Origin of the sequence: Breznakia sp. PFB1-19, assembly GCF_029893935.1 — a bacterium.
GTDB classification, from domain to species: domain Bacteria; phylum Bacillota_I; class Bacilli_A; order Erysipelotrichales; family Erysipelotrichaceae; genus Breznakia; species Breznakia blatticola.
Window position 1 is genome coordinate 57,672 of sequence record NZ_JARXXJ010000005.1, and the last position, 57,671, is coordinate 115,342.

The 57,671-nt window shown below is 34.2% G+C and carries 44 protein-coding genes, 4 tRNA genes and 2 other annotated features (2 of these 50 cut by a window edge); of the genes, 37 read left to right on the forward strand and 11 right to left on the reverse strand.

The window, feature by feature from the left end; all coding sequences use genetic code 11:
* From metG to M2098_RS03960, 8 genes are all read left to right on the forward strand, one after another.
* Window positions 1-646, forward strand: partial view of a methionine--tRNA ligase gene (gene metG, locus M2098_RS03925; RefSeq protein ID WP_280682717.1) — the 3' portion only. It extends 1,274 nt beyond the left edge of the window; 646 of the gene's 1,920 nt are visible here — the last part of the coding sequence; the start codon falls outside the window, past its left edge; the stop codon is at window positions 644-646.
* Complete coding sequence (locus M2098_RS03930; protein WP_280682719.1) at window positions 646-1,566, forward strand: GNAT family N-acetyltransferase; 921 nt, start codon at window positions 646-648, stop codon at window positions 1,564-1,566. Before metG ends, M2098_RS03930 begins: the two co-directional genes overlap by 1 nt.
* Window positions 1,559-2,074, forward strand: a complete 516-nt coding sequence (locus tag M2098_RS03935) for a nitroreductase family protein (protein WP_280682721.1) — start codon at window positions 1,559-1,561, stop codon at window positions 2,072-2,074. The genes M2098_RS03930 and M2098_RS03935 overlap by 8 nt, the downstream gene beginning before the upstream one ends.
* A 122-nt stretch (window positions 2,075-2,196) precedes the next feature.
* Entirely contained in the window at window positions 2,197-3,177 is a 981-nt protein-coding gene (locus tag M2098_RS03940) for a MerR family transcriptional regulator (protein ID WP_280682723.1), read from the forward strand.
* A gap of 86 nt (window positions 3,178-3,263) precedes the next feature.
* On the forward strand, window positions 3,264-3,602 hold the full coding sequence (locus tag M2098_RS03945) for an AraC family transcriptional regulator (protein WP_134169424.1): 339 nt from the start codon (window positions 3,264-3,266) through the stop codon (window positions 3,600-3,602).
* Between the two features lies 1 nt (window position 3,603).
* Window positions 3,604-4,419, forward strand: coding sequence for a type I methionyl aminopeptidase (map, locus tag M2098_RS03950; RefSeq protein ID WP_280682725.1), 816 nt, complete (start codon window positions 3,604-3,606; stop codon window positions 4,417-4,419).
* 725 nt (window positions 4,420-5,144) lie between these two features.
* Window positions 5,145-6,446 (forward strand): MucBP domain-containing protein, encoded by a 1,302-nt coding sequence (locus tag M2098_RS03955; RefSeq protein ID WP_280682727.1) that lies wholly within the window; start codon window positions 5,145-5,147, stop codon window positions 6,444-6,446.
* Between the two features lie 3 nt (window positions 6,447-6,449).
* Window positions 6,450-6,911, forward strand: coding sequence for a hypothetical protein (locus M2098_RS03960; RefSeq protein WP_280682729.1), 462 nt, complete (start codon window positions 6,450-6,452; stop codon window positions 6,909-6,911).
* Window positions 6,912-7,275: 364 nt separating this feature from the next.
* Here M2098_RS03960 and M2098_RS03965 read toward each other — a convergent pair whose 3' ends face one another.
* Window positions 7,276-7,911: a helix-turn-helix domain-containing protein gene (locus M2098_RS03965; protein WP_280682731.1), complete on the reverse strand. Its 636-nt coding sequence runs from the start codon at window positions 7,909-7,911 to the stop codon at window positions 7,276-7,278.
* A 330-nt stretch (window positions 7,912-8,241) separates the two neighbouring features.
* On the opposite strand from M2098_RS03965, the gene M2098_RS03970 reads away from it, so the two are divergent.
* Both M2098_RS03970 and M2098_RS03975 read left to right on the forward strand, forming a co-directional pair.
* On the forward strand, window positions 8,242-9,060 hold the full coding sequence (locus M2098_RS03970) for a hypothetical protein (RefSeq protein ID WP_280682733.1): 819 nt from the start codon (window positions 8,242-8,244) through the stop codon (window positions 9,058-9,060).
* Window positions 9,060-10,181, forward strand: a complete 1,122-nt coding sequence (locus tag M2098_RS03975; RefSeq protein ID WP_280682735.1) for a site-specific integrase — start codon at window positions 9,060-9,062, stop codon at window positions 10,179-10,181. Before M2098_RS03970 ends, M2098_RS03975 begins: the two co-directional genes overlap by 1 nt.
* Before the next feature lie 83 nt (window positions 10,182-10,264).
* Here the strand turns inward: M2098_RS03975 and M2098_RS03980 are convergent.
* A tRNA-Asn gene (locus M2098_RS03980) sits at window positions 10,265-10,340 on the reverse strand.
* 70 nt (window positions 10,341-10,410) lie between these two features.
* Window positions 10,411-11,181, reverse strand: coding sequence for an inositol monophosphatase family protein (locus M2098_RS03985; protein WP_166667561.1), 771 nt, complete (start codon window positions 11,179-11,181; stop codon window positions 10,411-10,413).
* A 180-nt stretch (window positions 11,182-11,361) separates the two neighbouring features.
* Here M2098_RS03985 and M2098_RS03990 point away from each other — a divergent pair.
* The 3 genes from M2098_RS03990 to M2098_RS04000 all read left to right on the forward strand — a co-directional run bounded on the left by M2098_RS03990 (window position 11,362) and on the right by M2098_RS04000 (window position 11,650).
* Window positions 11,362-11,444, forward strand: a tRNA-Leu gene (locus tag M2098_RS03990).
* Window positions 11,445-11,455: 11 nt separating this feature from the next.
* A tRNA-Cys gene (locus tag M2098_RS03995) sits at window positions 11,456-11,529 on the forward strand.
* 34 nt (window positions 11,530-11,563) lie between these two features.
* Window positions 11,564-11,650, forward strand: a tRNA-Leu gene (locus M2098_RS04000).
* A gap of 159 nt (window positions 11,651-11,809) precedes the next feature.
* Here the strand turns inward: M2098_RS04000 and M2098_RS04005 are convergent.
* On the reverse strand, window positions 11,810-12,499 hold the full coding sequence (locus M2098_RS04005; protein WP_280682257.1) for an MgtC/SapB family protein: 690 nt from the start codon (window positions 12,497-12,499) through the stop codon (window positions 11,810-11,812).
* Between the two features lie 487 nt (window positions 12,500-12,986).
* Window positions 12,987-13,195: a binding site (T-box leader), on the forward strand.
* 43 nt (window positions 13,196-13,238) lie between these two features.
* On the opposite strand from M2098_RS04005, the gene M2098_RS04010 reads away from it, so the two are divergent.
* The 7 genes from M2098_RS04010 to M2098_RS04040 all read left to right on the forward strand — a co-directional run bounded on the left by M2098_RS04010 (window position 13,239) and on the right by M2098_RS04040 (window position 19,020).
* The gene (locus M2098_RS04010; RefSeq protein WP_280682258.1) at window positions 13,239-14,219 is read left to right on the forward strand and encodes an ABC transporter substrate-binding protein; all 981 of its coding nucleotides are present in this window, start codon (window positions 13,239-13,241) and stop codon (window positions 14,217-14,219) included.
* A gap of 38 nt (window positions 14,220-14,257) precedes the next feature.
* Window positions 14,258-14,479, forward strand: a binding site (T-box leader).
* A gap of 45 nt (window positions 14,480-14,524) precedes the next feature.
* On the forward strand, window positions 14,525-15,499 hold the full coding sequence (locus M2098_RS04015; protein WP_134169378.1) for an ABC transporter substrate-binding protein: 975 nt from the start codon (window positions 14,525-14,527) through the stop codon (window positions 15,497-15,499).
* Between the two features lie 9 nt (window positions 15,500-15,508).
* Window positions 15,509-16,438, forward strand: a complete 930-nt coding sequence (locus tag M2098_RS04020; RefSeq protein ID WP_280682259.1) for an ABC transporter permease — start codon at window positions 15,509-15,511, stop codon at window positions 16,436-16,438.
* Window positions 16,431-17,231 (forward strand): ABC transporter ATP-binding protein, encoded by an 801-nt coding sequence (locus M2098_RS04025; protein WP_280682260.1) that lies wholly within the window; start codon window positions 16,431-16,433, stop codon window positions 17,229-17,231. The genes M2098_RS04020 and M2098_RS04025 overlap by 8 nt, the downstream gene beginning before the upstream one ends.
* Window positions 17,232-17,341: 110 nt before the next feature.
* Entirely contained in the window at window positions 17,342-17,689 is a 348-nt protein-coding gene (locus M2098_RS04030; RefSeq protein WP_280682261.1) for a VOC family protein, read from the forward strand.
* A gap of 64 nt (window positions 17,690-17,753) precedes the next feature.
* The gene (locus tag M2098_RS04035; RefSeq protein WP_280682262.1) at window positions 17,754-18,104 is read left to right on the forward strand and encodes a hypothetical protein; all 351 of its coding nucleotides are present in this window, start codon (window positions 17,754-17,756) and stop codon (window positions 18,102-18,104) included.
* Between the two features lie 70 nt (window positions 18,105-18,174).
* Window positions 18,175-19,020, forward strand: coding sequence for a Cof-type HAD-IIB family hydrolase (locus M2098_RS04040; RefSeq protein ID WP_280682263.1), 846 nt, complete (start codon window positions 18,175-18,177; stop codon window positions 19,018-19,020).
* Window positions 19,021-19,384: 364 nt separating this feature from the next.
* Here M2098_RS04040 and M2098_RS04045 read toward each other — a convergent pair whose 3' ends face one another.
* Entirely contained in the window at window positions 19,385-20,128 is a 744-nt protein-coding gene (locus tag M2098_RS04045) for an ABC transporter permease (protein WP_280682264.1), read from the reverse strand.
* A complete protein-coding gene (locus M2098_RS04050; RefSeq protein WP_280682265.1) occupies window positions 20,115-21,104 on the reverse strand; it encodes an ATP-binding cassette domain-containing protein in 990 nt (329 codons plus the stop codon). Before M2098_RS04050 ends, M2098_RS04045 begins: the two co-directional genes overlap by 14 nt.
* Before the next feature lie 100 nt (window positions 21,105-21,204).
* On the opposite strand from M2098_RS04050, the gene M2098_RS04055 reads away from it, so the two are divergent.
* Complete coding sequence (locus M2098_RS04055) at window positions 21,205-22,020, forward strand: MerR family transcriptional regulator (RefSeq protein ID WP_280682266.1); 816 nt, start codon at window positions 21,205-21,207, stop codon at window positions 22,018-22,020.
* Between the two features lie 88 nt (window positions 22,021-22,108).
* On the forward strand, window positions 22,109-24,397 hold the full coding sequence (locus tag M2098_RS04060; protein WP_280682267.1) for an HAD-IC family P-type ATPase: 2,289 nt from the start codon (window positions 22,109-22,111) through the stop codon (window positions 24,395-24,397).
* Between the two features lie 13 nt (window positions 24,398-24,410).
* Here M2098_RS04060 and M2098_RS04065 read toward each other — a convergent pair whose 3' ends face one another.
* Window positions 24,411-24,872, reverse strand: a complete 462-nt coding sequence (locus M2098_RS04065) for a winged helix DNA-binding protein (RefSeq protein WP_280682268.1) — start codon at window positions 24,870-24,872, stop codon at window positions 24,411-24,413.
* Window positions 24,873-25,021: 149 nt separating this feature from the next.
* Window positions 25,022-25,927 carry a LysR family transcriptional regulator gene (locus tag M2098_RS04070; protein WP_280682269.1) on the reverse strand — a complete coding sequence of 302 codons (906 nt, stop codon included), beginning with the start codon at window positions 25,925-25,927 and terminating at the stop codon, window positions 25,022-25,024.
* A 142-nt stretch (window positions 25,928-26,069) separates the two neighbouring features.
* Between M2098_RS04070 and asrA the strand changes: the two genes are divergently transcribed.
* Genes asrA through asrC form a run of 3 tightly spaced genes read left to right on the forward strand, consistent with a single transcriptional unit; the run spans window position 26,070 to window position 28,983 of the window.
* Window positions 26,070-27,101 carry an anaerobic sulfite reductase subunit AsrA gene (gene asrA / locus M2098_RS04075; protein WP_280682271.1) on the forward strand — a complete coding sequence of 344 codons (1,032 nt, stop codon included), beginning with the start codon at window positions 26,070-26,072 and terminating at the stop codon, window positions 27,099-27,101.
* Window position 27,102: 1 nt separating this feature from the next.
* Entirely contained in the window at window positions 27,103-27,897 is a 795-nt protein-coding gene (gene asrB, locus M2098_RS04080; RefSeq protein ID WP_280682273.1) for an anaerobic sulfite reductase subunit AsrB, read from the forward strand.
* A gap of 12 nt (window positions 27,898-27,909) precedes the next feature.
* The gene (gene asrC / locus M2098_RS04085; protein ID WP_280682275.1) at window positions 27,910-28,983 is read left to right on the forward strand and encodes a sulfite reductase subunit C; all 1,074 of its coding nucleotides are present in this window, start codon (window positions 27,910-27,912) and stop codon (window positions 28,981-28,983) included.
* A gap of 57 nt (window positions 28,984-29,040) precedes the next feature.
* Here asrC and M2098_RS04090 read toward each other — a convergent pair whose 3' ends face one another.
* Window positions 29,041-29,892, reverse strand: coding sequence for an AraC family transcriptional regulator (locus M2098_RS04090; protein ID WP_280682277.1), 852 nt, complete (start codon window positions 29,890-29,892; stop codon window positions 29,041-29,043).
* A gap of 331 nt (window positions 29,893-30,223) precedes the next feature.
* On the opposite strand from M2098_RS04090, the gene M2098_RS04095 reads away from it, so the two are divergent.
* Entirely contained in the window at window positions 30,224-36,925 is a 6,702-nt protein-coding gene (locus M2098_RS04095; RefSeq protein WP_280682279.1) for an endo-alpha-N-acetylgalactosaminidase family protein, read from the forward strand.
* A gap of 328 nt (window positions 36,926-37,253) precedes the next feature.
* Entirely contained in the window at window positions 37,254-42,296 is a 5,043-nt protein-coding gene (locus tag M2098_RS04100; protein WP_280682281.1) for a discoidin domain-containing protein, read from the forward strand.
* Between the two features lie 93 nt (window positions 42,297-42,389).
* Here M2098_RS04100 and M2098_RS04105 read toward each other — a convergent pair whose 3' ends face one another.
* The gene (locus M2098_RS04105; protein WP_280682283.1) at window positions 42,390-43,262 is read right to left on the reverse strand and encodes an AraC family transcriptional regulator; all 873 of its coding nucleotides are present in this window, start codon (window positions 43,260-43,262) and stop codon (window positions 42,390-42,392) included.
* A 157-nt stretch (window positions 43,263-43,419) separates the two neighbouring features.
* Here M2098_RS04105 and M2098_RS04110 point away from each other — a divergent pair, with 157 nt between their 5' ends.
* Window positions 43,420-44,916 (forward strand): DUF4874 domain-containing protein, encoded by a 1,497-nt coding sequence (locus M2098_RS04110; protein WP_280682285.1) that lies wholly within the window; start codon window positions 43,420-43,422, stop codon window positions 44,914-44,916.
* An 11-nt stretch (window positions 44,917-44,927) separates the two neighbouring features.
* The gene (locus M2098_RS04115) at window positions 44,928-47,585 is read left to right on the forward strand and encodes a hypothetical protein (protein ID WP_280682287.1); all 2,658 of its coding nucleotides are present in this window, start codon (window positions 44,928-44,930) and stop codon (window positions 47,583-47,585) included.
* 228 nt (window positions 47,586-47,813) lie between these two features.
* Here the strand turns inward: M2098_RS04115 and M2098_RS04120 are convergent, their stop codons facing one another.
* Window positions 47,814-48,668 carry an AraC family transcriptional regulator gene (locus M2098_RS04120; protein WP_280682289.1) on the reverse strand — a complete coding sequence of 285 codons (855 nt, stop codon included), beginning with the start codon at window positions 48,666-48,668 and terminating at the stop codon, window positions 47,814-47,816.
* 258 nt (window positions 48,669-48,926) lie between these two features.
* On the opposite strand from M2098_RS04120, the gene gnpA reads away from it, so the two are divergent.
* From gnpA to nudC, 8 genes are all read left to right on the forward strand, one after another.
* Entirely contained in the window at window positions 48,927-51,089 is a 2,163-nt protein-coding gene (gnpA, locus tag M2098_RS04125) for a 1,3-beta-galactosyl-N-acetylhexosamine phosphorylase (protein WP_280682291.1), read from the forward strand.
* Between the two features lie 138 nt (window positions 51,090-51,227).
* Window positions 51,228-52,571 carry a carbohydrate ABC transporter substrate-binding protein gene (locus M2098_RS04130; RefSeq protein ID WP_280682293.1) on the forward strand — a complete coding sequence of 448 codons (1,344 nt, stop codon included), beginning with the start codon at window positions 51,228-51,230 and terminating at the stop codon, window positions 52,569-52,571.
* Window positions 52,572-52,617: 46 nt separating this feature from the next.
* A complete protein-coding gene (locus tag M2098_RS04135) occupies window positions 52,618-53,511 on the forward strand; it encodes a sugar ABC transporter permease (RefSeq protein WP_280682295.1) in 894 nt (297 codons plus the stop codon).
* A gap of 11 nt (window positions 53,512-53,522) precedes the next feature.
* Window positions 53,523-54,392, forward strand: a complete 870-nt coding sequence (locus M2098_RS04140) for a carbohydrate ABC transporter permease (RefSeq protein ID WP_280682297.1) — start codon at window positions 53,523-53,525, stop codon at window positions 54,390-54,392.
* Window positions 54,393-54,401: 9 nt separating this feature from the next.
* A complete protein-coding gene (locus M2098_RS04145; protein ID WP_280682299.1) occupies window positions 54,402-54,572 on the forward strand; it encodes a hypothetical protein in 171 nt (56 codons plus the stop codon).
* A gap of 8 nt (window positions 54,573-54,580) precedes the next feature.
* The gene (gene ugpC, locus M2098_RS04150; protein WP_280682301.1) at window positions 54,581-55,675 is read left to right on the forward strand and encodes a sn-glycerol-3-phosphate ABC transporter ATP-binding protein UgpC; all 1,095 of its coding nucleotides are present in this window, start codon (window positions 54,581-54,583) and stop codon (window positions 55,673-55,675) included.
* A 16-nt stretch (window positions 55,676-55,691) separates the two neighbouring features.
* Window positions 55,692-56,597, forward strand: coding sequence for a BadF/BadG/BcrA/BcrD ATPase family protein (locus M2098_RS04155; RefSeq protein ID WP_280682303.1), 906 nt, complete (start codon window positions 55,692-55,694; stop codon window positions 56,595-56,597).
* A 332-nt stretch (window positions 56,598-56,929) separates the two neighbouring features.
* Window positions 56,930-57,671, forward strand: partial view of an NAD(+) diphosphatase gene (gene nudC, locus M2098_RS04160; protein ID WP_280682305.1) — the 5' portion only. It continues 86 nt past the right edge of the window; 742 of the gene's 828 nt are visible here — the first part of the coding sequence; it begins with the start codon at window positions 56,930-56,932; its stop codon lies off the right edge, out of view.

Consider the following 57,671-nt stretch of genomic DNA (forward strand, 5'->3'; position numbering starts at 1 on the left):
TGAAACAACACCTTGGGTGTTAGGAAAAGATGAAAGTAAACAAGATCGTCTACAAACTGTCTTATTTAACTTGCTTGAAGCAATTCGTGTTTGTACAATCCAACTTGAAGCATTCATTCCAAAAAGTGCACAAGCGATTTTTGATCAACTACAAACAGATGCACGTACATTTGATACTGTTTCCTTTGGTAGTGTGGATAGCTACACGGTCGTAGAAAAACCTTCCATTCTATTTGCGCGTATTGATGAAAAAGAATTAGAAGAAAAATGGGCAAAAGAAGCTGCTGCAGTTGAAGAAACTACAGAAGAAGTACAAGAAACAAAACCAGAAATTACATTTGATGATTTCATGAAAACGGAAATGAAAGTTGGTTTAATCGAAGCGTGTGAAAAGCATCCAAAAGCAGATAAACTACTTGTTTCACAAATCAACATTGGAACAGAAACACGTCAAGTGGTAAGTGGAATTGCGCCAGACTATACACCTGAAGATATGATTGGTAAAAAAGTTATCGTCGTGACAAACTTAAAACCAGCAAAAATTCGTGGTGTGGAAAGCCAAGGTATGATTCTTGTTGGTGAAGATGCAAATGGTATTGAGGTTGTAAATCTTAAGAGTATGGAACCAGGAGCAACTGTTCGCTAATGAAGCAACATAAACGATATCAAACCAGTATAATTTTATTACTGGTTTGTTTCGCATTTATATACAAAGGAATTCGTGATGCGCAAACGCCAATGATTGTCATCGGTGTGTTTTTAGCAATATATGCGACGATACGAATCGTCTTATTACTCACCTTATCAAATGTAGCGCAACAAGAAATTGTGGAAGATAGTGATATGACAAGCACTTACTTGCGTACAAATTATGAGCGTTATATCGAAATGTATATTCTTTATAAAAAAGGTGAATGCGAAGTTCTATATGAAGAAAATGATGGCTTGTTGCTGCTAAGTCATGCAGATGATATGTATTATGCAAGTGCTAAAAATAAGCAAGCAGCGATGGATATATTACAACTCATTCCACAGGATTATCATGGCTTGTGTGTTTGCGATGATATTTTTATGGAATGCATAGATTTGTATATTACGTACGAGACAAAGTTCAACTCATACAATATGGTATATGAAAAACAAGAGAAAGCAGTGCTGACAAATACAACAATTCGTATTCAATCATTAACTGAAAAAGATATTGAGATTGTAAAGCAAACGTACAGTAATCCAATTTATGATCAGCCTGGGTATATTGCATCATGTATTAAAAATGGAATGCTCGGTGCATATGTGAATGATAAACTTGCTGGATATATAGGTTTACATAACAGTGGAGCAATTGGACTTTTAGAAGTGTTTGAAGACTATCGTCAACAAGGAATTGCCAAAACACTTGTAGCTAGTATGATTAATCATTGCCTTGAGGCAAAACAAATTGCATATACGCAAGTTCAACAAAGAAATGAAGCTTCGTTGCAATTACAAGAAAAATTAGGATTTACAAAAGCAGATAAACCGTGTGTGTGGATATTTAGAAAAGAGATGGAGACATTACATGAATAAAGATGCATTAGACTTACTTTATAAACGACGTAGTATTCGTTCATTTAAAGACACACAAATTAAAAAAGAAGAATTAGATGCCGTATTAAAAGCGGGGATTCTTGCACCATGTGCAATAAATCGACAAACGACTTTGATGGTTGTCGTACAAAGTCAAATTTATCGCGATGCATTAGTCGAATTAAAAAATGCTGGAACTGATAAAGATCCATTTTATGGAGCACCTACAATTATTGTGCTTTTTGCACCTGCAAATCACTACACAGCAATTGAAAATGCATCGGCAGTACAAATGAATTTGATGCATGCAGCAAATGCGGTAGGACTGGCTTCATGTTGGGTACATATGCCAAAAGAAATCTTCCAACAAGTAGAAGGAAAACAATTGATGTATGCATGGGGATTGCCTGATGATGTGATAAGTGTTGCAGCATTAGCGATAGGTTATCAAGATGGAGCAACACCTGAAGTCCCAGATAAAGAACAACATATTGTAATAAGTGTATAAACGTGGAGGAATCTGCGTTTTTATTTTGAAACGAAGAGAGAAAAACATGGATTACACTTTTTTTGAAAAATGCTTGCGTGTATAGTTGGTATATAGTGTACAAAAAAGGTAGGAGGTACATTATGAAAATAAGTGATGTTGAAAAGAAGGTCAAAGTAAGTAAACAAACGATTATATACTATGAAAAGGAAGGTTTACTTCAACCAAAACGAGATGAAAATGACTTTCGTATATTTGATGATGAAGACATACGCCAACTGGAAACAATCATTCAATTGCGAAGTTTTGATATTTCAATCGATGATATTCGTTTAATCTTACAAGGGAAAGTTTCGCTTCAAGAGATTCTAGATATTACATCTATCCAATTGGAAGAAGAAATGGAAATTATGAAAAGACGTGTAGACCTAATTCAAGTAATCAAAGAAAAAGAATTACCTGTACTTAAAAATTATAAGCATCTTTCAAAACAAACAGATGGTTTAAAACTTGGTTATTTCAAAACCAATAAAACACCATCACTAGGAAGAAGGATGACAAGAAAACTAGCGTGGCGACGTTTACTTAATGTGTTGCTTTTTTATCTCTTATTTGGTGTGTTTCTTAGTGCAATTGTAAGTATGATTGATGTTACACTTCCACCGATTGTGGGAATGTTGATAATTGGTGCACAAATACTTTGCAATATGATCTTAATTGGGTATACGAGATTTAGTAGTGATATTTATAATCGAAATAATTATATAGAGTTCTTAGAGGATGGTGTAAGGTATTATAAAAGCAATTCATTTTTTAAGGATGTACGATACTGGATATCTGCACTTTTTAAAACTAATGCATCACTATTAACATTTTGCACGTATACAGATATACAAGAAGTAGAAATACAAATGCAACGAAAGATATTGTACTTTGGCTTTGGACCCGCCGGTTTTCCGTATGAGCAATATAACTTTACCTTTACATTAGCTGGAAATAAACTACAATTACGAAATCCATTTACTGCTGCAGATGATCGAATGCTTATTGCTAATATACTAAAACGATATGTATCAAATGTTACTGATGCAGGACAATTTATCGAGAAGTATACTACGTGCTAAAAATGTAGAATCGCAAGTCATATCAAGTAAAGCTTGTATAAACTTGGTATAATACATATATTGTAAGTTACAGAAAGGATATGCATATGCCAGTACAAGTAAAACAATTTATGGTAGATTGGGTGAAACAACATGTAGCATCAACACCAACCTTGGATGAGATGGCTCATGCAGTAGGGTACTCAACCTATTACTGTTCACGACACTTTAAAGAACTTACGGGTATGACATATAAAGTCTATGTATCGAAGTGTAAACTAGAAGCAATTGCAAGCGAACTTATTATGACAAATGAAACAATTACCGTGATTGCACAACGGTATGGGTATGCATCAAGTGATGTGCTAAGTCGTGCATTTTACAAGCAATACCAAAAATCACCAAGTGCGTATCGTAAGCAGTATATGGATATAAAAGGAGCGTAAAATGAATAGAGATGAAATACAAGCAAAAATTGAAGCTTATAAAAAACAAGGATGTAAAGTTCCAACCATGGATCTAATTAAAACGGAAGAACAAATTCAAGGAATTAAAAAAAGTAGTGAAATCAATATTGCACTACTAGATTATATTGGAGCTTTTATAAAGCCAGGTGTTTCTACTGCATATGTAGATGAATTGATTCACGAAAAGACATTATCTTATGGAGCAATTCCAGCACCATTAAATTATGAAGGGTTTCCAAAAAGTAGTTGTATTTCAATTGATGATCAAGTATGTCATGGAATTCCGTCCACAAAAGAAATATTGATGGAAGGCGATATTGTGAATATTGATGTCTCTACAATCTATGATGGATATTTTTCAGATTCATCAAGAATGTTTTGCGTTGGTAAAGTAAGTAAAGATAAACAGAAACTGGTTGATGTTGCTAGAGAATCAATGCTTGAAGGTATCAAACAAATCAAACCATGGGAACCACTGGGAAATGTTGGTGCTGCAGTAAATGCATATGCGAAAAAACACGGATATTCAGTTGTTCGTGAAATTGGTGGACATGGCGTTGGCTTGGAGTTTCATGAAGAGCCATGGGTTGGTTTTACAACGAAGAAAAACACGGGAATGCTAATGGTTCCAGGTATGGTATTTACTGTTGAACCGATGATTAATGAAGGAACTGCAGAGATCTTCCAAGATGCGGATAATGGATGGACAATTTATACAATGGACCAAAAACCATCCGCGCAATGGGAAAATACGATTCTTGTTACAGAAGACGGATATGAAATTATTACCTACTAGAAATAGTAGGTATTTTTTAGGTCAAATGATTTAAAAGTTTATTTGATAGGAAGGAAAGTGATTCAACAAATGTATCGATACTTATGCTAATGCTTGTACTTGGTATTGGTAGTTTAGGTATCTTATTGGCTAGAAGAAAAGTGAAATAAAGATAAGAGCGTAATACGCTTTTTAAACAAATAAAAAAGCACTGACATAATCAGTGCTTATCACGCTTCATGGCGCCTGAAACAGGACTAAAGAGTACTTTGCAAATGTAGTATTTATGGGGTAATTAACACTATTAATTGCTCCTTTTTTATACTCTTTTTTTTCATAATGTTTTCACAACACATAATTTAAGGGAGCATTTATAGAACATTTAATATAGAACGAAAGAAAATATCTTAAAAATTTTTGTCATTTCTTTTAGATGTGAGTAACAAACAATGATAAATATATTAAAAGAATACAACATAGTATATAAAAAAGATGGTCAAGACAATTGTTATATTTATTAAAACAGATATTATATATTATGGATATCACTGAGTAGTTGATGACAAGGGTTGAAAATAGTAATTGTGTGTGAATCTTGGGATGAATGTTTTGTTGAATAGGATAGTCAATAAAGGAGGTTCATCTGATGATGATAAATAATATACTTATAACTAAGTACAAAGAAGTATTGAGTGTGATCACGACAAAATGTCAGTCTGTACATTTTACACCAAGGAAAGAATTATATGAAACGATTTAGATTATCTATTATTCTCTCCTTTTTCTTCGCCTTTGCTCTGTTTGGTTTTACCGACCAACGATATCCAGTAGATAATACAGAGAATAGTAAGATAATAAATGAGATAATGCCTGATGAAAATTTGCAATATCAAACTCTTGAAAATCTCGGTCTTGCAACTACTAATCCAACTACAGTAATAACAAAGGAATTACTGGAAAATTACGATAATAGTACATTTTTAATAGAATGCTCAGATTTTGAACATGCTGTGTATGACCTAAAAGGACTAGAATATTTACCTGATGATGTAAAAATTGAATATAGGTCAGATTATTATTGGGGAGGAACTCATAAATATAACTTTTTACCAGTAGTGAGTAATCCTGTATTTCTAAATATCTCTGATTGGTCAAATTCTGGTGATTACAGTGATTTGTTACCATTAATTGAAAGTGGAAAAACCGTAAACCTTGATGTTTCTAGTGCAATATCGACAGCAGACGGAGGAGAACCTATTATTCCAAGTGAACCTTTTTATGTTGAGGATATGAAAAGTTTTAGTATACCTATTAGTCATCTTTTAAATTTTGGAAGTGAACAAGTTCTAAATAGTTTTATTTGGTATGGTTCTGAAAATTACTCTATCGAAGTGGAAGGGTACTTAATGAATTATGAAGTAAACTATGATAGTGTAGGAAAGAATTTTGATTTTAAATTATCTGATGAGATACCTGAGGATGAATACAACAGTTTTATAACCGAATATATGTTTGAGAAAACCGCTAATTCTTTTGATTATAGTACTTCCTATTTATCTCTTACTGCCGAGACGGAATATCTTCCAAACTCAGAAGAAACCGGAGTTGTAACATTCCCTGATATTCGAATAGCAGAGAAGAAAGGCATGGTAACCGTGCAATATAAAGACACGGAAAATAACATTATTGCAGATGATATTTCATTTGAAGGAAAGGTTGGAGATTTATTTGATATAGAATCTTCGACCTATTTGATTGATATTGATGGCTATGAGTTAGCTGAAGAGATGCTACCTCAGGAAATGTCAGGTGCCATTACTGAAGAGGAACAAGTGTTTTCAATTTACTATAAAAAGAATGAAGTAGTTCATCCTACAGAACCAACAAAACCTAACAAACCGGCTGAACCAGTAATACCGACAAACCCTAAAATTTCTGAAGTAGTAAACACTGGTGATAATAGTAATGTGTTGTTATGGGGAGGTTTGATGACATTGTCAATAACCTGTGGATTGATTTTGATTGTAAAGAAGAAAGGTATTAATTAAAGAATGAAAAAGAAAGTTATGCTTATGATGGCAATGATTCTATTGCTTGGAGCCTGTGGAACGAGTAGTTCAAAAAAAGAAAAACAAAAAGATATTGTCTGTACATATACTACTGATGGAATCACAGGTGAATTTAAAATAGTACCTGATGGCGATAAGATAAAAACAATGATTATATCTGTTCCATTAAGTTTGGAGGAAGCTGGTTTAGTTGATGCCTCTGAAGAAGATATCAAGAATTTTAAAGATGTTATGAAATCTGCGATTGATAGAGAAGGAATTGTGAGTAGCGTAGATATTAATGAAACAGAAGCTATTATGAAATATGAAATTGACGTAGCTACAGTAGAGGAATTCCCATCACTGATGGGTGTTGGCGAAGATGGTGTAGATGAAATCAAAAAAGCAAGCGCCAAGGACTTTGCCCAATCCTTAGCAGATGGATTGGGAGCTACTTGTAAATAGTCATATTACGAAAATATGTTATAAACGCAAACAAAGAATAGAGATTATCAAACTTGATAATCTCTATTTTATTGATTAATTATTTGATAGAAATTTTAGAGGAACCACGTGTAAGTAATCCCCAAACATTAGTCAACGATCCTGAATCAAATAAAAAAAACATTATCAAAATCGATAATGTTTTTTTTAGAAATATTCTATTATTGTTAAAATTCAAATGCAAATTGTAAGAATATCGATTTCCTATTTATTACAGTTTAAATAAAGTACCAAAATAAAAAAGCCCCTTTTCAAAAAAAGGAGCGGAGCACCACACAAGTTTCCTTGCTGTTTAATTATAGCATAGAATAATTATTTTATTACTTTATTTATGATTTTTTAAAGATAAATCTTTTAAGTTCGAAATACCGTGCTTCTTTAGTATATCTGAAAATAATTTAAAAATATTTTCCTTATCGGTCATGCTAATTTCATCATACAATTTATCATACTTTTGAGTAAGTAAATATATCTCATCATAATTTTTTCTTTCATAGTCATCAAGTAAACTGTTTGCATTCTTCATCACAGATTCATATTGACTATGAGGAACCTCGTCTCGAACCTGATTTATCAGAAAAAATAGATTATCTATTTCACTATGTCTAATCTCTAATTCTTCAATCGCCCTTTTTTGTTGTTCTTCTGAATCCAAATATTGATAATATAATTCTTGCTGTTCAATTCTATCTTCTTCTTCAGCTTCCTTTTGTCTAATCGATTCAATAAAACTATCATAATCTTCTATGTCTGCATAATGGTGTTGTTTTGTAAGCAAAACATTATACGGAACTTCAAGCGCATTAGCTAATGATAACAGAGTTGCTTTTTTTGGAACCCATCTATCATTTTCATACTTTGTTATGGCAGTTTGGGAAACTCCACTTTTCGCTTCTAATTCCTTTTGAGTCATTTTTGCTTCTTTTCTAAAATACTTCAAATTATCACTTAAAATTGTCATTTTTATTACCTCCAATAACAGTATAACACACATTAAGAAGAACTTCGTTAAAAAGTTTGACTTTTTCTATTTTTAGGTATATTATGAATTTGTGCTTATGAAATAAGAAGAATTTCGTTAATTGAATTTTGAATTTGCTGATAGATATTCTAGTATATTATGAAGAAATTTAATTTACAAACTTTCATAGAATGCACATAGGGATTACTAAATGCAATTGCAGTAATTATAGTGCGCATGCAAATGTTTACATTTTAGCATGCGTGGCGCACGAGGAGTGCGCCCCTTAGCTTGTTATATATACACATAAGTGTAAAATCGGAGGTGAAAATGATTTTTAACAATAAAATTATCAGGAGTGGAAATAGTACAGAAATATATAGATATGCTAAATATCAAGACATTCAAGAAAATGGAGTTATTACGCATGACAACAAGCATGCAAAATCCGAAAATTTGAAAAGCTCTAAAGTTAACGTCACGAATTGCAATGAAAAGACAGGTGCGGAAAATAGATTTTCTATAAGAAATCCACTAAGTATACAGCGTTCAAAAAGAACGGTGAGACGACTGATTGAGTGCAACATTAACCAACATAACGAAACCGATAAATTTGTTACTCTAACATTTGATTCTAGAAAATGTAAAAATAAAACCGGAATAAATAGAAAGTATGTTGTTTACGCACAAAAAGAATTCATGAGAAAGATGTCTAAGTTGTACGGTGATTTCAAGTACATCAGTGTAATCGAGATTGGTGAAAACGGAACAAAAAGATTACATATACATCTATTATTTTTTGGATTGAAGTATATACATCATACTAAATTAAAGAGAATATGGAATAAAGGTAGTGTGGATATTCGTAAACTGAATGATGTTGGTTATAATGCATCTGCAATTTCTGCCTATATGACAAAGTACTTTACAAAAACCCTTTCTGACTACTCTTTCTTTGAAAGAGGAAAAAAGTGCTATTCATGTTCAAGAGGTTTGAAAAAGCCTGAAGTCATATACACATGTGATAAAGAAGTTATGTATTCATATTTAGAAAATGCCGGAGATAAACAGTTTCAGGTTGAATGCGATAATGAGTATGTTGGTAAATTTAAGTATATGAAATTTTCTAAACCATTGGAGGATAAATAATGTCAGTATATTTGGATAGACAACGAAAGTCATGGTACTTTATCACGCGCAACTCTAATGGCAAACAAACAACAAGAAGAGGATTCAGAACACGAAAAGATGCTCAACTTGCAGAACGTGATTTTATTTCTGCTTTAGAAACACAGGATCGTTGGGATTATGCAACATTTGATACAGTTGCCAATTTATACATAGATGATTTAGATTTCAATAGTGGGTCTAGTTCTTACACTGCAGAGAGTTTATATCGCTTACACGTAAAGGACATTATTGGCGACAAAGATATAGATGCTGTTTCAATGAATGATATTAAAAAAGTTCAAGTTGAGATGCTAACAAAAAGGAAAGCAGATGGAAAACATTATACCTATAAGACAATTAATCATGTTACAAGTTTAGTTAAGTCGATTCTAAATTATGCTCTTAAATATGAATATGTTGAAAAAAATCGTTGTATGGGGTTTGAAAACCTTAAAATTACCAAAGACTCATTTTCCATAAAATTTTGGACTGATGAACAATTTCTAAAAGCGATACAGTATGAATTAGATTTCCAATGGTATTGTATGCTTTCGATTTTATATCTAACAGGTATGAGAAAAGGTGAGGTTAGGGGTTTACAGTGGAGAGACATAAACTTTAATGATGGCACAATTATTATCAACAGACATGTTAACGATAAGATAAAAAAAGAAAGCAGAAAAAGTGATGAAGAACAACGTGTCATTACCGGTAGAAAAAATGGTGGCATGCATGTTGTCGCTATGGATATGAATACTAAGTCATTATTACAAAAACAATATGAGCATGAATCCAAGAAGTCTCATTACAGAGATTCTTACTATGTTTTTGGTGGTGAAAAACCAATTGGACAGAATACTCTAAAAAGACATTTAGACAAGATTGCAGACCTCGCTAACGAACCTAGAATAACTGTACACGGCTTACGACACTCACACGTAAGTTATTTGATTTCTAAGGGGTTAAATGCCTATGAGATAGCCAATCGCATTGGAGATACCGTTGAAATGGTCTTAAATGTATATGGACATCAATTCCCTGTTCCACAACAAAATATTGTTGCTGTGATGAACGAAAACTTGAAGTTTATAGAATTTTGAAAAATAAAATGTTGTCATAAATGTTGTCACGAAGTCATAAAAATAAAAAAAGTACCGATAAAATCAGTACTTATTACGCTTCATGGCGCCTGAAACAGGACTTGAACCTGTGACCGTTCGGTTAACAGCCGAGTGCTCTACCAACTGAGCTATTCAGGCATTGCTTTGTTATTATAGCAAAGAAAAAGTACTCTGACAAGTACCTTTCTTTAAAAAATTATAAATTTTATTAACGTTTTGTTGCTTCCTTTAAGAAGGTGAAATTACTTGCATTACCGGCAATCATTCCAATTGGTTTTTCATAACTCCAAGTCTCCGGTGCAATTGGCTCAATTAGTCCGCCAGCTTCTTCGATAATGATTCGTCCAGCCGAGAAATCCCATGCGCTAAGTGAAGCTTCAAAGAAACCATCAAAGCGTCCACACGCAACATAACATAAGTCCAATACTGCACTACCACAACGTCGTATGTCACGACCAGTTAGCAATAACTTGCGAAATGTATCAAAAGTATAATCGATAAGTCGCTCTTTTGAATATGGGGCAGTCCCCACCGCAAATAAACTATGTGCTTCATCAGCAGTACTTACATGAATTGGTTCTCCATTTAGAAAACTACCCTCGCCTTCAGTTGCATAAAACAATTCATTAAGGTAAGGATTGTACACAACACCTAGAATGCTTTTTTGTTTGTAAAGTAAAGCAATAGACACACAACTCATTTTTATATCGTAGAAAAAGTTGGTTGTTCCATCGATGGGGTCAATTACCCAAACATATCCATCATCATAATCCTTAACATCATTTTCCTCAGCTATAATTTTCGCATCAGGCATAATCGCGCGTAAACGTTCAATTACAAATTCCTGTGTTTTTACATCGGTACTTGTAACAATATTGCTTGCACCATCTTTTTCATTTGTTTGAAAATCTCTATGTTCTTTAAAAAAACGACCTGCCTCCACTGCGATTGTTTTTACTTGATTCAATACTTCTAACATAACACCCTCCATGATTATCCTATCGTATCATAATTTGTGATAATAATCTTATTGAATCACAAATAATTCATGACAAAATGTGTCGAAAAAGATGCGAAAATACTAGCGTGAAATATTTTGATTTTTTTACATTTTTGATATTGCAATTTGTTTTGACTATGCTATAATATAAAAGCACTTGCGCGTGTGGCGAAATTGGCAGACGCACCAGACTTAGGATCTGGCGGGCAACCGTGGGGGTTCGAGTCCCTTCACGCGCACCATTTGTATTTGGGGTTCCTTAGCCAAGTGGTAAGGCAATAGACTGCAACTCTGTGATCACCAGTTCAAATCTGGTAGGAACCTCCATTTTTGAAAAGTGACGAAGTGTGCAAATAAATATCGGGCCGTGGCGGAATAGGCAGACGCAACGGACTTAAAATCCGTTGAGGGCAACCTCGTGGGGGTTCAAGTCCCCCCGGCCCGACCATTTTTAAAAAATGTCAAATTAGTAAAAACCTAGATACCATCAATAACATGATGAAATCTAGGTTTTTTGTATATCTTGTAGAAAAACATAAACAAGTAAAAATGACAGTAAGACAATAAAAGCTAGAAACAAAGAATAAATCTAAGTTTCTAGCTTGTTTTAGTTTATGGTATACACGCAATTAATTCCTTGAATGCTTTGAAACAAGGAAATAAGTTCGGATTCATCCATAGTGTTTGATATTTGTAAGGAGATGATTGTTGAGTGACTATTTTCCTTTACATTTAAGTTTTTGAGTAGATGATTGTCTTCATTTACTAACTCAATTTTATGGTTTTTCATGAGTAAAATCATGCTACTTAAATCGAATGATGAAGTATATTCTATATATAAATCAATAGTTACTTGGTTTGCTTGTGTAGAAAAATGTTTACTAAGTAGCTTTAAGACAAAAAGTTCAAGTATAGTTGCTACAAATGCTCCAAAGTAGAAGCCAATCCCTACAGCTAATCCGATACATGCACTAAACCAAATGCTTGCTGCAGAAGTAAGTCCTTTGATTCGATCATTACCAGTAACCAATATCATACCTGCTCCAAGAAAACCAATTCCACTAATAACCTGTGCAGGTAATCGTGTAATATCTCCTAGACCGTAATTTACAAAGCAATATTCGCTTGTAAGCATAACAAGGGTTGAACCAATACAAACAAGAGAATGCGTTTTTAAACCCGCTGGACTACCTTTTTTTGAACGATCAAATCCAATTGATGCTCCAAATATCATAGACATAGTTAGACGAATGAAGATGGAAAGAATATCAAATTGTTGTAGAAATTGTTCAAACATATTTCACCAACTCGTTTGAATGCATTATACAATTTAGTTGTATGACAGTATCATCGATAAATGTAAGTACATCTATATCGCTAAAATTAACTAGTGTTTTCATTGTTTAATATCCTCCTTCATAAACATATAGTATAGTTGAATCACTCTAAATAGACAACGAGAAAATATGAATTGTTTTTTATGTCAAGAATATATTTATGTAGTATTATTAACTTAAAGGTAACGATAAGAAAGGAGCGAAATCTATGATTATTATTTTAGCAATTATTGCGTTTTGTTATTTTGGTGGTATATATAATGAATTACTCAAAATACGAAGATTATTAGAAAAGCAGGAACAAAGAATACATAATGAGTCACAAACATGAAGCTGAAGTAAGAATTACATTCAAGAACTGGCAATCAGAATTGAAAATTCTTTCATTTAATGTAAAAAGTTTCTTTTTTGATTGACATATATTTACATAATCGGTAAAATGGTAATAATTAAACAAAGAAGTGAAGTAGTAAATCCTTTTTGGAAATTAGAGATGCTATGGCTGGTGAAAATAGCACTGAGAAAAGTTTTGAATTCATCACGGAGTTGCTTGTCACAAAAGGCAAGCTGGTTAACAACCATTATCTTGTGTACCAAAGAGGTCATCAGTTTTGATGGCAAACGAGGTGGTAACGCGGTGATTCATCGTCCTCATAATGAGGACTTTTTTTGTTTATTGAGTCATAGGGGGAAATAGTTATGAAAAAACTTGGAGTCGTATCATTACTAGTTTGTATGTGTCTAACGCTTGTAGCGTGTAATGAAGAAGAAAAAGCAGAAGGACATGCAACTATCGGAGTCATTCAATATGCAGAACATCCAGCATTGGATAAAACATATGAAGGATTTATTGATGCCTTAAAAGAAGAAGGATTTGAAGAGGGAAAGAACTTAACAATTAATCGCAATAATGCGCAAAGTGATAGTTCTACAAATGAGACAATTGCAGACAAACTTGTAAATGACAATCCAGATTTAATCTATGCGATTGCAACACCAAGTGCACAAGCAGTTGCACAAAAAACACAAGATATTCCTATCGTGGTAAATGCAGTAACTGATCCTAAAACATCAGGAATTGTTGCTAGTAATGAAGAGCCAGGGGGAAATGTTACTGGGGTTAGTGATTTAACGCCAGTGAAGGAACAAATTTCTTTGATTAAGGAATTTATGCCAGATGTAAAGAAAGTCGCAATTATGTATACGAATTCTGAAGATAATTCAAAATTCCAAGCAGATATTGCAGCAGAAGCACTTAAAAAAGAAGGAATCGAATATCAAGAAACAACAGTTTCTGATATTAGTCAAATTCAACAAGTTGCAGAGAGTTTAGTTGGTCAAGTTGATGCAGTGTATATTCCAACAGATAACTTACTAGCTGAAGGAATTGCAACAGTAACACAAGTAACCAACGAAAAAGGAATTCCTTGTATTGTTGGTGAAAAAGGAATGACAGAAGGTGGTGGTCTTGCATCATATGCAATTGACTATTACAAGTTAGGGCAACTTGCAGGAAAACAAGCAGCAAAAATCCTACGTGGTGAAGCTGTTGCTGCAGATATGCCAATTGAATACTTAACTGGTGATGAATTAGAGCTTGTAATCAATAAAAAGGTTGCAGATTTAGTGAATATCACAATTCCTGAAAGTTTACTTGATAAAGCGACAGTTTTAGAATAAGTTGACTTTAACGAATGAACAAACTACAATTGAATGCATAACAGACGTAGAAGTGAACAAGTAATGATCCTTTGGAAACAAGAGATGCTATGGTGGTGAAAATAGCACATAAGAAGGTGAATGAATACATCATGGAGTCGAGTACCGAACGTTTATATATCAGTAGGCTACCTCTGGTTAACACCCATTACCGTGTTTTGAGTTGTTATACATATTGTATAAAACAGAGGTGGTACCGCGGTTTCTAAATCGTCCTCATTCGAGGGCGTTTTTTTTATACACAAATAGTCGAAGGGAGTATTAAAATGAAAAAGTTAATGATGATTTGCATGAGTTTATTAATGGTTATAGGTTTAGTTGCTTGTGATGATGATACAGAAGGGATGAAAAAAGTTGGAATTATCCAATATGCACAACACCCTGCTTTAGATCAAGCACACGATGGTTTTATCGATGCATTAAAAGATGAAGGATTTGAAGAAGGAAAAAACATTACATTTGATGATCAAAATGCGCAAGGTGAAGGAAGCAATGCAGAAACAATTGCAGATAAACTAGTTAATGATGGGAATGATTTAATTTATGCAATTGCAACACCAAGTGCGATTGCCGCTGCACAAAAAACAACAGAGATTCCAATTGTTATTTCAGCAGTTACGAATCCAGAAGATTCAAAACTTGTAAAATCAAATGAGAAACCAGGTGGAAATGTAACAGGAGTTAGTGATTTAACACCTGTTGAAGACCAAATTGATTTACTTGTGAAACTTGCTCCTGAAGTAAAAAGTGTAGCTGTCATGTATACAAATGCGGAACGTAATAGTGAATTACAATACGAAATTGCTAAAAAAGCACTTGAAGCAAAAGGAATTAAAGTAGAAGCAGCAACCGTATCTGAATCAAATCAAGTACAACAAGTTGCAGAAAGCTTAGTTGGAAAAGTAGATGCAATCTATGTCCCAACAGATAACATGGTAAGTGAAAGTATTGCAAATGTTGTCAGTGTAACAAATGAACATAATATGCCAACAATTGTTGGAGAAATTGCAATGGTTGAAAAAGGAGCGCTTGCTACATACGGAATTAACTACTACGACATTGGATACTTAGCAGGAAAACAAGCGGCTAAAATCTTACGTGGTGAAGCTGAACCAAAAGATATGCCAATTGAATACTCTTCTGAAGATAAATTAGAAATGGGATTCAATGAGAGTACAGCAAAAAAACTAGGAATTACGATTCCTGAAGAGTTATTAAAAGAAGCAAAAATTGTGAAATAGGAGAAAGATATGACGGGATTATTATTATCGTTACAAGGTGCGGTTGCACAAGGAATTATTTGGGGGATTATGGCCCTTGGAGTTTACATTACCTTCCGTATTCTTGATATTGCAGATATGACAGTAGACGGTTCATTTGCTACTGGAGGTGCAGTTTGTGCAGTATGTATTGTAGGTGGAATGAATCCAATATTAGCTGTACTTCTTGCCATGGTTGCAGGTTGTATTTGTGGATTTATTACTGGATTATTAATTACGAAATTTGAAATCCCAGCAATTCTTGCAGGGATCCTTACCCAAATTGGGTTATACTCAATTAACCTTAGAATTATGGGGCGAAGTAATTTACCATTAATGCAAAGTGATACAGTATTTAAAAGTGTTAGTGAATTGACTGGGCTTAGTGCTGCACAAGCAAGTTTGATTGTTGGTGCATTAATTGTGGTACTTGTGATCGTAGTGCTCTACTGGTTTTTTGGAACGGAAATTGGTTCAGCAATTCGTGCAACTGGAAATAATGAAAGAATGGCAAGTGCACTAAGTGTAAATACCAAAACAACAAAGATTATTGCTATTATGATTGCTAATGGACTTGTGGCATTTTCTGGTGCACTTGTTACCCAATCGCAAGGATACGCAGATGTGAAAATGGGTGTAGGAGCAATTGTTATTGGTCTAGCTTCAATCGTTATTGGAGAAGTACTATTTGGAAATAAGCGTGGATTTAAACTTCGTTTATCTTCAATCGTCATTGGTTCAATTGTATATCGTGTGATTATTGCAATTGTTCTACGCATGGGAATGCAAACAGATGATTTGAAATTGTTATCAGCTATTTTGGTTGGGGTGTCTTTAGCTTTACCAGTCATGATGGCAAAACGTAAACAAGTCAATTTATATAAAAAACTAACAGGGAGGGAGGCTGACAAAAATGCTTAAAATTTCAAAAGTGTCAAAGACCTTCAATTTAGGTACCGTAAACGAGAAAAAAGCCATTGATCAAATTGATCTTACTTTAGAAGAAGGAGATTTCGTAACAGTAATTGGTGGGAATGGAGCAGGTAAATCAACTGTGTTAAACCTGATTGCTGGTGTGTATCCAATTGATTGTGGTACGATTGAACTAGCTGGAGAGAACATTTCTTTATATCCTGAATACAAGCGTAGTCGTTTAATTGGACGCGTATTCCAAGATCCAATGATGGGAACAGCTGCAGATATGGGGATTGCGGAAAACTTAGCAATGGCAAATCGTCGTGGAAAAAAACGTGGACTTCGTTGGGGAATTACACCAAACGAAAAAGAAATATTAAGAAAACGTTTGGAACGTTTTGATTTAGGTTTAGAAAATCGTTTGGATGCAAAAGTCGGTTTACTTTCTGGAGGGCAACGTCAAGCATTAACTCTATTAATGGCAACCTTACAAAAACCTAAAATCTTATTGTTGGATGAACATACAGCAGCTCTTGATCCAAAGACTGCGAAAAAAGTTCTTACATTGACGGATGAAATTATCAAGGAAGAAAATTTAACAGCATTTATGGTTACGCATAATATGAAAGATGCAATCACATATGGAAATCGCTTAATTATGATGAATGATGGAAAAATTATCTTTGATATCAAAGGGGAAGAAAAGAAAAATCTTACAGTAAAAGATCTATTAGAAAAATTCGAAATCGCAACTGGTGAAGAATTGAATGATGATGCAGTTCTTCTTGTAAAAGACTAATATGATGGCACTCCAAAAGGGGTGCCATTTTTAAATGCTGTAGGGTATTCAAGTCGCAAAAATATTTTGATATGTTACAATAAGTCAAAGATATGAAGGAGGATACGTATATGAAGATTGCTTGGAATACAATTTTAGTAAATGAAATGGAAACATCTTTTCAATTTTATGTTGATCATATTGGACTTGAAGTTGCACAAGAAGTGAAAAATGAAGGAATGCATTTAGTATTTCTAAAAGATGAAACAGGTATATGTTTAGAATTAATCAAAACAGATAAGTTACTAGAAAAAGGAAATACTGTTGGCTTTGTCTTACAAGTAAAAGATATGGAAGCAACAAAGAAAGACTTAGAACATAAAGGTTTAGTAACAAGTGATGTAATTTCACCAACTCCAAATGTTCATTTCTTCCATATGTTAGATCCAAACGGAGTAACAATACAAATTCAGGAATAAATAGATGAGGTTGCATGTAACCTCATTTTTTGTTATACTTCCAAAGAACATTTTGGGAGAAATTATGAATCAAACATTTATTCAGTTTTTGCGAATATTTCTCGTTGGATTTCTAGTTTCTATGGGTTTAAATGTAGGCTTACTTCTGTTTACAGATGTAAGCAATGCATATGCACACATTTGTGTGTTTGGCCTGCTTTGGTTGGTTGTAGTATTTGGTGTAAAAGTCTACTGCAACTTAAGCAAGGTTGATTATCTTCACGTTATAGCTTTCGCCGGAGCTGTATGTATCTTTTTTGTTCGTGGAGATATTCAAGTAGTTACAGATTTACCAGTAGGGAATTTAGTCGCCTTATTATGTGTTTTGGTTGTGGCGCTATGCTACAAACGAAATTTTGAGATCTTCACTAACTAAAGGTGAAGATTTTTTTATTGACTCTACATCAACAATAGAGTTTATAATAGATACAATGGAGGGAAAAAGTATGAGCCAAATTAAAATGATTATCATGGATGTTGATGGAACAATGGTCAACTCAGATAAGGTGATAACACCAAAAACAAAAGAGGCACTGTTAAAAGCACAAGCAAGTGGGGTACGCTTAGTGATCGCATCAGGTCGTCCAACAAGTGGGATTCGTAAATTTGCCGATGAGTTAGATTTAGCAAAAAATCATGGATTGTTAGTTTCTTATAACGGAAGTAAAGTTTATGATTGTACAAGTAAAGAAGTCATCTACAACCAAGCAATTGCGGTTGATCAAGCAAAACGAGTACTTGAACATATGAAGAAATTCAACGTATATCCAATGGTAGACCGTTATGGATATATGAATGTACTTGATGCATATGCACCACAAATACATATGAATGTAAATGATGATAGAATGATTGATATTATGAAGTATGAAATTCGCGGTGGGAATTTCTTAATTTGTGAGCACCGTGATTTAGCAGAGTATGTGGATTTTGAACCAAATAAAATTTTAACTGCAGGTGAACCAGAATACTTAGAGAAAGTATTCGAAGAAATGCAAGCTCCATTTAAGGATGAACTGAATTGTATGTTTACCGCACCATTCTTCTTTGAATTTACACCAAAAGGTGTAGATAAAGCGAAAGCATTACGCAGTATTTGTGAACTGACAAATATCGATGAAAGTGAAGTAATTGCATTTGGTGATGCAAATAATGATTTAACAATGATTGAAGCAGCAGGTATTGGTGTTGCGATGTCCAATGCATCTCCACTTGTTTTAGAAGCTGCAGATTATATTACACTAAGTAATGATGAAGATGGAATTGCACACGCATTAGCGAAATTTATGTAGGGGAACGCAAGTTCCTTTTTTTAATATTTTAAGAACTTTGTTTCGTCAGTGTGAAATATAAAAAAGCCGAATTCAAAATACGAACTCGGTTTTTTGTATTCAGGATTATGTAGCTCGTGAAAAAGCTAAGTTTACTTGTTTTGCCTTACGAGCTTCTTTTGTGTAGTTTTTTTATTTCCAAGTAATTCATGAAGGTGATCCAATTTCATGCGTAATGCATAACGCATGCAGTAATTAATACAACCTTTTATATTATCACTTTGGTCATTATTGATATCTTCATTTTTAGTATCGAATTCCATCTTCTTAGCATAAACGTAGAATTCATCCTTGAAACTTTCAAATGTTGTTTTTTGCAATGATTTTAACTATTATTGCATAGCCTCAATTTTTTTATAGTTGTATAAATACATAATGTAGCTAAAATCAACATTACTATAATAGATAATTTATACAGTTGCCAGTCAATTGTCTGCTCTGTAATTAAATTTCGTAACGAATTAATAACATAAGTAAAGGGATTAATGGATACTAGAATTTGAAATAAGCTAGACAGACTTTCTTTTTTCACAAGTGCAGTGCTAAGAAAAAACAAAGGAAGTGTGAATGTGTTAATGATAGCAATAAATCCATTTTCATCTGGAATTACAAGGCTAAGCAGATAAGAAATCGTGGATACAAATGCTACCATTACGAGTAGTAAGATAACAATACATAATGTTCCGAGCAAGCCTGATTGAATTCTCACACCAAACAAAAATGAAATCAATAGCAATACCAATATCTGAATTCCAGATAAAACAATTGCATCTACAATATGCGCGATAACAATAGACTTTCTACTTGTGGGAGAAATCATCACACGATAATAACTACCATTTTCTTTCAACGAGTAATTTGCAATACCACTCATTCCTGAACTAAATAATATTGCCATAACTAATATTCCAGCTAAGATGAAACTCATAAAATTGGAGTCATTTGCATTAAAGAGATTAGCAAATAATAATAACCACATTAATGGTTGTATCATCGTCATTACAATTGTAACAGGGTTCTTAAAGCGCCATTTAATACTTCTCTGTGCAAGATTACTAATTTCCTTCATAAATTTCCTCCTCGCTAGCGATTGCTAGAAATATATCGTCAAGAGTTGGCTTTACAATTTCAGCACGATAAAATGAAATATGCTTCTCAACAATAAATTCCAAAATTGAGAAATAGTTCTTTTGAGCATCAAAAACATCAATAGTTAAGGAGTCTTCTGCTATCCGAATATCTTTTACAAAATCCAGTTGATACAAACTGTTAATGATTTCCTCCTTAGCTTCCGAATCCAGTTCATCAAAAAATAGTCTTATTAAGTTCTGTTGTAAATATTTCTTTAATTCGGTTACTGTTCCAACGATTTGTTCTTTTCCATCTTTCATAATGCAAATCCGATTGCTTAACTCATCTGCTTCCTCTAGATAGTGTGTTGTTAAAAATATCGTTGTTCCATATTTTTTATTAATTGTTCGGATTAAATCCCACATGGATATCCGTGATTCTATATCCATGCCAGTTGTTGGTTCATCTAAGAAAAGTATCTTAGGAATTGAAATCATACTCATAGCGATGTCAAGACGCCTTTGTACTCCACCTGAACAATCAGATACTTTTTTGTTTCTGTATTCTTCTAAATGTAAGGAACTAATTAAATCGTCAATTCGATTCGTTAATTCTTTTGAATTAACATGATACAGTCTTCCTTGGAATTGCATGTTTTCGTACAATGTCATATACCTATCAATAGAATTCTTCTGAGCAACACATGCTAACTGATTGCGAATATAATTAGCATTTTGAGTTAACTCTTTTCCAAGTATTGTTACATCACCATCTGTTGGTTTTGAGAACGTTGTTAAGATGTTAATTAAAGTACTCTTTCCTGCACCATTTTTTCCTAATAAGCTGTAGATTTCCCCCTTCTTTACAGAAATGTTTAGTTTATCTAATGCCATAAAACCATCTCTATAAATCTTTGTCATATCTTTTACTTCAATTGCATTTTGCAAATTCATCACCTCTTTCGTTGTTATCATAGACCCTCGTATAATCCGAGAGTCAAGAAAAAGATTTGCGATTGATTTCTCATAAATTACTGTATAATAATGTATGAAAATAGTTAGGGAGGTTGAATCTATGTTGAAAATTGGTGATTTTTCAAAATTCACAAAGATAAGTATTCATATGCTTCGGCATTATGATGAGATAGATTTGCTAAAACCGATTAAAATTGATGAAGATTCTGGATATCGTTATTATTCAGAAGAACAGATTCCATTTGCGAATAGAATTCAACTACTGAAACTGATGGGGTTTAGTTTACCAAATATTAAACAAATGCTCCAAAACTACAGCAATGAAGATGAACTTCAAAAATATTTTGATATGCAATTATCTGATAAACAAGACGAGATGAAAAAGCTTAAATCTCAGGTGCGGCTACTTGAAAAGGCGATAGTTAGTCTTAATGAACGTAAAAATCCTTTAAATTATAGTATTCTGGTCAAAGAATTACCTAAAAGACTTGTCATCAGCTACAGAGGCATTATTTCGGATTATAACCAAGAAGGTATTCTTTGGAATGCTTTAAATGAGCAAACTGCAGGGAGAAATATTAAATATAAAAATCCATCATTTGATGTGGCAATTATTCATTCTACTGATACTTCTGAACTTATAGATGTTGAAGTTCAAAAAGTTATAGAAACAAATGTAAAATCAATTGACAATGTAATATGTAAGGAAATTCCTGCAACTAAAGTGGCTGTTGTTGCTTATCAAGGAGACTATGAGCAGTTAGAAACGATATATGAAGAAATGGCTAAATGGTTAAGCGAAAATGAGTATGAGCTAAATGGCGAAATAATGAATGTATATCATATTTCCCCTAAAATAACTAACAATCAAAATGAGTTTCTTACGGAAGTTTGCTTTCCAATAAAAGCTGTGTAAATTTTCACTTGAAGATTTTTCGATTTTCTTGGTTGCTGATGAAAAGTATGTATGGTTATGTTAGAATAATAAAGTTAAAGGTGGCCATATGAAACTAGAAAAAGAAATCGATTTTAAACAAGGTTTATCATATAAAGAAGTCAGTGATAAAAAGGCAAAAGGGTTATCTAATAATCCACCAAAGAAAGTCACAAAAACCAATGGACAAATTGTCTATGACAATGTTTGTACATTATTTAACTTTCTAAACTTTGCGATTGGAGTGGCTTTATTAAGTGTTGGTGCAATTTCCAACATGTTTTATTTATTAATTATTTTAATGAATATTGGAATTGGAATCTATCAAGAAATTCATGCAAAAAACTTAGTCGAAAAACTGACACTTATTTCTGCTGACAAAGCAGGTGTAGTACGTGAAGGGAAAGTCGATAAAGTTGCATTGGAAGATATTGTTATGGATGATATTCTCTATTTGGAAATGGGAGATCAAATTCCTGCAGATGCAATTGTCGTCAATGAGAGTGTAGAAGTCAATGAATCTTTACTGACTGGAGAAAGTGATACAATCGTTAAAAAAGTTGGCGATGAATTATTCTCTGGAAGTTTTATTGTCGGTGGACGTTGCCAAGCACAAGTCATTCGTGTTGGTGATGAAGCGTTTGCCAATAAAATTGTAAGTGAAGTAAAAGAATATAAGAAAAACCATTCGGAATTGATTCAAGCAATTCGTACGGTTTCAAAATTCACAAGTTTTATTATTATTCCGCTTGGTCTGATTCTTTTCTATCAAGCTTTTGTGGTGCGTGAAAATACGATGTTTGTCTCGATTGTGGCAAGTGCTGCTGCATTACTTGGAATGTTACCAAAGGGACTTGTCTTACTTATTGGTATTGGTAGTGCCACCGGAGTTATTAACTTAAGTAAGCGTAATGTGTTAGTTCAAGACATGCACTGTATGGAAATCTTTGCCCATGTAGATATGTTATGTTTAGATAAAACAGGAACGATTACAGAAGGAAATATGCGTGTTGTTAAAGCCTTTGGGTTTCAAGGAAAAAACATTGATAATATAATGGCAAACTATATTGAACAAACCCAAGATAACAATGCTACATTTCAAGCAATGCACGAATACTTCTTTAGTAAAAAAGAGCACGACTATCAAGCAGGTCAAAAAATACCTTTCTCAAGTGAAAGAAAATGGGGAAGTATTGATTTTCTTGATTTAGGTGTGGTAAAAGTTGGAGCACCAGAAAAAATGTGTGATCCAAAGGATATTCCAAACGAAGTACATGATGCACAAGCAGATGGATTTCGTGTACTGATGGTTTCTTTAAATGATGAACCTTTAGGGGCAATTTGTTTAGATGATCCAATTCGTGAAAATGCTAAGGCTACATTTGATTTTTTCAAACGCGAAGGTGTAGAAGTAAAAGTGATTAGTGGAGATCATCCATTAACAGTTGCCAACGTCGCAAGAAAAGCTGGACTTGAAGGATGGGAAGCATATGTAGATCTAAGTCAAGTCACAGACGAAGCTAAGGTAAGAAAACTTGCACATACACATAAAGTATTTGGGCGTGTTTCACCAGAACAAAAACGTTGTCTAGTTAATGAGTTAAGAAATATGGATCATATTGTCGCTATGAGTGGTGATGGTGTAAATGATGTGCTTGCCTTAAAGGAAGCTAACTGTTCCATTGCAATGGCAAACGGAAATGCTGCGGCAAAACAAGTAAGTCAACTTGTCTTACTTGATAGCGATTTTTCAAACCTAACAAAAGTATTATCTGAAGGTCGCCGTATCATCAATAACGTTACCAAAGTATCCGGAATCTTCTTTATCAAAACGATATATTCATTATTACTGAGTTTATTATGCATTGTGATGAATATTCCTTTCCCATTCATTCCAATTCAAATTACACTAATCGATTTAGCAATTGAAGGATTCCCATCATTCTTCATCTCATTTGAAGAAAACAATAAACAAGTAACAGGAACCTACTTAAAGACATCACTACTAAATGCATTGCCAAATGCACTGTTGATCATAATGAATATTATCATTGTTTTATCAATTAAAGATTCTTATGGATTTAATGATGAACAAGCAACTGCAATTATGTATATGGTAGTTGGAGCGATTAGTATTTTAGCAGTACTTAAAGCGTGTTTACCATTTAATAAACTGCGTTTATTCTTATTCTGGTTTGTGGCAATCGGTTTTTATGTAGCAGTAGTATTGTTCCATTCATTACTAAAAATTCCACTATTCACAACAAGTATGATTACATGCACGCTGCTATTAGTTGTATTAAGTATCGTGCTGTATGCACTATATCAATGGATATTGTATAAAAAAACTCACAAATAAATGTGAGCTTTTTTTATAAATCGAAGCTATCAGCAGTTACCATTTTACGGTTGGCTTCAAGCAATTTGTTTAAGTACGTTCCTGCTGCATTGATTAAATCTCTAATTTCTTTTCCATCAGACATTACGCTTTCATAACGCTTGATGATAAATAAACGTGATTTTTGTAGAATGTCTCTACCTTTATCTGTGATTTGAATGTATGTCACACGACGATCATACGTTGATGTGACTTTTTTTAGGTATCCATCTTTCACTAGGTTTGAAACGATGACTGACATGTTTGCCGCAGCTTTATTTACATTTTGCGCAAGTACATTTAATGTCAAGTTTTCATTTAATTCTGCTTCGGTAATCACAGAAATCTTTAAGAAATTCATTCCATATTTTTCATAAAACGGTTGCATCAAGGATGCACCAGCAGTTTGAATGTCTGCTTTAATCTTTTCACTTTCTCTAATTAGTTCCCATTCCATCTTTGTTCCCTCCTACTACGAATGTTAATTACATGTGTATAATTAGTTATTTATAATATATACATATCGATTATAAGGAAAAGGGGTGGAATTGTCAAATACTTTAAGAAAATAAATATTATCTTTAATAAATTTTGTATACTTATTTATTAAAATTCATCAGTTGATTGTTTTAATAACCCAGGTTGAACTTCGTGTAAGAATGCAAGATATTCATCCTTATATAATGAGTCTTTGCGCCAAACAAAACTGAATTCATGTTCAATATGAAAACCAGGAATCTCTATTTCTTTTAAGATTCCATTTTTAATATAATCTTCTACAACAATTTCATAAACAAAGGCAATACCGAGATCTGCTTGTAGTAGTTTTCGTATGGTTTGTACAGAGTTGAACGTTGAGAAAGTTAAGAAATTATCAATTCGATATCCATTGTCTTTGAGGAATTCCTCGACGATATTGCGTCCACCAGACCCAGCTTCGCGTAAAATGATCGGGTGATAAAATAATTCGCTAATATTGTCAATTGGTGGAATGTCCCGATTACTATTGCATACAGCAATAAAACGCTGTGTAGAAATGGGAATATAACTGAATTCTTTTTTCTCAAAGGTGCCTTCAACAAATGCAAAATCGATCATCCCTTGTTTTAGTTGATTAAATATTTCAGTTGTATTGTCAACATTGTAATTCATGATCGTGCCCTTATGTTTATCCAAGTAAGGAATAATTATATCAGGCAAATAAATTTCACCTATCGAATGTGTAGAACCAAAGTTCAATTCACTTGTATGATTTTCTGTCTGTAGTAGTTTTTCTTGCAGTTTTTCCACATCAAAAAGCATTGTGGTCATTGCTGTGCGCAAAACTTCACCTTGTGTAGTAAGCGTCAAATTACGATTATGATAACTAAAGAGCTTGACATCATAATACTCTTCTAATGCTTTGATTTGTTGGGTAATTGCAGGTTGCGTTAAGTTTAAAGCTTTTGCTGCATTTGTATAGTTTAAATACTCACATACGGTTAAAAATGTTTTGATTTTATAGTCTAACATGTACTCACTTCCTTTCTCTCATTCTACCATTAATATTATTTATAACAAACTAAGAAACTCTAATTTTTCATTATGTATCTCTAGTGCTAAAATAAGTAAAACTGAGATTGTCACCAGTTATGATATACATGGAGGAGTACAGATGAGCTATATCTTAAATAAAGAAGCAAGTGAAGCTTTTTTCAATGAGCTTAAAAAGACGTATACAATTTATGCACCAAAACGAATTGAGAAAGCAGGAAGATATTCTGATACTGATTTGATTCAATATGGAGAAATACAGTCATTTTCAGATATTGTGTTTGATAAAAAATCAACCTTTCCTATGAAGGAAGTAATCAATCCAATCCAACAAACACTGTTTTATTACACAGAAGAAGAATTCCGTGAAAGTAGTGGGCCAAAGAAGAAAATCCTATGTTTCGGTCGTCCTTGTGATATCAATGCCCAAAAAATCCAAGCACGAATTTATGATGGAAAAGGTGGATTTGTGGATCCTTACTATAAACGTTTAGAAGATGTGATTTCATATGTCTTGATGGAGTGTCCGCAAGATAGTGATTCATGTTTTTGTGTAAGTATGAATACCAACAAAACGGATAACTATGTATTTGCAATCAAGCAAACACAAGATGGTTTAAAAATTGAAGTAAAAGATGATCATTTTGAACCATATTTACAAGGTGCACCGATTACAGATTATACGGTATCATTTCCTGAATCGAATGATCTTAGTTTGGTTGTTCCTGAAATTCCAAGCAAGGAAATTCAAAATGAACTAAAAAAACACGATGTTTGGAAACAATTTAACTCACGTTGTATTTCATGTGGTGCTTGTACGATTGGATGTTCTACATGTACATGTTTTACAACAAGAGATGTAGTTTACACAGAAAACGATAAAGCTGGAGAACGTCGTCGTGTGAGTGCTTCATGTCAAGTCCCTGGATTTGACCAAATGGCGATGCAAAAAGAATTCCGTTCAACTGCCGGAGACCGAATTCGCTATCGTGTGATGCATAAGTTCCATGACTATGATGCACGTTTCCATGAAGGTCACATGTGTGTAGGATGTGGTCGTTGTTCTGATAGATGTCCTGCATTTATTGAGATTACTTCAACGGTAAGTAAAATGGCAGCAGCAATCGAAGACATTAAGGCGAAGGGAGAATAATATGGCTTATAATATATTGACACCAAAAGCTTGTGAAATCTTAAGCATAGAAAAAGAGAGTACGCATGAATGGACATTCCGTGTTGCTACAGATGTACATCCAAAACATGGACAATTTATGCAATTATCTATTCCTAAAGTTGGAGAAGCACCAATTTCAGTAAGTGCACAAGGAGATGGATATCTTGAATTTACCATTCGTAGTGTTGGGAAATTAACCGATGAGTTCTTCAACATGCAGCCTGGACAAACGATCTTTATGCGTGGTCCTTATGGAAAAGGATGGCCAATCGAAACATTTACTGGTAAAAACTTAGTTATTATTACTGGTGGAACCGGTCTTGCTCCTGTTCGTAGTATGTTGAATATTTTAAACAGTGATATGTCTAAGGTAGAAAGCTTACACTTAATCTCTGGATTTAAAAATGAAGAATGTATCGTTTTTAGAAAAGAATTAGACATGTGGAAAAACCGCTTTAATACAACATATACATTAGATAATGAAGAAATCGAAGGTTTTAAATCAGGATTAGTTACAAAATTCATTTCTGAAATACCTTGGAAAGATTTTAATGATAATTTTGAGGTTGTTGTTGTTGGTCCGCCAATGATGATGAAATTCACTGGATTAGAATTGCTTGCAAATGGTGTTCCAGAAGAAAAAATCTGGATGTCATTCGAACGTAAAATGTCATGTGCAATTGGAAAATGTGGACACTGTCGTATTGATGAAACATATGTTTGTCAAGATGGTCCAGTATTCAACTATACCGTTGCCAAAGACTTAGTGGACTAGGAGGTTGCTAACGTGAATAAAGATATTAATATTGGTGCGGTTCGTAAAAACTGTTACCGTCAATCTAAAGTAGATGGCCAGTTCATGCTCCAAATGCGTGTACCTGGTGGAGTGATTAAAGCAGAATACTTAAAAATGGCTGCAGAAATTGCGGATCGTTGGGGAGATGGAAACTTCCACATGGGAACTCGTCAAACACTAGACTTTACTGGGATTAAATACGAAGATATCGATGAAGTAAATACATACATCAGAACGTACATTGAAGGTACAGAAGGTGAAGCTGGCGTTGATATGGATAAAGTTGCTGGTAAACCAGAAGAATGGGATCCAGAAGCTGGATATCCAACAATTGGTGCACGTAACGTTACTGCATGTATCGGAAACGTTCACTGTATTTGTGGAAACGTAAATACACAAGATGTCGCTAAAAAGGTTGAAAAACTTGTATTCCCATCTAACTACCACATCAAATGTAATGTTTCTGGTTGTCCAAACGACTGCAACAAAGCAAACATGTGTGACTTTGGAATTATTGGAATTGCAAAAATCGACTTCCACCCAGAACGTTGTATTGGTTGTGGGAAATGTGTCGCTGTTTGTAAACATGGAGCAACCCGTGTTTTATCAGGAACACCAAATGGAATACCAACAAAAGATGATTGCTGTTGTACAGGCTGTGGAGAATGTGTTCGCTTTTGTCCAACAGGTGCATGGACACGTAATCCTAAAAAATTCTACCGTGTTATTATTGGTGGACGTACAGGACGTCAAACCCCACGTGCAGGTAAAGTGTTCTTAAACTGGGCAAGTGAAGAAGTTGTAATGGGAGCATTGGCTAACTGGCAAAAATTCTCTGCTTGGGCACTTGACTACAAACCAATGTACTTACATGGTGGACATTTAATTGACCGTGCAGGATACATGAAATTTAAAGAAATGATTCTTGATGGAGTAAAACTAAACCCAGAATGTTTAGTTGCTGAACGAATCAACTGGTCTGAAACTGAATATCGTTCAAACTTCTCTGTAAAGGCACCAGCAGATCACCTTACTGCTGGTCCTGGTTCACAAGACAATCACTAGAAATATACCTTATATAAACGATGAAAAAGGACACTTCAATTTGAAAGTGTCCTTTTTTTACCCAAAATCGATTTCGTTTTTTAGTGCTGCTCGACGATATTGATTTGGTGATGTATTTGTTTCTTTTTTAAAGATTTGTGAAAAATAAGACTGACTAGAAAAACCAGTCAATTCACCAATTCTTGCAATAGTGTAATCAGTTGTTGCAAGTAATATTTTTGCTTCATCAATTCGTTTTGCAATTAAAAAACTAATTGGTGAAACACCTTTGTATTCCTTAAATTCATGAATGATATAGTACTTATTTAAATATGTAAGTTTACTTAATGTATCAAGTGTGATTTCATCTGCATAATGATTATTAATATATTCTTCAATTTGTTTTATTTCCTTGGAAATACGTTTAGTTGCTACATATGATATCGCATTGTTTGTCTTTCGAACGATTTGAACCATGAGGATTTCCAAAATGTTTTGAATAATCATTTCATAGTTATCATCTTTTTGCTTAATTTCCTGTAGTAACGTATTGAGATAATGCAAGATAATAACTTTATTATTTTCAAAGTTAGAAATGACATAATCTTTAGCCATACTAGTTTCATTGCTCATAAATTGCATACCTTCAATACCAAAAACAATGTATTCAAATCCACCTTTGTCATGGCCTTCTTCGGTATGTGCAACATTAGGATTAATAATAATGAGATCGCCTTCTTTAACCGGAAATCTCTCATTTTCAACAAGAAAACCACCATTCCCATTAACGATGAAAAAGACCTCAGTAAAATGATGCGTATGCTTGATGCTATGCCAGTCCACATCACTTTCGGCATGGGTGATATAGCGAAGCTTTAAATTCATTTTTTCTATTTTACTTTTTTCAAATGAATATCTATGATTGCTCATTATGTCTCCTCCATCTTAGCTTCATTATAGGTTAATTATGTCAACCTGACAAATAATTTACAAAATAGCACAGTTTTTAAAATGCTTGTAAAATTATAAAAAGTTCGAATATATCAAGATTTGAACAAAGAACTGAAAAATCTTAGAAATAGAGCAAGATTCTTAAAAAAAGACACAAATACACCATTCAAAAGAGATTTGTAAGCGTTTTCAGTTTAAATTGTCGAATTCTTGCTTTCTTGCAAAATCGCTCGATTGACACCAAAATTCACAATGATATTATCAAAATATATCTGTATGTTTAATAAGACAGACAAGAAGGAGGGTATGCATGAAACGAATGAAACGGCAAAGTTTTGCGCTTTTGGTTACATTTATGATGTTTATAACATCAGTTTTTCCAAGTATTTCTCTAAATACATTGCAAAAACCAGAAGTGCAGGTTGACGAAACACAAGAAGTAGTCAGAAGATTTGCATCTGGTAGTGGAAATGACAATGGCGCAAACGTCGCACTACTTGAATTGACGAATAGTGAGGTGGGTACACCAGATAATGGAGAGTTATCATTTACGTTTACTCCACGCTCAACAAAAACAGACACAAGGTTTGGAGTGTATTTACGCTACGTAGACAAAAATAATTTTGTTTTTGTCGGAGTGGATGCATCAAGTAACTGGTTTTACGAATATAAAGTAAATGGTTCTGGATCATATCCACAACTAGGAGTTAGCGCACCTAACCAAGGTGATGAAACAACATTAAAAGTAAAATGGGAAGATAACAATATGTGGGTGGACGTTAATGGAACGCCAACAAATAGCGGGAACCCATATACAATTAATGCGCTTCAATCAATACAAGCAGATAAAGTGTATTTGAAAGCTGGATCTTATAAAGAAGCAGTTAGCGATGTATTGTTTAAAAATGTTACATATAAAAATGCAACAAATACAATAACTAACAATACAGATACTTGGAAACTGGCGACTGCTCATGGTGGAGAAATCTATGAAGCAGAATATGAAGAGCCAGTAATCACTGAGGTGAATATTAATGGAGTTGTCCAAGATGTAAATGAAAATCCATTACATAATGCAAAAGTGAAACTTGGTGAGTTAGTCACAACTACTAATGCACAAGGACAATTTGTATTCCAAAATGTTACAAGTGGAAAATATAATATGGTAATTTCTAAACCGGGATACCAAAGTCATTCATTTGTAGTTGAAGCGAAAACGGAAGATCTTGATTTTGGAATATTTAGACTTCCTGCAGAAGAAGAAATTGAAGTGAGTGCACCTGAACACATACAAAGCGGCGATATGAAAGTTGGTATTGATACTGCATTCCCTCGCGTTATTTACTATGAAATGAAGGGTGATCTTGCTGGGCGTAAATTCTATGGGCAAACAGAAGAATTGTCAGTGATTAAAATCAATGGAAAAGAAGTGACACCAACCGTTACATTGGACAAAGTAGAAAGTACAAAAGCAACGTATACATTAACAGCAAAAGATACAGCTAATGATATTGATTGTGTACTTACTGCCGTACTATCAGTAGATAAAAATACATTAAGTTTTAATATTACAAATGTAGTAGACAATAAAATTGTGAAAACTATTGAGATACCAAATCATAGTTTAGTGAGTGTACGTAATACACAATCTAATGCAAATTTTGCAGGATCTCAAGTTTCAACAAACACACATAAAACTGGGGATAGATTCTATACGGTTGATCAAATGGCAAACGGTGTAAGTGGATATACGTTTGGCTTTGTATCAAATCACTCTTTAAGTGCAGGACTATGGTCAAACTCAGAAAACAATGTAAGTGCTGATTGGCAACGCGTGAGTGCAACTGCTACAACATATGCGGATTACAAGAGTGTAGGATTAAGTAGTACACGTTGGACATACCAAAAAGATACAGCATACCGTAAAGAAAATACTGCAGAAGAACTTCCTTGTGCAAGAGTAATCATTACAGGTGATGCAAATGATGATGCTGAAGTTGATTGGCAAGATGGGGCAATTGCATATAGAGAGATTATGAAAAATCCATTGGGTTACGAAAGTATTCCTGATTTAGTTGCAATGCGAATTTCGATGAACTTTGGTAGTATGGCACAAAACCCATTCTTGATGACATTGGATAATGTAAAAAAAGTATACTTACACACGGATGGATTGGGACAAACGATTTTATTAAAAGGATATGGAAGTGAAGGACATGACTCTGGACACTTAAACTACGCAGATATCGGAACGCGTATTGGTGGTGCAACAGACATGAAAACCCTTCTTAAAGAAGGAAAAAAATATGGTGCAACATTTGGTGTGCACGTAAATGCGAGTGAAACATACCCAGAATCAAAATATTTCGATGAAGACCGTTTATTGAAAGATGCAAACGGAAATTATAAATATGGATGGAACTGGTTAGATCAAGGAATTAATATTGATGCAGCATATGATTTACTACATGGTAGAGCAGAACGATTCAAAGACTTCTATGAAGCGTTAGGTGGAGCAGATAATGATTTAGACTTCATTTACGTTGATGTTTGGGGTAACGGTCAATCAGGGGATAATGGTACTTGGGCAAGTAGTCAACTTGCAAAAGAAATCACGAACTTAGGTTGGCGTGTTGCTGGAGAATGGGGACATGCATTTAACTATGATTCAACATTCCAACACTGGGCTACGGATCTTACTTATGGTGGATATTCAAACAAAGGTGTGAATAGCTCAATTGCTCGTTTTATTCAAAACCACCAAAAAGATTCTTGGGTAGGTGATTACCCATCATATGGTGGAGCAGCTATTAACCCACTTTTAGGTGGATACGATATGAAAGACTTCGAAGGATGGCAAGGACGTAATGATTATGAAGGTTACATGCAAAACTTATTCGAAGACAACATTGCTTCAAAATTCGTACAACACTTCAAAGTAACAAAATGGGAAAATGGAACACCAGTAACGATGACTGATAATGGTGAAACATACCAATGGACACCAGAAATGAAAATTACATTAAAAGAAGGAAATGATACGCTTGTGATTGAACGTCAATCAAATGATGTTGCAAGTGCAGGATATCGTTTACGTACGATGACATTTAACGATAAAGTTGTTATGGATGGTGAAAAATACTTACTACCATGGAACTGGGACGAAAGCGGTAACGCTTTAGCTAATGCAGATGAAAAACTTTACCACTACAACAAAGATGGTGGAACAAGTACATGGGCTGTGCCAGAAGGATGGAATACGGAAGCTATCGTTTATGAGCTAAGTGAAGATGGAAAAATCAATCCACAAACAGTTTCAATTATTGATGGAAAAATTTCAATTACTGCAACTGCTGGAAAAGGGTATGTTGTATACAAAGGTGCAAAATCAAACAAGGATGTATCATGGTCTGAATATGCACATATTGTTGATACTGGATTTAACTCAGGAAATCTAGATGCATGGGATATTACTGGTGAAACAAGTGGTGCTACAATCACAAAATCACAAGCAAGTAATCGTATGCTTACACTAAATAATACAACGGATGAAGTTAAACTTAGTCAAAAAATAACTGGGTTAACACCAGGACAAAAATATGCTGCATACGTTGGTGTGGATAATAGAAGTGATGCAAAAGCATTTATTTCTGTAGAAGCAAGTGGAGAAACAATTTCAAATTACACAACAAGATCCATTGCGAAAAACTACATTAGTGCAGCAGCACATAATACAAACAGTTCGACTGTAAATAACTCAAGTTATTTCCAAAATATGTATGTATTCTTTACTGCACCAAGTGATGGAAGTGATGTCATTTTAACGCTTTCACGTGAAGCAAAAGATGGATATACATACTTTGATGATATTCGTGTATTTGAAAATGAATCAGAAACAATGAAAGATGGTAAATTTGTACAAGACTTTGAAGATGTTCCTCAAGGAATCTATCCATTTGTAGTGGGTGGAGTTGAAGGTGTTTCAGATAACCGTACCCACCTTTCAGAAAAACATGAACCATATACACAACGAGGATGGAATGGAAAGAAAATTGATGATGTTATTGAAGGGAACTGGTCTTTAAAAACAAATGGATTAGTAAATCGTTCAAAACTTGTTTATCAAACAATTCCACAAAACTTTAGATTCGAAGAAAATGCAACATATATGGTTAGCTTTGATTATGAAGTTGGAACGACTGGTGCATATGCTGTTATGGTTGGAGATGGTGAATTTACATCTGCTTCAAACTTAACACCACTAACAGAAACGTACTCTAAAGACAAAGCGCAACATTTCCAAACAAGAGTTACAGGATCAACTTCTGGACAAACGTGGATTGGAATTTACTCTACAAATGTTGCAGCAGACTTACAAGGTGATGCTGGAGGTAATGCAGATTTTAGAGGATACAAAGATATCATGCTTGATAACCTTGTAATCGAAAAAGTTATTGCAGATGGAAGTGAGTTAATTTCACTAATTGATGCAAACAAAAATAAAGTTGAAGTGAACTATAGTGAAAGTTCTTGGGAAACATTTACAGATGCTGTAAATGATGGAAAAGCATTATTAGAAAAAGCAGATGCAACACAAGCACAAATTGATGAAGCTGTAGATACATTAACTGATGCAATTAATGAACTTGAACTTGTAGCTAACACTGTAAATGGTACGATCCGTGAAGGTGGTAAAGTTCAACCAAATGTTGAAGTTATAATTGATGTTGCAAACAAAAAAGTAAAAGCTACAACAAATGACAAAGGATACTATGAAGTTCATGGAGTTGCATTTGGAACACATGATCTAACAGTAGATCACAAATACTTTGATGTGATTACAGATAATGTGACAACATCAAGTGCAAATGAAGTGGTAACTAAAGATATCGAGTTAACACGATTGACAAACTCTGTAACAGCGAAAGCTACAGCAGTGGGTGAAATTGCACCAAGTGCAAGTGTTATTTTGGAAGCAAGTGATGGAACAGTATACAACACGACAACTGATAGTGATGGAAACTTTGCATTTGCAGATTTAGCGACAGGCTTATATAAAATCAAAATTGAAAAACCAGAAACTGGTTACGATTTATACAATGGAGAATTGCAAGTTATTAAAGGTGAACCGCTAACAAAACACTTTATGATTGAACCAGAATCACGTGCGGATTACATCAATACATTTGATGATGCAACAACTTGGGATAACCTTGCAGGAAACAACTCAAGTACAACCATTCAACATGAATCTGGACAAACAAAAGTAAAATTTCCAAGTGGGCATGCAAATGTGTACGATACAGCGGCTCCGACATTTAAAAATGGAACGGTTGAGATGGACGTAACATCTGAAGGTGATGGAAAACGTTTAGGTATATTATTACGTGCAAATGATATGGCAAACCGTGTATATATTGGTACAGGAGATACATCTAACCAATGGTTTGCTGAGTACTGGGGTAAAAATGGTAACAAATGGTCATCAATGTACAATGGACCTTCATTTACTGCAGGAAAAACATTGCATATTAAAGTCGAAATTATTGATACAAGAATGAGACTTTGGGTTGATGGTCAACAAATATTTGATCAAACGATGTCAGGTGTTCAACTAGAGGCAGGAAAAGTTGGAATGAATACACGTGTAGCAAACACAGTGAAAATTGATAACGTCGTTGTTACTTCATATGATCCACCAATTGGTGATGTAGAAGTAGTCGCTGGGAAAATTGTCAACAACGGTACACCAGTAGTTGGAAAATCAGTTACTTTATATGCACAATCACCATTACTTGGTTCAAAAATGATCGTGAGTGCATTAGGTACAAAGAGTTTAAAAACGTTTACAACAAGTACAGATGCAAACGGAAATTACAAATTTAAAAATGTAGCATTTGGAAATGCATATGTTGTTGTAGATAATGCGGGGACAGATATTCGAACAGACTTTACTGTGAAATCTATAGAAGATGGATATGTAGTTGTACCTTGTATTGATTTAGCAAATCCACCAGTAGTTGTTGATAAAACAGCACTTGAAAGTACAATTACTGATGCAGAAGCATTAACAGAAGCAGACTATACAGCAGACTCATGGGCTGTACTTGAAGATGCATTAGCAGATGCAAAAGCAGTAGTAGCAGATACAAATGCAACACAACAAGAAGTAGATGATGCCAAAGCTGCATTAGAAAATGCAATTAATGATTTAGTAACAGTTACAGTTGTTGATAAAACAGCACTTGAAAGTACAATTACAGAAGCAGAAGCATTAACAGAAGCAGACTATACAGCAGACTCATGGGCTGTACTTGAAGATGCATTAGCAGATGCAAAAGCAGTAGTAGCAGATACAAATGCAACACAACAAGAAGTAGATGATGCAAAAGCAGCATTAGAAAGTGCAATTGATGAACTAGTAGCAGTTACAGTTGTTGATAAAACAGCACTTACAACTGCAATTGCTAAAGCTGAAGCATTAACAGAAGCAGATTACACAGCAGAATCATGGACAGCACTTAAAGATGCATTAGCAGATGCAAAAGCAGTAGCGGCAGATGCAAATGCTACACAACAAGCTGTTGATATTGCAAAAGCAACTTTAGAAAATGCAGTGAAAGATCTTGTGAAAGTAGATGAATCGAAAACGGATTCTTCTAAACTTGAAACTGTTATTAAAGACAGTGACAAGTTGAAAGAAACTGATTACACAAAAGATTCATGGGCAGGATATGTAGATGCGTTAAATAAAGCAAAAGATGTATTATCAAATGATAATGCTACACAAGCAGAAATTGACGCGGCACATGACAATTTATTAAAAGCGATTAATAATCTAGTAGCTGTTGATGGAAACACAGAATTACCAAATATTGATGTTGAGAAACCAAATAACAATAATGGAGGATCAAATACTGGAGACTCTACAAATGTTGTTGGATTGATGGCATTACTTGGACTATCAGGTTTAGCAATTGTATTAGGTATGAAGAAAAGAAAAAAGGTATAAAAAAATTAGTATCACAATAAAGTGAACTAGCTTCAAAATTGCAAAGAAGTCAAGACCAATTGTTATTGTGTACTTCAAATAGGACTAACGATTGTGTTGGTCCTATTTTTCAAAAACAAACCAAAAAGTGCAAAACGATGTTTAAAAACCATAAAATATTTTAATTTTTAAAGTTATATAATGAAAATATAAAGTGTTAGCGGTTACACATAAGCGGGGTGATGATTGGTTGTTATAAAAGCTAATAAAAATGATTGAATTTGCGGGGAAACAAAGCCAATCATTTAATATATGGGTGTATGTAGTATGTAGAGGAAAAGAGGGTAAAATGAAAATAATCAAAAAGAGTTTGGTACTTGGGTTGTTACTAAGCTGTATTGTTTCATTGTTTCCACAAACTGAAAAAACGCTAAATAAGGCGTACAGTACAACAGTAAGTGTAACAAATGAAAGTGACAAGGCAAGTATTGGTAATGAATACCTTACACGAAATTTTAAAATTGAAGATGGACATGTAAATACGACAGATATTACAAACCATCGAATTGATAAAGCATTAAAACCAGCTGCAAAGTCAAACGATTTTGAAGTGAATATTATATCTGGTGGTACAGTTACAGAAGATGTAAAACCAGTAAATGAGTTATCGAGAACAGGTTGGACAGCAAGTATTGCCAAAAGTGATGGTACAAGTGCTAAAGATGCTGCTGCACTTCTTGATGAAAATGATACAACGGATATTGATTACTATGTAGGCAATGCACTTCCTTATGTTGTGACAATAGATTTGAAAGAACAAAAAGAATTCAAATCATTTTCATTACAAAAACGTCAGGGAAATACAAATGCAAGTTGGGGAGTGAATGGAACTGTTGGTGCATATGAAGTTCAAACAAGTAATGATGGAACGACTTGGACTGCAGCAGGAGAGGGTGAATTCACGAAAGCAGATTACAATATTCACCAAGTGGGAAATTTATACAATGTTGGTGATTTAGTATATGCAAATTTCGATACTCCACAAAATGCACGTTACGTTCGTTTGATTCAAAAATCAGATGTATATGGGTCACAATCATTTTGTATGGCAGAAGTTCGTTTGTATGAAGATACATATGAAAAAGCTGTACAAGAGGATAGTGTAATTCGCTCATCAAATTTAACAATTGATCAAGTAAATGTAAATGAAATTCAAGGTGGTAAAGAACTTGCCTTTATGTATAAACCATACAATAAAGATGGAGTGAATTGGACATTCTCATACCATGTAACAATGTTAGATGGTGATTACTTTATGCGTAGTTTTGTTCGTGTGAATGCGGATGATAAAGATAAAGCAAGAATTGATTACATCGAAATGGATCACTTTGTTTTAGATAATACAGTTGAAGGTGTATGGAGTCGTCCAGATAGTTTCTATGTAGCAGATGGTGCATATAACTTCTTAGCTCCAGAAATGCAACTTGGTCAACCAATTTATGCAGACGGAATGTTCTTTGGAAGCGAATTTCCAGCAACAGATACAAACATTGTAAAAGATACAATGAAAATCCGTTATTACTCTGGAAAAAGTATCGCTCAATTAGAAGCAGAAGGTGCATTAAGCGAAGGTAGTTATCAAACATGGCCAAATGTAGTTGGTGCTGCAGTGGGTACAGATAAAAATGTTGTGCAAACTGACTTCTTTGCGTACATTGATACGATAGCTACAAAAACAACATTTAGAACACAATACAATTCTTGGTATGAAAACCGTATGGGAATTACTGATGAAAGTATTCAACGTATTTTCTATGCATCAGAAAAAGGATTGTCACAAAATGGTGTGGAACCACTAGATTCTTATGTAGTCGACGATGGATGGAATAACTACAATGACCCAACATATACTGGAATTGATGCAGGTCGTTCAGGAAATTCATACAACCGTACTGGATTCTGGGAGTTCAATGATAAATTCCCGAATGAATTATATCCATCAATGGAAATGACGAAGAAATTTGCATCGACATTTGGATTATGGCTAGGACCTCAAGGTGGATACGAATTAAATAAAACATTCTCAGAATACCTTGAAAGTCAAGGAACTGGATATGTAAATAACAACGCAGCTTTACAAAAGGCAATTGATGTTAGTTCGAAAAACTATGTTGATTTATTGGAAAGATTATTCGTTGATTACCAAACTCGTTTTGACATCGATTACTGGAAACTTGATGGATTTGCATCAAGACCAAGTACAGATGAAGAAAGTGAACACATGGTTGGTGGAGACAACAACATGTACTATACAAGTGAGTTGTGGGAACGTTGGATCGATGTGTTTGAAACCATGAGAGCACAAAGAGAAGCAGAAGGTAAAGGATTGTTTATCAATGCGACTTGTTATGTGAATCCTTCACCATGGCACTTACAATGGGTGAATACAGTTTGGCAACAAAATGCTGGAGACTTAGCTAGTGATGGAACAAATGGTGGTACACAATCAGCAAAAATGATTTCTGGTCGTGATAATGTATATTTTGTGAATGGAGTAGATGGAGACTTCCAATTCCCACTGAAAAATGTATATAACCATGATCCAATATATGGAAATGCTGCTGGGGTAAAAATGAACACTGAAGAATTCAGAGACTACATGTTTGCAAATGCAATGCGTGGTACTGCATTCTGGGAATTATATTTCTCTCCTGACATGATGGACGATGCAAAATGGAAAGTGACAGCTGATATTTTAGAGTTTGCCGAAGCGAATGAAGAAATTTTAGAAAAAGCAAAATTATTTGGTTCATCGCCAAAATCAAAACAAGGAATTTATGGATATTCTTCATGGAATGGTAGCCAAGGGATTGTATACTTTAGAAACCCAACAGCATCAGAAAAAGAATATACATTTACGTATGATGGAAATGCTGGTGTAGCTACAGATGTACAAAATGTGAAGCAAACACAAATCTATCCATATAAAAATAAAGCAGACAACGAAACAATTTCTTATGGAGATAGTGTAACGATAAAACTAGCACCATATGAAATGGTTGCATATCAATATGGCATTCAAGATGATCAAGCACCTACAATCGAAGTAGTTAGAAATACAGATGAAAAAACATTAGATATTCGTTTTAGTGAACGTATCTCAGATGAATTAAATGTAACAATCAAAGGAACTGATGTTAGCTCGATTACGCTATTAGAAGATTACCGTACAGCTCGTGTGGTATGTGATAGTGCATTAGCAAACACAAATGAAGTGAAAGTTACATATGTGGATATTGCTGGAAATGCATCAAGTGACATGTTAGAAGTAAATGCGTATGAAAATCATGTAGTTGCTGCATTAACGTCAGCAAGTGATCTTAAAGATGATACGGATGTTGAGCACGCAAAATTATCTCGTGCAGATATTCCAATGTTTGGATTAAACAACAAAGGATATGAATTAAAGGATACGAACACATTTGATGGAGTTGGTGAATTTGGTTTATCATTTGTATTAAAAACAGCATCAAAGAATGCAGTATTATACAATCAAGATGGACTTACTGTCGCAATCGATGAAGAAGGATACATTGTAACAACTATCAATGGAGAAACACTATCTTCTAAAGAATTGATTACAGAAGTAGTAGAGCTTGAACATGGTCTTGTTGGAAGTGCAGAGTATGTACCAACAACGACAACAACTAAATATGTTGGACAAGTGGCAGATGATGCAATTCACACAGTAGTTGTATCTAGAGAATTGAATGGTCTATGCAAAGTGTATGTAGATGGAAATTTACATAATTCAATCTACTTACCAGATACAACATTACCAACAAACCCAAATACAAAAGTGAGCGTTGGAAGTAATGAATTTAGCGGATATATTGGAAACCTTACATTCAAAAATGTAAGTGTTGGATATGATGAAGCACAAAACCAATACACAGGATTATTACTTGAAGGAACAGAAGAATTAGATCGTAGCGACTGGATAGCAACAGCAAGTTCAGAATACGGAAAATCACAAACAGAAGGGCCTGCAAAACTAGCTATCGATGGTAGTACTAGTACGTTATGGCATTCAAACTGGGCATCAGCATATCCTGAACCTCGTGATCACTGGATTGCCTTTGATTTTGGTAAAGAGCAAACATTTGATTCATTAGAGTACACAGGACGTGCTGCAAAAACAAATGGAAACATGAAAGACTACTTGATTCAAATTAAAGATGATCAAGGAAATTGGACTGACTTAAAAACTGGTACAATCGATGATGGTGGTGCACAAATGATTTATTTTGATGATGTTGTGTCTACTACTGGAATCCGTATTAAAGTATTGAGTGATTATGGACCAGAAGCAAAACACGCTGCTGCTGTTGAAATTCGACTGCTTAAAGGTATTGAACCAATTGGTGATTACAATGCGTTTAGAGATTTTGTAGCTAATGAATCACTAGAAGATCCAGAATACTTTACTGCAGATAGTTATAAAGATTACAAAGATGCATATGATGCATTAATGGATGCTTCACGTATCTTAGATATTGATGATGCAACAATTGCAAATGTTACAGATGCATATACGACTGCAAAGGATGCACTTGTTCGTGTAAAACTTGATCCAACAAAACTTGCAGATGCAATCGCAAAAGCAGAGAAAATTGATCAAAGTAAATATACTACAGAAAGTGCAAATGCTTTACAAACAGCATTAGATGCAGCAAAGAAAACGCTTAGTGAAGCTGATAAACAAAGTCAATTGGACAGTGCTACTGCAAACTTACAAGCTACAATTGATGCACTTGTAAAACTTGGTGATAAAGCAGACTTACAAGTATTAGTTGATATTGTTGATGTACTAGATGCAAGTGAGTATACTGAAGAAACATGGAATGTTGTGGCAGATACACTTGCTAAGGCAAAAGTTGTATTGGCAAATGATCAAGCACTACAAGCTGATGTTGATACAGCATACGATGCATTATTAGATGCTGTAAGTAAATTAACAAGTACAGTAGAAGTTGCAAAAGATGAATTACAAGATCTTGTAGAAGATAGCTCTAAATTAAAAGAAGCTGATTATACAAAAGATACTTGGAATGTATTCGTTGATGCTTTAGAAAAAGCAAAAACGGTTTTAGAAGATCCAAATGCAACAGCAGGTGATGTACTGCAAGCAAAAGTTGAACTTACAAATGCTATTAATCAATTAAAAGAATCAAGTAAAGAATTACCAAGCGTAACTCCTGAAACTCCTGATAAACCAGCAGATGGTACAGATACAGGCGATACAACAAATGTAAATCTATTACTTATGTTACTTGCGTTATCTGCACTTGGAATTGGTGTTGGATACACAAGAAAAATGAAAAAGAAATAATGAATATCTAAAGATCTCTACTCCACGTAGGGATCTTTTCAAATTCAAAAAAAGATCATCTCATACTTGAGTTGATCTTTACTTACAAACGATTTATATGTGTTTTACAGATTTCATTTTCATAAACTCTTTTGGGCTTACACCTACAATACGCTTAAATATTGTTGAAAAATACTGCGGACTACTAAATCCATAGCGATAAGCTAATTCAGTAAAGTTTGTGTGATTATCAGACATGTAATCCATAATATAATTTAACTTTGTAATTTGTACATAGTCATTTACAGTGATTCTTAGATATCGCTTGAATAAATCCGTAAGATGTCGTTTGCTGATGTTACAATGTATAGCAATTTCATCTAAGGACAAACGTTCTTCAATATGTTCATGAATATATTGAATTGCTTTGGCGACGTGCAAGTTTTCTTCACTGTGTGGATTGTGAAAATTTGGTTCCATCTCTCTAGATAACAAGAGAACTAATTCAAATATGTATAAGTTTGATAAAACATTTCCTTTGATATTTCTATCATTCATTTCGTCGGTTATGCGCTCCATGCAATTTTGTATTTGTTTTGTGGTTGGAGCTTTGATATATAGTTTCGTTTTTTTCGACAAATATTGCATAAACTTCAAATCTTTTTTCAAACCGGAGTTCAGTGCCTCAAAATGTTCAACATAAAAATGCATTTGCATAAATGAGCAGGTTTTATTCTCTTTGACTTGAAAACTGTGAATGACATGTGGAAATAAAACAATAAACTCATTTTTGTGTACCGTAACTTTGTTTCCATTAATGATGATGTCACATTCACCAGTTTGAACAACACATATCTCGATGTTTCGATGGGTGTGTGGACCAAAGTGATAACTTTCTGGTAGGTTTTGAATTAATGCGTTATGTATTAAATTTCCTTGTAATTGCTCCATGAATGTATGCTCTACGTGTATTGTATTTTTATCCATAATATTCCCTCACAATATGATTATCGCTTAATATATGGGATTTGTAAACGCTTACGGTTCCATATTTTATACGTTTGCTTGATACTCATCTTTATAGCGTAAGAAATACAAAAAAGTAAATGTTACGATGTGTTTAATAATAGAGGGAGGTATGTCTGTGGACAAATTGAGAAGAAGTAAGTATTTCATTCTTGGGATGCTTATATTTGCATTAATTGGTGGAATGATATCCACAAATGTTTTATTAAATCAAAGAAGTATAATTCCAAACGAGAAAACATATAACTTCGATGTAAAAAGTCTTGATGGAAATCAAAGTACGCTATTACAAGAAAATCCAAATCGTGGGTATCGAATGGAAGTATATCTTAATGTTGAAACAAATAAAAGTTTGTTTGAGTACAAAACGGTCGATGCAATTGAACAATTGGAAAATGAAATTGCAACATACAAGTCAGATAATCCAAAATTGATTCAAGTGTATTTTTATCTAACTGGATATAAAGATAAAGACTTAGATGATACTGCATTTAAAAACATGAATGCTTATTTTGATAAGTTAAAAGAACATGATCTTAAAGCAATTTTCCGTTTTACATATGTTTCAAATGATTCGAATCCGACATCGCAAGAACCATCACTCGCACAAATTCAACGCCATATGGAACAGGTGAAACCATTCATTGCTGAGCGTAAAGATCAAATCCATGTATTCCAAGCGGGTATTGTTGGTGCATGGGGTGAATGGGATTCAGGTGCAATGTCACGTATTGACAACAAGGCGGTAATGGATGCAGTATTAGCAGCAACACCAAAAGATATGCAAGTACAAGTACGCTATTCATACATTAAAGAAAATAATGTTCCTAGTAGTAGTGAAGATTATAATCGAGTGGCATTCCATGATGACTTTCTAATTGGTGAGTTACATTCTTGGAACACTGCAGGATCCGATAAAAATGCAACCAAGTGGAAAAAAATGACAGAAGAGTCTAAGTATCTTCTTGTGGATGGTGAGATGATTTGGGGAAGTGCCAATGGTTATTATACTGGTGGTAAAGCAATCAATGCATATTTAATTGCACAACGTATGAAAGAACATCACTTTACATCACTGTCAATGACGCATAATTATAAAGAACAAAATAAAGAACAAGGGAAATTATATAGTATGGCTGAATGGCAACATGAATATGTAAACCAAGCGATTCTAGACACATATGATTTACCATACGATGAAGCATGGTTTATGGATGCTGATGGGAACAACATTCCACGTAACATGTTTGAATACTTACGTGATTATTTAGGATACTATTTGAAAGTGGAAAGTGCTACTGCTACGGTAAAGGATGAAACCGTAAATGTAACTGTAGATATTGCTAACTACGGTTTTTCAGCACCACATAAAATTACAAAGATGGAACTTGTATTACTTGATGCAAAGGGAAACATTGTTGATGCAGCAAGTATGTGTGAAGCAAGTGAATTACAGCCGGGTAATAAACAAATCAATGTGCAACTGATACGACCTGATACATCAAAACCATATATGGTAGCGATACGTGCAAAAGTGGAAGATGGAACAACGATTCGTTTTGCAAATGACTTAAATTATGTACAAGGAAATAATGTCCTTGGAATCTTAAAATAGGGAGGTTCATAATGAAATACATAAATAAAATTGGGAAATGTATAATTGTGACTGTCCTATTGTTGGGTATGTTTATCGTACAGGGAAATACTAAAGTACTAGCAAAAGATAGCACACCAACTATAAGTGTCAATGGCATCACATTACATTCAGATACACCAACAAGTATGTTGGAAAACTTAGTTAATTTAGAAAATGTAAAAGACTTTAACTTTTACATGAATGAACAATTGATGAGTGAAGGAAATGCATATTTTGCGTATGCCTATGATCAAGAAGAAACCTTTAACGGTGTAACATTCACTGGTTGGTGGGGTGATCAACAAGGTATAAATAAATATAAAGTTCAATACAAAGTGCAAGATCAATGGGTGGACTTAGAAGAAACAACAGTTACTTATGCAAATGGTAACGCAGGTGGTCCAACCACATTGACAAAATACTTCAATCAACCAATTACCACAACAGATATTCGAGTTGTCGTATTAGGCGTAAACACAGTGTGGAGTAAAAAAACATGTATGCATGTGATTGCTCCTAAAATTGATGATTCAGCATCATCATCAATGACAAAACCAGTTGTAAGTTTTGAAAACTTAACCTTACAAAAAGGAGAAATGGATTACTTTGTGAGTAATCCAGATGCGAAAGATATCGATTTTTCACCTGGTGGAGATTTGACAAGTAAAAATGCATATATTGTGTATGACTATACAAATCTTGTTGAAATCGATCGCGTAGAAATGATTGGTTGGTATCCAACGAGTCAAGGTATAAAGAATGCTGATTTTGAATACTTTGAAGATGGAGAATGGAAATCACTGGAAAAAAATGTAACGTTTGCTTGGAAAACAAAAGCAGGTGTACAAGCACAAGAAAATTTAGTATATACATTAAAGAAACCAGTACAAACAACAAAATTTAGAATTAAAGTAAATGCTGGATATACACAATGGGGTTCATCAAAAATCAATATGCGATTAGTAAAACCAAATGGGAAACTAGTTCGTAAAATTGGTGAATTAAATACAATTGCTGATACGATGGAGAAAAATTTACGTAGATTATTAATTGGGGATACTTACGGGGAGTTTAGCACTACAAGTGTACAAACATTACTTGCCGCATTAGAGCATGCTAAAAGTATTGCTGCAAATCCAGATGTGAATGAAATAGAATATGAAGCTGAACTTGTGAAGTTGAAAGATGAAATTCAAACATTCTATACAAGTCAAAATGCCCTTTCTGGAAAGGTGCAAATACAAGCAGAAAATCTAACCATTAAAGAAGGAAAGTTAGAAAATTTAATCGATGGTCAATTAGGGACAGGCGTAGCATTTGAAGAATTTGGAAGTGCATTAGATGGATCGATTATTCTTACTTTTGAAAAAGAAATTAGTGCAAAAGAATTGTTGATTTTGACAGATAAGCCAAAAACACATGGCGTATCAACATTCACAGTTTCAGCAAAACAAAATGATCAATGGGTACCAATTACAAGTGATGTGGTTATTCCATGGTTAAACACGATTCACGAAGTAGAAGGTCATACATATGACTTAACAAGTCAAGGAAGCGTTCTTTCTAATACATTTAAAGTTGATTTAAAAGGAAGTGCAACAGAGCAACAAGCCACCAAACTACAATTATTGTTGATTAAGGGTGAATCAGTAGTTGATAGTTCATCATTAGAAGCTACAATTAGTAAAGCGAAAACTGTGCTTGATGAGCAAACGAAAGCTACAGGGTTAAAAGCAGATCCAGAAGTTATTGAACTTCTAGAAATGCACATATTAATTGCTGAGAATAGTGATGTACTTGCTCGTTCAACACAAGTTAAAGTAAATCAAATGGAAGCAGATCTACAAACGATTCTTGCTTTAATTGAGGAACAAACAAAGCCAGTAATTCACACTGAAAAATTAGTAGAAGCTATCACAAAAGCTGAAGCAATTGATGCGACACTTTATACAAGTGCTAGTTATGCAAAAGTAACAGATGCTATTGATAAAGCAAATAAAGTACTAGTAAATCCAAAGAGTCAAGAGGCAGTCGATGCAGCTACAACGATGCTTGAAACGGCAATGAATGGATTAGTAAAGTTAGGCGATAAAGCAGACTTACAAGTATTAGTTGATATTGTTGATGTGCTAGAAGCAAGTGAGTATACTGAAGAAACATGGAATGTTGTGGCAGATACACTTGCTAAGGCAAAAGTTGTATTGGCAAATGATCAAGCACTACAAGCTGATGTTGATACAGTATACGATGCATTGTTGGATGCTGTAAGTAAATTAACAAGTACAGTAGAAGTTGCTAAAGATGAATTACAAGATCTTGTAGAAGATAGCTCTAAATTAAAAGAAGCTGATTATACAAAAGATACTTGGAATGTATTTGTTGATGCTTTAGAAAAAGCAAAAACGGTTTTAGAAGATCCAAATGCAACAGCAGGTGATGTGCTGCAAGCAAAAGTTGAACTTACAAATGCAATTAATCAATTAAAAGAACCAAGTAAAGAATTACCAAGTGTAACTCCTGAAACTCCTGATAAACCAGTAAATGGTACGAATACAGGTGATACAACAAATGTAAATCTATTACTTATGTTACTTGCGTTATCTGCACTTGGAATTGGATTTGGATATAAAAAGAAACTAAAGAAATAGTATAAAAATAACCCTCTTAGTTAATATTTTTAACTTTATATAAGAATAAAAAAACGATGCGCAAAAGTCTGTGAATTCACTTTTCACAGACTTTTGTGTTTTATGAGTTTTGTTGGAATCGATAGATGTGATAATAAGAAATGAAATAAGGCAATGTTTAAAAGTTGTATAAGAAAAGGTAATGCGTACCCAACGTCTAATTCGTTGATAGGTATTCATTACCTTTGTTTAATGTCTATCTGTATCTTGCACGAGTACACGTGATAACTTACGATACTCTAATGGTGTATGATTCGTTTCCTGTTTGAATGTCTGTGAAAAGTGCGACTGACTGACAAAACCAACATCCGTAGCTATTTGTGCCATAGATTTATTTGTGCTCTCTAGAAGCTTCTTTGCGTGTTGTACACGCGTTTGAATTAAATAAGAAATTGGAGAAATTCCTTTATAGCGCTTGAACGCATGACTGATATAAAACTTACTTAGATAAGTCAATTCACTTAAGTCATCAAGTGTAATGTTTTTATGGTAGTTTGATTTGATATAGTTTTCAATAATCTCACATTCCTTCATTCCTTTTGTCACACTTCTATAGGATAGTTGCTTATCATTGCTGCGAATAATTAAGAAGATTAATACTTCTAAAATGTTGTGACAAATTGCTTCATAGAGTTCGTTTTTAAGTTCTACTTCTTGTAATAACACTTGTAAATAAAACATCATCTTGTCATGTTCACTGTTTAAATTGAACACTTGGTACATGAGCTTATTTCCACTATGATCTTGTAATTCCAAGCCTTCTACACCTAAAACGATGTATTCGAAATCTTCGTTTTCCATTGGGCTTTCCGTGTGCGGAATCTTTGAACTGATAATGACAACATCGTCACTATAAGTGCTAAAAGTTTCATTATCAATAAGAAAACGCCCTTTACCGTTTACAACGAAAAATATCTCTGTAAAATCGTGTGTGTGTTTTACACTATGCCAATCAGAACCCTTTTGTGCATGTGTAATATAGCGAAGAATTAGCTTGGTTTTTTCATGTTGTTTCCGTATGACTTGATAGCGATTATTGCTCATGATACCCTCCCAATGAAATCCCTTTCACAATCTCATTGTAGATAGAAAATCGTGATTTTACAATGAATAAAAGAAAAAAGTGGAAATTTTTAATTTTTTTGAAAAGTTCGCAATATAACTAAAAAAGCAAAAAAAAACGATTGTTTCGGTATGTATTTTATATATATTGATGAAAAATGTAAGTGCTTACAATTTGCCCTCTTGTATTATAAAATGCCTTTGGATATGATGTAAATGTAAAGCAAAGGAGGAGATCTTGTGAGCAAACAGAAAGGGAGACTGACCGTCCCTACAGATATCGATATGATCGGTGAAACCGTTCGCATCATAGACTATTGGGGTGGAGATGCGATACGGGATTGCGATGGAACTGTTATGCCAGATGAACTAAAAAGTCTGGATGTAAAAAAATACGCAACGTACTATACAACAAGAAAAGATAATGACTGGGCAAGAAAAAACCCAGATGAAATTCAACAAGTATACATCATGTCACAATTTGAAAGTGCAAGTAGTGATGAACTGAGAATTTCAATCATGAAATATATCTACAAAGATTTATTACAACCAAATACAAATGATGACATGTCAAAATGGTGGGAAGTCATCGACCGTACGACTGGTGAAATTGTAGCCTTTGAAGATTGGACTTATGATGAAACAACACAAGAAGTGGTAATTACCAAAGCAATCCCATTTCATGCATATACTGTAAGCTTTCTAGCATATATTATTTGGGATCCTGTACACATGTACAATGCGATTACCAATGACTGGAAAGATGAAGAACATCAAATGACATATGATGTACGTCAACCAAAGACGCAAGCATACGTAATTGATAAGTTTAAACGATATTTAAAAGATAACCCAGAAATTGATGTGATTCGATTTACAACATTCTTCCATCAATTTACATTAATCTTTGATGAACAAGCACGTGAATCATTTGTCGAATGGTTTGGTTATAATGCAAGTGTTTCTCCTTACATATTAGGGAAATTCGAAGCATGGGCTGGATATCCATTTCGACCAGAATACATTATTAACAAAGGTACTTACAATTCACAGTTTGTCATTCCAACAAAAGAGTTTAAAGACTTCATTGAATTCCAACAAATTGAAGTTAGTAAATTAATGAAAGTATTTGTTGATGCGACACATGAAGCTGGTAAAGAAGCGATGATGTTCTTAGGTGATCACTGGATTGGAACAGAACCATACGGAAAATACTTTAAAGAAGTTGGTTTGGATGCAGTTGTTGGAAGTGTAGGAAATGGTTCAACATTACGAATCATCTCAGATATTCCAGGAGTGAAATATACCGAAGGAAGATTGCTACCATACTTCTTCCCAGATACATTTCATGAAGGAGGAGATCCTTTACATGAAGCAAAAGTAAATTGGGTAACTGCAAGACGTGCAATTTTACGAAAACCTGTGGACCGTATTGGTTATGGTGGATATTTAAAACTTGCATTAGAGTTCCCAGAGTTTATCGACTATGTTAAAGAAGTCGCAGATGAATTCCGTGAACTATATGACAAAGTTAATCAGGTGCAACCATACTGTGTACCATTCAAAGTATATGTACTTAACTCGTATGGAAAATTACGTTCATGGGGAGCACACATGGTGCACCATGCCATTCCATATGAAGACAACTATGGATATGAAGGATACTTGGAAGCGCTAAGTGGATTACCTGTGGATATCGAATTTATCAGTTTTGATGAATTACTCGAGCGTCCAGATGTGCTTGATACTCCAGGTGTAATTCTTAACGTTGGTGATGCATATACATCATTCTCGGGAGGAGAATACTGGAAAAATGAAGCCATCGTTACAAAAATACGTCAATATATATACCAAGGTAATGGATTTATCGGAATCGGAGATCCTAGTGCATATCAAAAAGAAGGACATTACTTCCAATTATATGATGTACTTGGTGTAGATAAAGAAGTTGGATTCACCTTATCTCATGATAAGTATAACTGGGATGAGCATGAACACTTCATTACAAAAGGTTTACCAGAAACACTTAACTTTGGAAATAAGGTGCAATTTGCATATGCCAATCGTGATACAACGGTAATCAAAACAACTGGAAAAAGTGTGAACTTGGCAGTGCACAATTACGGAAAAGGACGTGCAATATACATGAGTGGTTTACCATTCAACTTTGAAAATACGAGACTTTTATACCGTAGTTTATTCTATGCAGCTGGTAAAGAAGATCAAATCGAAGAGTGGTATGCAGATAACTACAATGTGGAAGTAAATATGTATCCATCAACAAGTAGTTACTGTGTGGTAAACAATACATATGAAAAACAAGAAGCAACGGTTTTTACAACAAATGGACAAACTCACAAAGTTGAGTTAGAACCAACAGAAATTAAGTGGTTTACTGTCTGATGTTGTTTTAGGGATGTTGATTGCGTAAATCAATATATATAAAATACGTGACAATATCCTGTATGGTGTAAGCGCTTTACTTGCACTATGATTTAAGTAGATGATTGATTTGACACAATAAAAGGAGGATACGAATCAATGAAAAAATTTATGAAGTTCGCCTGTGTGAGTGCTGTGATGTTAACAGCATTAGCAGGATGTGGAGGTTCTGGTAAAGAAGCTGACACAGACGAAAAAGTTCTTAAAATTGCAGGACTTGATGGTGGATTTGGAACTGGCGGTTGGGAAGCAGTTGCCAAAGAATTTGAGGAAATCGAAGGTGTAAAGGTAGAATTGGAATTTGAAAAGAACATCTCTGATGTACTTCGTCCAAGAATCCAAGCTGGTGAAGACATTCCTGATATTATCTACCTATCAATTGGAGCACAAGGTGGATTAACTGACACTATGGTGAAAGAAAAACAAATTCAACCAATTGATGATTTATTAGACATGAAAATTCCTGGATCAGATGTAACAGTTAAAGAAAACATCATTCCTGGATTTACAGATGCATTAAACTTACGTCCTTACGATGATGGTAAATTATACTTAGCACCACTGAACTATTCACCATGTGGATTGTTCTACAATGCTGGATTATTTGCTGAAAAAGGATGGGAAGTACCAACAACTTGGGATGAAATGTTTGCTTTAGGAGACAAAGCAAAAGCAGAAGGTATTGCTTTATTTACATACCCAACAACTGGATACTTTGATGCATTCTTCTCTGCATTATTAAATGAAACTGCTGGACCAGATGCATATGACAAAATGATGCACTATGATGAAAAAACTTGGGAAAGTGAAGATGCGAAAAAAGCATTTGAAATCGTTGGAAAACTTGCTGAATACATTGAACCAAACACTGTAGCACAAGCTAACGGAACTGACTTCACGAAAAACCAACAAGCGATCTTAGACAACAAAGCATTATTCATTCCTAATGGAACTTGGTTACCAGGTGAAATGGAAGATGCACCAAGAGCTGAAGGATTTGAATGGGGAATGATGGCTTTACCAAAAGTAACTGCTGATGGTGATGCTTACTCAACTACATTCACAGAACAAATGTACATTCCTGAAGGTGCCCAAAATGTTGATTTAGCTAAAAAATTCATGGCTTACTGCTACTCTGATGAAGCAGCAACATTATTCTACACAAAAGGAAAATCTGCTGTAATGCCTACAGTTAACGCATCAGACAACATTAAAGATGATGACATTAATAAAATTTTCTACTCAATCTACGACAATGGTGCAAAAGCTAATGCAGTTGGATTTGCAGCACTTGAAAACCAAGTGGAAGGTGTAGACTTAACAGGTGCAGAAGGAATCTTATACGGAACAGTAAACTCAGTAATGACAAAAGACAAAACTGTTGATCAATGGTATGATGAATTCTTAACTGGACTTAAAAAAGTTGTTGAAGCAAACAAATAAAATGTAGCGGTGGCAACACCGCTATTTTTTTAAGAAAGGAAGGCGTATGAAAAACAAAAAACAAGAGAGACGATTTATTTGGTTGTGTTTAGCACCAGCAATTATCTTATTTACGGTATTTATGGTCTTCCCTACATTAAATGTATTTCGAATGTCATTGTTGAAGTGGGGAGGATTATCCGCAAATCAAGAGTTTGTCGGATTAAACAATTTCTTTATTTTATTTAAAGATATGAACTTTATTAGATCGTGTCAAAACACCATTCTGATTATTGTATTGGTTGCGATTGTTACACTTATATTCGCGGTAGTTTTTGCGGCGATTCTTACAAGAGAAAAGGTAAAAGGAGAAAATTTCTTTCGCATTATCTTCTATATACCTAACGTATTATCAGTCGTTGTAATATCTTCCATCTTTAGTGCGATTTATGATCCAAGTAATGGATTATTAAATAGTATTATTGGTTTATTTAAACCAGAGAATTGGGAAGGAATTAAATTTCTTGGAGATCAATCAATCGTAATATATGCAGTGATTGGAACGATGATTTGGCAAGCTATTGGATACTACATGGTTATGTATATGGCAAGTATGTCAAGTATTCCAGAACATCTCTATGAAAGTGCATCACTGGATGGAGCAAATAAAGTTCAACAATTCTTTAAAATCACGTTACCACTGATTTGGGGAAATATTAGAACGACGTTGACATTCTATATTATTAGTTCAATTAACTTGAGTTTCCTATTTGTGAAAGTTATGACCGGTGGGGGTCCGAATGGAGCAAGTGAAGTATTCTTAAGTTACTTATATCGTCAAGCATATGATAATGCAACCTATGGGTATGGTATGGCAATTGGAGCAATTGTCTTTATCTTCTCATTTGTACTTAGTGCAGTAGTAAATAAAATCACATTACGTGATGACATGGAATTTTAGGAGGTTATGTTATGGATAAAAAAACAAATCGTTTATATCGCATCTTTATATATGTAGCCTTATTTACATTAGCGATTTCTATTATTGTGCCGGTTGCTTGGGTATTTCTAGCATCGGTGAAACAAAATAGTGAATTCTATGGTAGTCCATGGACAATGCCAATTGGTCTTCATTTCCAAAACTTTGTAGATGCAATTGAAAAAGCGAATATGGGTGAGTACTTCATCAATTCCATTGTGGCAACAGGATTGGGTCTTCTGATTTTGTTGGTTGTTGCTTTACCTGCATCATATGCACTTGCACGTTTCCGCTTTAAAGGAAAGAAACTTGTAAATCTTGGATTTATGAGTGGATTATTTATTAACGTGAACTATATTGTTGTACCTATCTTCCTGATGTTATTAAGTTGGGATAAAGGGATTTCACAAATTATAGGACAAAGAATTTTCTTAAATAATATTGTGGTATTAGCGATTATTTATGCAGCTACCGCACTACCATTTACGATCTACTTACTAACAAGTTACTTTAGAACATTACCAAAAGCATATGAAGAAGCAGCGTATATGGATGGTTCTGGCTATTTCCGTACGATGGTAAAAATCATGATTCCAATGGCAAAACCAAGTATCATCACGGTAATCCTATTTAACTTCTTGTCTTTCTGGAATGAATACATCATTGCTTTAACTTTAATGCCAGGAGCAAGTAAAACATTACCAGTTGGTCTAATCAACTTGATGCAATCGCAAAAAGCAGCAGCAAACTATGGACCGATGTATGCAGGGCTTGTGATTGTTATGTTACCAACATTAATCCTATATATTATGGTGCAAAAGAAACTGACACAAGGTATGACCCTTGGTGGATTAAAGGATTAGGTGCTACATATGGAAAATAAAACACTTAAAACAATTTTAATTATTTGTACCTTTATTGCTTCACTAACCATGGTGATTGTAGGACAAAAACATATAGGGTACATGGGACTACTTGTACAACTTGTTGGATTATGCGGTTTACTTGGATTGTTATATCTATACAATCGTCGATATAAATAGGAGGAACTATGGCAACACTACAGCTAAAAAATATAAATAAAATTTATGATAATAATGTCCAAGCGGTATTTGATTTCAACTTGGAAATAAAAGACAAAGAGTTTATCGTCTTTGTTGGTCCTTCAGGATGTGGGAAAAGTACAACTTTACGTATGATTGCCGGTCTTGAAGATATAACATCAGGTGAATTATTCATCAATGAAGCAAAGATGAATGATGTATTGCCTAAAGATCGTGACATCGCCATGGTCTTTCAGTCGTATGCACTGTATCCACACTTAAGCGTGTATGACAATATGGCATTTGGTCTACAAATCCGTAAGGTGCCAAAAGCTGAAATTGATGCACGTGTACGCGATGCAGCAAAAATTCTAGAAATTACGGATTACTTAGATCGTAAACCAAAGGCGTTATCGGGTGGACAACGTCAAAGGGTTGCACTAGGACGTGCAATCGTAAGAAATGCAGAAGTATTCTTGATGGATGAACCATTAAGTAACTTGGATGCAAAATTACGTGTGGCGATGCGTTCAGAAATTATCAAATTACATGAACGTGTTGGTGCGACAACAATTTATGTTACCCATGACCAAACAGAAGCGATGACAATGGCAACACGCATTGTCGTAATGAAAGATGGGTATATCCAACAAATTGGAACACCAAAGGAAATCTACAACAATCCAGCAAACATGTTTGTAGCAGGATTCGTAGGAAGTCCGGCAACTAATTTCTTACATGGACGTATTGAAAATCATAGTTTTGTAATCGGGGATTTACATATGGAATTACCAGAGAAATTCTATTCAGATATTAAGGATTATGAAGGTAAAGAAGTTGTTATGGGAATCCGTCCAGAAGATATTTACTCAGAAGGAATTGTAGAAGGAACCTATCCAAGTGCAAGCTTTACGTTCCAAGTAGATATTAGTGAACTTTTAGGACATGAAAGTATTCTTCATGGAACATTCTATGATCAACCATTAATTGCGAAAGTTTCAACTCGCTTAGGAATTGAATCACATTCACAAACAAAATTAACGTTTGATTTAGGCAAGGTGCATTTCTTTGATGTCGATACAACATTAAGAATTGACAAATAATTTAGGAGTCAACTGAATGAAAACATATATTATTGGAATTGACGGTGGAGGCACAAAAACACACTTTGCCGGATATGATGCAAATGGTAAAGAACTAGCTTCCATTACCTTAGGTAGTGTACATATCATGCAAAAAAGTGAAGCGGAATCGGTGGAACTTTTACAAGAAGGATTTAACTTTATTAAAGAACAATTTCCAAAAGATGAAGCATACCAACTGTATGTTGGATTGGGTCTAGGTGGCTATGGTGGTAATGCCACGATGCAAGAAAAGACCGACCAAGTATGTAGAAAGGCATTTGGTGATGTTCCATTTGTTGTATTCAATGATGGACAAGTTGCTTTATTTGGAGCATTTGATGGTGCTGATGGAATTCTTGTAATTGCAGGAACTGGAAGTATCGCTTATGCAAAAGCAAAAGATAACTTTACGATGAGTGGTGGTTGGGGCTATCAAATCGGTGATGAAGGAAGTGCTTATGCAGTTGGTAAAATGTTGCTAAAGGAATTTAGCGAACAAGCAGATGGGCGTAAAAAACAAACCTTCCTTTATACCTATATGATGAATAAATATGAGTTTACTAGCCCATATGATATAATTTCTTTTGTTTCAGATACACTAGAAAACAAACGTGAGAAACTTGCATCACTATCATTAGATGTATATGAACTAGCAAAGGAAAAGGATCCTGCTGCCCTAGCAATATTTGAACAGGCAGCAACGGATTTAGCACTTCTAGCAAACACCTTATATGCACAAACAGGCATCACAAATATAAGTTATGGTGGAAGTCTATGGAATGCTGAACAAATGAAGCAAGCGTTCAAAGCGAAATTGCAACCAGCACTCACATTGGTGGAACCGGTAAATACTCCAACCTATGGAGCCTTTGTTGGTGCTAGAGATACATACCTACGCTAAATTATAATAACCAATTTCGATACATGAGATTGGTTTTTTTGTGGAATATAAAAAAACCATTGGTCTGTGGGGGTCCAATGGTTTTTGCTTTACTTCTATGTAGGGGTTATGAATATTAAATGTGTAAAATCATTAATTATAAGAAAACATTGAGGGAATATGTTTAATATTCAATATCATAGAAGTTCTATCCACTCTCCTATATAAAGTGGTATTATTATCTTATCATAAATAAAAATACTTACACTTCATATGATTGAAAAAGTTAAAGTTTGGAAAAATCAAACATTTTATTGGAAGAAATGATACTCATTGAAGTGAGAAAGGATTCTATGCTACAAGAAATTTATCCAGATCAATTAGACAATCGTTTTGAATGCAAAGAGATACATGATGATGCTTGGGTTGTACAAGTAAGTAAGCAAGGTTTGCTATCGAAAAAAGATGGGAAGCATGTTCGTTTTTATACGTATAAGGAATTACAGGAAGCAAATATACATTTTAAGCAAGTCGTCTATGGTTTTCAAATTGCTTCACATGATGTTTTCATAAGTTTAGATCGTACGATGGTTGAAAATTATACTTATACTCCATTACGTACTTTTATGGCTCAAAGCCAACAAGTCGTGAGTTATGCAGCAAGTAGTGCATATCATTTAGCACAATGGTATCGTCGATATCGGTATTGTGGACATTGTGGAAGTGCATTTCATCATTCGACAAGTGAACGTGCTTTAGTTTGTGAAGTGTGTGGGAATATTGAATACCCAAGAATCAATCCAGCAGTTATTGTTGCTGTAACCAGTGGAGATAGACTTTTACTGACAAAATATGCAGGTAGGGAATATGCACGCTTCGCCTTAGTTGCTGGTTTTGTTGAAATTGGTGAAACTGTAGAAGAAGCATGCCAAAGGGAAGTGAAAGAAGAAGTTGGAATCAACATTAAAAATCTTCGATACTATAAAAGCCAACCATGGGGTGTTAGTGAATCAATCTTGATGGGATTTTATACTGAAGTGGATGGCGATACAGAAATTACGTTAGATGAAGAAGAACTTGCACTAGCCCAATGGT

Excerpts from the sequence above, each read along its gene's own strand:
- M2098_RS03930 (WP_280682719.1), top strand. The coding sequence starts at position 646 with ATGAAGCAACATAAACGATATCAAACCAGTATAATTTTATTACTGGTT.
- M2098_RS03935 (WP_280682721.1), top strand. The coding sequence starts at position 1,559 with ATGAATAAAGATGCATTAGACTTACTTTATAAACGACGTAGTATTCGT.
- M2098_RS03940 (WP_280682723.1), top strand. The coding sequence starts at position 2,197 with ATGAAAATAAGTGATGTTGAAAAGAAGGTCAAAGTAAGTAAACAAACG.
- M2098_RS03945 (WP_134169424.1), top strand. The coding sequence starts at position 3,264 with ATGCCAGTACAAGTAAAACAATTTATGGTAGATTGGGTGAAACAACAT.
- map (WP_280682725.1), top strand. The coding sequence starts at position 3,604 with ATGAATAGAGATGAAATACAAGCAAAAATTGAAGCTTATAAAAAACAA.
- M2098_RS03955 (WP_280682727.1), top strand. The coding sequence starts at position 5,145 with ATGAAACGATTTAGATTATCTATTATTCTCTCCTTTTTCTTCGCCTTT.
- M2098_RS03960 (WP_280682729.1), top strand. The coding sequence starts at position 6,450 with ATGAAAAAGAAAGTTATGCTTATGATGGCAATGATTCTATTGCTTGGA.
- M2098_RS03965 (WP_280682731.1), bottom strand. The coding sequence starts at position 7,911 with ATGACAATTTTAAGTGATAATTTGAAGTATTTTAGAAAAGAAGCAAAA.
- M2098_RS03970 (WP_280682733.1), top strand. The coding sequence starts at position 8,242 with ATGATTTTTAACAATAAAATTATCAGGAGTGGAAATAGTACAGAAATA.
- M2098_RS03975 (WP_280682735.1), top strand. The coding sequence starts at position 9,060 with ATGTCAGTATATTTGGATAGACAACGAAAGTCATGGTACTTTATCACG.
- M2098_RS03985 (WP_166667561.1), bottom strand. The coding sequence starts at position 11,181 with ATGTTAGAAGTATTGAATCAAGTAAAAACAATCGCAGTGGAGGCAGGT.
- M2098_RS04005 (WP_280682257.1), bottom strand. The coding sequence starts at position 12,499 with ATGTTTGAACAATTTCTACAACAATTTGATATTCTTTCCATCTTCATT.
- M2098_RS04010 (WP_280682258.1), top strand. The coding sequence starts at position 13,239 with ATGAAAAAACTTGGAGTCGTATCATTACTAGTTTGTATGTGTCTAACG.
- M2098_RS04015 (WP_134169378.1), top strand. The coding sequence starts at position 14,525 with ATGAAAAAGTTAATGATGATTTGCATGAGTTTATTAATGGTTATAGGT.
- M2098_RS04020 (WP_280682259.1), top strand. The coding sequence starts at position 15,509 with ATGACGGGATTATTATTATCGTTACAAGGTGCGGTTGCACAAGGAATT.
- M2098_RS04025 (WP_280682260.1), top strand. The coding sequence starts at position 16,431 with ATGCTTAAAATTTCAAAAGTGTCAAAGACCTTCAATTTAGGTACCGTA.
- M2098_RS04030 (WP_280682261.1), top strand. The coding sequence starts at position 17,342 with ATGAAGATTGCTTGGAATACAATTTTAGTAAATGAAATGGAAACATCT.
- M2098_RS04035 (WP_280682262.1), top strand. The coding sequence starts at position 17,754 with ATGAATCAAACATTTATTCAGTTTTTGCGAATATTTCTCGTTGGATTT.
- M2098_RS04040 (WP_280682263.1), top strand. The coding sequence starts at position 18,175 with ATGAGCCAAATTAAAATGATTATCATGGATGTTGATGGAACAATGGTC.
- M2098_RS04045 (WP_280682264.1), bottom strand. The coding sequence starts at position 20,128 with ATGAAGGAAATTAGTAATCTTGCACAGAGAAGTATTAAATGGCGCTTT.
- M2098_RS04050 (WP_280682265.1), bottom strand. The coding sequence starts at position 21,104 with ATGATAACAACGAAAGAGGTGATGAATTTGCAAAATGCAATTGAAGTA.
- M2098_RS04055 (WP_280682266.1), top strand. The coding sequence starts at position 21,205 with ATGTTGAAAATTGGTGATTTTTCAAAATTCACAAAGATAAGTATTCAT.
- M2098_RS04060 (WP_280682267.1), top strand. The coding sequence starts at position 22,109 with ATGAAACTAGAAAAAGAAATCGATTTTAAACAAGGTTTATCATATAAA.
- M2098_RS04065 (WP_280682268.1), bottom strand. The coding sequence starts at position 24,872 with ATGGAATGGGAACTAATTAGAGAAAGTGAAAAGATTAAAGCAGACATT.
- M2098_RS04070 (WP_280682269.1), bottom strand. The coding sequence starts at position 25,927 with ATGTTAGACTATAAAATCAAAACATTTTTAACCGTATGTGAGTATTTA.
- asrA (WP_280682271.1), top strand. The coding sequence starts at position 26,070 with ATGAGCTATATCTTAAATAAAGAAGCAAGTGAAGCTTTTTTCAATGAG.
- asrB (WP_280682273.1), top strand. The coding sequence starts at position 27,103 with ATGGCTTATAATATATTGACACCAAAAGCTTGTGAAATCTTAAGCATA.
- M2098_RS04090 (WP_280682277.1), bottom strand. The coding sequence starts at position 29,892 with ATGAGCAATCATAGATATTCATTTGAAAAAAGTAAAATAGAAAAAATG.
- M2098_RS04095 (WP_280682279.1), top strand. The coding sequence starts at position 30,224 with ATGAAACGAATGAAACGGCAAAGTTTTGCGCTTTTGGTTACATTTATG.
- M2098_RS04100 (WP_280682281.1), top strand. The coding sequence starts at position 37,254 with ATGAAAATAATCAAAAAGAGTTTGGTACTTGGGTTGTTACTAAGCTGT.
- M2098_RS04105 (WP_280682283.1), bottom strand. The coding sequence starts at position 43,262 with ATGGATAAAAATACAATACACGTAGAGCATACATTCATGGAGCAATTA.
- M2098_RS04115 (WP_280682287.1), top strand. The coding sequence starts at position 44,928 with ATGAAATACATAAATAAAATTGGGAAATGTATAATTGTGACTGTCCTA.
- M2098_RS04120 (WP_280682289.1), bottom strand. The coding sequence starts at position 48,668 with ATGAGCAATAATCGCTATCAAGTCATACGGAAACAACATGAAAAAACC.
- M2098_RS04130 (WP_280682293.1), top strand. The coding sequence starts at position 51,228 with ATGAAAAAATTTATGAAGTTCGCCTGTGTGAGTGCTGTGATGTTAACA.
- M2098_RS04135 (WP_280682295.1), top strand. The coding sequence starts at position 52,618 with ATGAAAAACAAAAAACAAGAGAGACGATTTATTTGGTTGTGTTTAGCA.
- M2098_RS04140 (WP_280682297.1), top strand. The coding sequence starts at position 53,523 with ATGGATAAAAAAACAAATCGTTTATATCGCATCTTTATATATGTAGCC.
- M2098_RS04145 (WP_280682299.1), top strand. The coding sequence starts at position 54,402 with ATGGAAAATAAAACACTTAAAACAATTTTAATTATTTGTACCTTTATT.
- ugpC (WP_280682301.1), top strand. The coding sequence starts at position 54,581 with ATGGCAACACTACAGCTAAAAAATATAAATAAAATTTATGATAATAAT.
- M2098_RS04155 (WP_280682303.1), top strand. The coding sequence starts at position 55,692 with ATGAAAACATATATTATTGGAATTGACGGTGGAGGCACAAAAACACAC.